This is a genomic window from Streptomyces sp. BoleA5, from assembly GCF_000373665.1.
Lineage (GTDB): Bacteria > Actinomycetota > Actinomycetes > Streptomycetales > Streptomycetaceae > Actinacidiphila.
In genome coordinates, this window is record NZ_KB892104.1 from 1 (window position 1) to 57,069 (window position 57,069).

Here is a 57,069-nt window from a genome sequence, read left to right on the forward strand (position 1 = left end):
CTGGGCCGAGGTCGACGTCGAGCGCTATGACGCCCTCATCATCCCCGGCGGACGCGCCCCCGAGTGGATCCGGGTCGACGCCGACGTCAGGCGCATCACCGAGCACTTCTTCGCGCGCAACCTCCCGATCGCGCTGGTCTGCCACGGCGCGCAGGTGCCGGCTGTGTACGGACTGCTNAANGGCCGCAAGACGGCGTGCTTCCCCCCCATCACCGGTGACATGGAGAACGCGGGCGCAACGGTCATCGACGCTCCCGACGTCGTGGACGGCAACCTCGTCTCCTGCCGCGGATGGCCCGACATGCCGCAATTCGGCGCGGCGATGATGGAGCTCTTCTCGAAATCCATCAACTCCGCATCGGCATGACCACACCTGACCTGTTCCAGTGACGGCACCTCGGACCATCACAGTCGACGGCTCCCCCGTCCACGTCATGGAGAGCGGCACCGGGCCCGCGGTGCTGATGCTGCACGGCTCCGGACCCGGTACGACCGGCTCCGGCGCCTGGGCCACGACGGCACGGGCGCTGGGCACGTCCTGGCACCTGGTGGCTCCTGACCAGGCGGGGTTCGGCCGTACGCCAATCCCGGCGGGCTCCAGGGGCGGGCTCCGGCTGTGGACGGAGCAGGCCGCGGGCCTGATGGATGCTCTCGGTGTCGAGCACTACACCGTGGTGGGCCACTCCATGGGCGGTGCCGTGGCGCTGGCATTGGCGGCCGCGCGTCCCCAGCAGGTCACCCGTGTCGTGGCGGTCTCGACGATGGGCGCCCCCGGGGCGCCGCTGTCCGCCGAGCTCGACGCGGTCTGGGCCGCCCCCGCCGGCCCGCTCGGGGCACGAGACATGTTGAGTCGCCTCGTCCTCGACCAAGCGCTCGTGACCGAGTCGGCCGTCGCTGCCCGTGCAGCTGCGATGCGAGCGGGGGCGGCCGCATTCGCCTCGTTGTTCCCACCACCTAGGGCACGTTGGGCCGACGAGCTCACCCTCTCGGCGCAAACGCTGGCAGCGGTCCGCGCGCCCGTGCTGCTCGTCCACGGCGCCGAGGACCGAGTCACCCCGCTCGGGACGGCAGCCCTGCCCCTGCTCGAACGCCTGACCGACGTCCGTCTGCACGTGCTCGGCCGATGCGGGCACGTGCCGGCGCTCGAGCACCCGCACGACTTCAGGCGACTGCTGTCGTGCTTCCTGGGCCGGGAATGAGGCCACTGGTCACGCCGGTCCGGTGATGCCGCGTAGCCGCGGCATCGTGCCGCACAAGTGGAGTCAGGCCAGGTGGCTCTCGGGAGACTTGTCGTAGCGGGTGGCGATCCCGCGCCAGTTGCGCAGCCGGTTGATGCACCGCTCGACGGTGTTGCGGTCCTTGTACAGCTCGGCGAGGAGTACGCGTTGTCGCCGGCGACCGCGTCCGGGCGGGTGCGGGGCCGGCCCCTCCCGCAACGGAACCAGACCGTTCCCTGTACCGTCCCCCGCTGCGGGGCACCAGGCCGTGGCGGGCGGGCCGGGGTGCGTGGACGCCCGCCGCCGACGGTGCGCTTCGCCCGTGGCGGGCGGGCCTTCAGGCCACGTCGCGCCGGTTGAGAAGCAGGGCGGACAGGCCGAGGAAGACCGCCATGTACGCCGTCAGAACCAGGCTCGCCGTGACGGGTCCCGACACCGAGACCACCCCGGGAACCGAGGTGCCGGCCGTGCCTGACGGGTCGAGGGCGGCGGCCAACGAGCCCGCGCTCGGCCCGATCAGCAGCCGCTGCAGCCCCTTCAGCACCGGCAGGGTCCCGGCCAGCCCGGAGACCAGGTTCTCCACCGCCAGCAGCCACAGCAGCCCCACCCCGATGGCGGCACCGGTGCCGCGCAGCAGGATCGCCAGGAACATGCCGAGGCTCGCCGCGGCCATGCTGATCAGCCAGGCGGCCGCGACTGCGGCCGCGAGGCTCGACACGTCCGGCCAGTGCGCCGCCCGGCCGGTCAGCACCGCGGCGACGGCGCCGGATGCGGCGCCGAGCGCCACCACCAGTGCCGTGACGCAGAGCACCACCACCGCCGCGGACGCCGCCTTGCCGAGGACCGCGCCCGTGCGGCCGGGCCGCTGGACCAGAAGTGTCCCCCAGGTTCCCCACCGGAACTCGCCTCCGGTGAGCACCGCGCCGAGGATCAGCATCAGTGCACTGCCGAACATCGGGTACAGGGCCACGGTCCCCGACAGGAAGCGGTCCGGAAGCAGGCCGTCGATCAGTTCCTGCGGGTCACCGGCGGTGCCGGGCGGCCGGTTCCGTACGGCCAGGTAGACGACGGCCGGCACCACCGTGCCGAAGACCAGGGCGAGGGCGATCCACGCGCCGCCGACGATCCACACGCCGGGGCGTTTGCGTGCCGCCAGCAGCTCCGCCCGCACCACGGCGTTCACCGGTTGACCACTCCCTGGCGTTCCGTTCCCGTTCCCGATGAAGGCTGGTCCGCGACCAGCTCGAAGAAGGCCTCCTCGAGGGAGACCGTCTGCCGGCGGAGCTCGCTGACGGCCAGTCCGTTCTCCACGAGGTGCCGGTTGACGGCCGCCGCCTGGCCGGGGTCGACGGCCACGCGCACCTTCCCGTCGTCCACGGTCGCCGAGCGGACGGACGGCAGCCGCGCGAGCAGGTCGGCGGCGCGTGCCGGCTCGTCGACGGTGAGCGTCAGGCCTTCGTGTCCGGCGCCCCGGCGCAGCTCCGCGACGGTGCCCTCCGCGACCAGCCGGCCGTGACGCATGACGCCCACCCGGTCGCACACGTGCTCCACCTCGGCCAGCTGGTGGCTCGACAGCAGGACGGTGCGCTGGTGACGGCGCAGCCCCGTGATGAGCTCCCGTATGCCGGCGACGCCCGCCGGGTCCAGACCGTTGGTCGGCTCGTCGAGAATCAGCAGGGCCGGGTCCTTCAGGAGCGCTGCCGCCACCGCGATCCGCTGCCGCATGCCGAGCGAGTACGCGCGGAAGGCGACATCGGCTCGCGCGGCCATGCCCACTTCCTCGAGCACGTCGTCGACGCGGCCGGGGGGAACGGCCGCGTATCGGGCGAGGACGCGCAGGTTGTCGCGCCCGGACAGGTGCGGGTACAGGGCGGGTGACTCGATCAACGCGCCCACGCCCCGCAGGCCCGCGGAGCTGCCGGCGGGGTGGCCGAGCACCGAGGCGGTGCCCGACGTCGGCCGGACGAGTCCCACGAGCATCCGCATGGTGGTGGTCTTCCCGGACCCGTTCGGCCCGAGGAAGCCATAGACCTCTCCGGTGCGCACGACGAGGTCGAGGTCGAACACACCGGCCTGCGGACGGTACCGCTTGGTCAGTCCGCTGGTGCGGACCGCGAGGCCGTCACGCATCGGCGGCCCGCCGTCCGCCGGAACGGGCTCGGGCCGCCGCGAGGACCAGGACCGCCACGACGGCGGTCTCGGCGGCGAGGATCACCACGGCCCACACCGGTCCCGTCCAGCGTTCGAGTGTGGCGAACCACAACCACATCAGGCAGCCGTAGACCGACAGCGCGAACAGCAGCGAGACCAGCCCGTAGGCGGCGTACGCGCGGGCGTCGCGGGCCGGGTAGACGCTGAGTCGTTCGCGCGCGGCGGGGTCGCCCCGGCGCAGCAGCAGCCGCCAGAACCGGTAGCTCTCGCCGCGCAGGTCGGCCAGGTCGAGCGCGTGGGTCAGCATCACGTATCCGTCCGATCGCAGGAACGGCAGCAGGTTCAGCAGCGAGCCCGCGCTGCCGAACAGCAGGACCCCGGCGGCGAGCGAATGGCCCGGACCGCCGTCGCGGGTCAGCCACCACCATCCGGCGACCGGCACCATGGCCAGCAGGCTCACCATGACCCCGGCGAACGCCGTCGCCACTCGGGCTCTGCGGCGGTGGAACAGCACGATGTCGTCGGTCCGGCAGTAGGGGGCCAGCATGGGGAACCGCCAGCTGACCCCGATCTCCGTGACCGTGCCCCCGAAGTGGCGGCAGGTCACGCCGTGCGCGAATTCGTGCAGCGCGGTGATCACCCAGACGAGCAGTACGGAGACCGGTATCGAGATCGCCCATGTGCGCTGGTGGGCCGCCTCGGTGCTGAGGGTGGCCGCGTGGGTCCAGACCAGTACCTGTACGGCGGCGACCAGGATCAGCGCGGGTATCACGAACCCGGCACGGAAGGCGAAGGCCAGGCGCGTCGCCAGGGCGGCGCACAGCCGGTCGGGCCGGAGCAGCACCCAGCGCCGCCGCAGCCACCCTTGCCGCGCGGACTCCTTGTCCTCGCGGGCCTTCCTCAGCTTGTCGAGGACCGCGGTGTCGGCATGCCCGTCGAGCAGCTGGTAGCGGCCGAGGAGGGTGAAGATCTGCCCCCAGTGGTCCGGGCCCAGTCGGCGGTCGTAGGTGTCGCTGTACCGGCGTCCGATGTCCTGGAGGGTGTGGCGGCCGTCCATGAGGCCCATGATGAAGTGCTCGCGGGGGCCGACCCGGTAGTAGCAGCCGGTACGGGCGTCCTTGACGTGGTGCACCGTCTTCGGGCCGGTCCGCAGGGCGGGGCCGAGCACGACCTCCTGGCGGAGCCGGGGCAGTTGCTGTGCGGTCACCGTGGCACCTCCTGCGCGGCCATGTCCGACAGCGCCTTGTCCATGACGTACGACAGGTAGATCTCGTCGAGGATGCTCACGCCGAGCCGGTTGTTGGTCATGTGGACGTAGGAGCTGAGGACGATGGCCAAGGCGGCCTGGGGGTCGGGGGCCGCGCCGTCGCGGAAGGCCAGGACGCCGGCGCCGGACAGCGCGAGTACCTTCTCGCGCAGGTCGGCGCAGTGGCCGAGCCAGGACCGCTCCAGCGGGGTGGGAGCCGCGCCGGGCGTGTCGCGGACGCTGTCCCCCACGTGCCGCAGCCGGGAGACGAGCCGGTCGCGCATCCGGTGATAGCTGCGGTCGAAGCGCTCGTGCTGGCTGTCGCTCGGCTCCTGATAGGAGGTCTCCCACATGGTGCGATAGCGGGTCAGGAAGCGGGCCACCTCGCCGTGGTCCCCCAGGAAGGAGAAGCACAGACCGGCCGTCAGCTGGACGGCCTGGCCCAGCAGCACGGTGCGCACGTGGACGTTGGTGCTCTCCAGCAGGGTGACCACCAGGTCACTGGATTGCTCGAAGTGCCATTCGGCCAGCTCCATGGCGGTGGTGCCGCCGTACCGGTCCAGCTCCCGCTCGTAGGGGATGCGCGCGACGCTGTTGTTGTCCCGGAAGGGCATCGTGCCGTCCGGTCCGTACAACGCGTCCCAGCGTTCCTGGCTGTACTCGGCGAGGAACATGTTCCGGTACAGGTCGCCGCTGGCGTTGCGGTCCTCCTCGTACAGGGCCGGGCGGCGGCGCAGGAAGTCGGCGAGCGCCTCCTCGGCGATCCTTGCCACCTCGCCGGCCGCCGCGGCGTCGGCCGGCAGCAGGCGCAGCCGGATGTGCGGGCCCTCCAGCCAGTAGCGGATGAAGAACCAGGAACGCAGCAGGCGCTGTTCGCGCAGCCGCGCGACGAGCGGCCGCACGCAGTGCACCAGTACCGGGTTGGCGTTCGCCGCGTAGAAGACGTGCAGGCTGATCCAGCCGTTCCCGTCCGTCTCCGTGCCGGGGACGCTGCCTGCGAGGAGGGTGTCTTTGCCGGTCATCAGCGCTCCGTGGGCATGTGGTCGAGCTCCACCGTGAACTCGGTGACGTATCGGTTCCGGTCGTCGCGCAGCCACAGCTCGTCCGGGCCGGGCAGCATCTCGGTGAGGACCACCGGGGAGGCGCTCTTGCGGACGGCCGCGTCGAGCAGGCGCACGCTCGGGTAGGCGTCGAAGTCGACGTACAGGGGCTTGTGCTCGCCGCCCGGGCTCGCGAAGACGCGACGCGGAAGGCCCATGCGCCGCTGCCACTCCCGCCAGGCCAGGAACCACTCGTGGTCCGGCTGCCCGGGCGTCACCGCGGGCAGCCGGTCCGCCGCGCACCGCCAGGTCCTGCGCTGCACCACGACGTTGCCGAGGCGTATCCGGGGCAGCGGGCCGTCCTGTGTCTCCCGCAGGCCGGTGCCCTCCCACAGGTCGAGCTGCACCATGCTCGTGTACGAGAAGTTCAGCAGTACCTGCTGCACTTCCGGCAGTGCCATGGGCAGCAGGAAGCCCAGGTACACGGGGATCACCTCGACGCCCAGGCGACGCGAGCGCAGCAGCAGCCGGTCGGCCGCCGGGTCGTGCTCGACGACCAGGTCCTCCACCGGGATCTGCTCCGCGCCGGGCCGGGAACTGGTCTCGCCCGGGCAGACCACCTCGTAGGGGGTGACGGCCGGGTGCAGGTTGAGGTTGGTCGTGTCGTAGCCGCCTTTGAGCTCGGCGAAGACGGCACCGGGCGGGGCGACGGTCTCCAGGGACTGGCGCAGCGACGCGGTGAGCCCGGGCCCGAAGCAGTGTGCGAACCGGGAGAACAGCAGGGTCAGGCCGGAGTAGACCCGGTTGACGACGACCAGCGGATCCTGCGTGCCCTGCTGAGCGAGCTGGAGGAAGAACGACAGGGGGCGCAGTTCTTCCCGGGGCGAGCGGGGCAGGGTCGCTGTGACGGTCGTGAGGAACTCCTCGTCCAGCTCCAGGTCGGCCCCGGAGGGCAGGTCCCGGTATCGCCGTACGACCTCGTCGGCGACGGCGGCCCGGGCACGGTCGATGCGGGTGATGTCCTCCTGCCGGAACCAGTTGTCGTAGGGGCGGAAGGCGGTGCCGTCGAAGCGCTGGTGACGCAGGAGCCGCTGGTTGTAGTTGTCGTAGAAGTCCTGCCCGAACTCGTGGGCGAAGGACAGGAAGTCCTCGCAGCGCCCCCCGGTGCCGTACCGCGCCTTGAAGAACCCCTTGGTCACCAGGCGGCGCACCAGGTTGCCGTCGAAGGCCGGCAGAATGTCGGCCAACCGTATGAGGTCCGGGGTCAGTTGCTCCTGCCACGCCTGCGCGTCACCGGTCACCGCCAGCCCGGGCAGCGTCGTGTCCTCGTAGACCAGCGTGCGCAGCACCGGGAGATCCGCCCGGCCCAGGAGCCGGTGCGCCGCCGCCGCCGACTCCTTGATCCGGCCCAGCAGCCGGCGTCTGCGTCCGAGGTCGGCCCCGGCGAACCGTCCGACGTCCTCGCCCATGTGCTCCACGAGCCGGGCGACGTCGTCCGCCCAGCCGGTGCGCAGCGCCCGCAGGCCCTTGCCGTAGGTGGCGACCGGGTCCGGGTCGTGGATGTCGATCCGGAGCCCCGGGACGACGAGCAGCCCGAGCCTGAGCAACTGGGCGAGGTAGGCCTCCACATCGGCTTCCGGGCGGTCGGGGCCCATGGCGGACAGCAGGGCCACCGCGTCGCCGAACCGCAGCTCGGCGTCGTCCCGGAGCACGGTGAGCACGTCCTCGAGAACGTCGCCGGTGGGCAGGTAGAACAGGCTCTCGTGCACCGCGTCCAAGGTGACCGCCGCGTCGGCGTCGGCGTCGGCGCCGCGCAGCTTGCGCAGGTAGCGCACCCGGTCGCGGTCGACCCGCAGCCCGCTGGTGGCCCGCACCGGCAGGTCGCGGCGGAGCCGCGGGTCGACGGTGGCCAGGTCCGAGAGCCGGGCGAGCACCGCGATGTTGAGCCTGGAGTGGCTCTCCTTGTGCCAGCCGCTGAGCCGCGCCGCGAGGGAGCTGCCGACGCCTTCGTCGAAGCCGCCGGCGGACACCGCCGTCAGCGTGCTGAAAGGGCTGGTCTTGCACGCCGTGCGGTAGAGGTACTCCAGCAATGACCGTTCGATGCGGCGTTCCCGCTTGCTCAGCGGACCGCCGTCGCGCCGCACGTAGCCGTCCAGGTACTCGTCGAGCGACGGAGAGGACAGCTGGATGCCGTGGCGCAGATCCGTCTCCACCGTGATCCGCCGCAGCTCCCGCCGGCTCGCCGCGACCTCGCGCGCCACGACGTCGGAGCCGCCGCTCAGCAGCGACGCGCAGCGCTCCCGCTCGGCGGCCCATTCCCGCAGTGCCGCGACGTCCTGCGCCGGCAGCAGCGGCTCCGCCGACGCGAGACCACGCGGAATACGGGAGTTGAACACGTCCCGGCGCAGATTGATCAGGGTGCGGCGCGCCGACGGGTCGGCGAGGGAGTCCGCTATCCGCTCCTGCAGGACGTCGGCGAGGCGGGCTCCGCGTTCACGCAGCCGCCGCCGGGCGTCGAGCAGGGCGTCCGCCCACGCGGCGCTCTGCGTGGTGGCCAGGACGTCGGCGGCCTCGAAGGGCAGGCCGCCGACCCGCAGCATGAACCGCGGGACGAGGTGCCACGCCCCTTCGGTGCGTCGGGGACCCGGCGCAGTCGCGGCGGGCTCCGAGGGAGAGGCCGCCGATGGTATCGCGCTGGATATCACGGATCGTCCCTTTCATGCCAGCCGGTAGTCGTAGTCCGCGCGGTCCGTGCGTTCGTGCCCGAGCAGCACGAACAGGAAGGTGCGTTCGTCACCGCCGTCGAGACCGACCGCCTCGTCGATCGCGATGTTGTCGAAGCCGAGCACGACGCCGCAGCCCACGCCGAGCGCCGCCGCGACGGTGTACGCGGTCTGCGACAGCGCTCCCACCTCAGCGTTCAGCACGCGGTAGCCGCGGCTGCCGAAGGCCTCCAGAGTGCTGCGCCATCGGCCCGAGATCGCGAGCACGGCGCCGACCTGTTCCAGGTTGTAGTTGCTCAGGTAGTAGCTGCGCTGCAGCGTCCCGGCGATCGGCTCCTGCCGCACCACCTGCAGACGCCTGCCGCCCGCGTCGTAGCGGTAGCTCCCGGCGGGCAGCCCCGCCACCCGGTTCGCCAGCACGTACAGCCCGGTCAGGCCGGCGTCCTCCGGCACCGCATCGGCGGTGTACCTCTGCGCGGACGCGGTGCCGGCCAGCACGGTCGCCAACTCGTCCAGGCCCAGCGGGCGGGACCCCACGAACGAGCCGAAGCTGGTGCGCCGGCCGCGCAGGACCTCGCCCAGGTCCGTGTCGAGTCGTCCGGCCAGGGGCCGCGGCAGCTCCACCTCGCCGCCGTTCTCCCGTGGCAGCGGCACCAGGCGCCGCGCCACCGCCGGGTCGGGGCGCGGACGGCGGTCGTCCAGGACCGCCCGGTGCACCTGCCGCACCTGCTCGAACGTCCTGGTCCGCGCCGACCGTTCGAAGATCGGGCGGCCGGCCGGACCGCCGCGGCCCGCGGAGCCGGCCGCTGCGGCGCTCGGCTCCGGGTCAGCGCCCGGCGGGCCGAACGGCAGCGGGACGACGGCCAGCACGCTCTCCTCGTCGGTCACGAGCCCCAGGAGCCGGTTGAGCCGCTCGTCGTCGAACCACAGCACGCGCGGCAGCCGTCGCCCCGTCGCCCGGGCGATCAGCTCCCAGCACCCCAGCAGGGCACCGGCGTCCTGGGTCACCACGTGGTAGCAGAAGCTGTTGTACTTGAACGCGTTCTTCCAGAACCGCACCGTCACCAGGAGGAAGCCGTCCGCGCTCCCGGCACCGGCACAGGCGTCCCGGACCTCGGCGGTCAGGTCGCCCGCCACCAGCCGCTCGAACGCGTGGTGCGCCGTCGCATAGTGGTAGACCCCGGGGGTCAGCGGACCGGACGGACCCGCCACCCAGTACACCTCCAGCGGGTACATTCCCCCGCCGGAGGCGCTGCCCCGGCCCCACAGCGCCTCCGGGTAGAGCACCCGCACGTGGCTGTCCTGGTTCCAGTTCACCCGCAGCCTGCGGTCCAGCACTCCGCACGACAGCCGCAGCAGCGATGCCAGGGACCCGGCGGTCCACAGCGGCCCCGGGCCGGGCGGCGGCTCCTTGAGGACGACGTCCGCGGTGGGTGCCAGCGGGCGGCCGACGCCCGGCGGGAGGGGGAAACGCCGCACTCCCAGGTAGGTCTTGTGCCGTGACGGCTGGTCCTCCCAGTCGGGGGTGAAACCGACCGGCTCCATCGGCTCCCGGCCGCGCCGGAACACCGACTCCACATAGTCGCTCACGACCCGCGTTCGGTCCTCGGACACGGACTCTCCTCCTTCGCCGGACGTGTCCGGCCCACGATCGGGGCCCGTCCGCGCATGACGGGTCACAGGGAACGGCTCACGGGAAGGGGTGCGGCCTGGGATTCAGGCCGGTGGGGCCGAAGCCCTTCGCGCGGGAGTGGACCTCGGCCAGGCGGCCGTCGAGGTAGGCCCGCAGCCGCGGATGGCCCAGTACGCGCTGCCGCTCCCAGCCGAAGTCGATCGGCACCAGTCCGGGTGCCAGCACGCACAGGGTGCGGATGCCGGTGCCGTCCTGCTCCGGGCACGTCTGGTCCACGGCGACCACGTCGCTGCCCACGTCCCGGAGCCGCTCCATCACGAACCGGACGTCGTCGGCCAGGTCCAGCGTCGCGGGCCGCCGGGCGAGCCAGGGGCCGTACAGCTCGCCCATCGACCGGGCCGGCGCGGCGTCCAGCAGGAACGAGGCCGCGTGCGCCATCTCCGGCAGGCCGTACAGCAGGGCGTGGTCGGTCAGTTCGTGCACACGGTCGTAGTCGGCCGCCATCTCCCGCAGCGCCGGCAGCTTGGCCGCCACCCGTTCGTCCATGCCGGGGATGTACGAGGCGGTCTCGGAGATCGCGGCACGCACCGCCTCGACGGGATCGAGGCTGGCACCGGCCGCGAAGCACAGGGTGCCCAGCCCCCCGTCCAGCCGCTCGGCGACCGCCATCACCGCGGGTACGGGGACGTCCACCCGCATGTCGAACAGGCGCATCCGGTAGCCCAGCCGCGCCACGCGGTCCAGCACGAACCGGACCTCCTCGTCGGCGATGGTCGCCTGGTCGATCTCGGGCAGCCTCGCCCCGGCGAACCAGCACAGCAGGAAGGCGTCCCGCTCGATGAGTTCGAGCATGCCGTGCAGCAGTGCCTCCTCCGTACTGGTGCCGCTGGCACAGCCGTTGGAGCATTCCTGCACGAACTTCCGGTCCGGACGGCGGTCGAGGTAGAACACCAATTGCTCCGGCACCATCACCGGCCGCCGTCCGCCGAAGGAGTAGCCCCACACCCAGTGGGTCGGGGTGTCCGGGGTGTACGGCTGGTAGTAGTCACGGTGTCCGGCGTAGAACTCCGGCCGGTACGCACCCAGGGCCGCGGGGTCGAGGGCGTCCGGCGCCAGGTCGCGGTAACTCGCGTACACCGTCGGGCGCTTGGCCCGCGGGAACTGGCCCGCGTAGCGCTCCAGCCCCTCCAGCATCCCGTACCGTTCGCTGCTCACCGAGCTCTGCGACTGCCCGCTCCACCACATCTCGTGGAAGTCGTACTTGCTGCGCACCCGGAAGTAGCCGCTGACCGGCAGGGTCGCACTGCACTGGTAGACGCGGCGGGCCGCGCTCGCCAGCGCTCCGCAGACCTCGTTGACGTATCCGCCCACCGGCAGGGGAAGGTCGCCCGCGGCGGCTCCCCGGTAGCTCACCGGGCTCGACTTCGGCCGTGCCCGCAGGGGCAGCACCGCGCCCTCGGCGGTGTCGGGCAGTGGGGTGGCGCACCGCTCGCACTCGGAGTCGGCGATGAGCTCGTGGCGGGTGACGGTCAGGTCGCGGGTCCGCAGCTCGACGATCCGGCCGATCCGCCGGTCACCGGGAGGCAGCTCGGCGCCGGCCGTCTCCGCGGCCACGAGCTGCGCGATGTGGTCCAGCACGAGCGGCACGAGGCCGGGTTCACCGCCGGCGACGAAATCGGCGCCGTCCTCGACGGCCCTGCGTTCCTCGACAGGGCGCAGCGCCAGCCAGCGCCGGTCCAGGCACCGGCCGCACGGCCGGCTCCTCCCGTCCGCCCGGTGGAGGGGTCCGAGCAGCACGGTCCCCGCGTACAGGCGCACCGGGTAGACCAGTCCTTCCGCCGGCGGCGGTCCTTGCCCTCCGGCCGCCTCGGGCAGTCCGAGTACCCGGACGTCGACCTCGACCCCCGCGGGAGCCCGTCCGTTCAGGTGAGCACGCAGGACATCGGCGGCCCGTGCCCATGGCTCATCCGAGACTGCCGTGACCGTCATTGCGTTCGACACCACAAAGTCATCCGTCCACTCAGACGCTCATCGGTACGCGGGTGGGTGAAACAGCTGCTCGCACGGCCGAGGGCGCCGGCCCTGCGAGCAGCTGCACTCGTCACGTCACGCCGGGCGGTCCGTCCGCGGACCCGGGCGACCCGCCCTGATCAGCCGGCCGGCGGTCAGCTGGTGCTGGAGCTGCAGGAGCAGCAGGAGCTGGTGCTGCAGGAGCAGCAGCTGGAGCAGGAGCAGCTGGAGCTGGACCAGGCCAGCTCGACCGACTCGTCGGTCATCTCCTCGATCTCGAACGTCGCGCTCTCCAGAGCGCTCAGCTCGTCCTTGAGCTCAACTGACATGGCGATCCTTCCCATGGGTGTGGTGGGGATGTCACCCCGGAACGGTCGTTCCGGGAACCGTGGCGCGCCCGATGCGGGCGCGGGTCAGTCCGGGGTCACCTACTGCGCGGCGAGCAGGACCGTGCCGGCGACCATTCCTCGGATTGCGTGCAGATCGATCGTGGTGGTCTCGACGAACAGCGCGCGGGTGCCGTCCGCGTCGAGCCGTGCGAGCGCTTGGGGCACCGGCGTCGCGGGCCCGTCGAGGGACCACTGCGCGACGCCTTCGCCTTCCAGGAGCGCCCTGGGGTCGAGATCGGCCATCAGCGGGTCGCCCGGGTCCGCCGGCGTACCCTCGTAGTGCCGGCTGACGGCGAGGCCTACCGCGTCGCGCACCGCGTCGCGCAGGGCATCCCGTGCCGACAGAGCCGAGCCGACGGCCCAGTCGGCCGCCCCCTCCTGGCCGCCCTCGACGACGGCGAGCACCGTGAAGGCGGGCGCCGCGCCGGGCAGCGCGTACACCCGGGCCTCGCGGCCGATGTGACGCAGGCTGCCCAGGGCGAACGCCACTTCGTCGTCGCCTGCGAGCAGGGAGTCGCCCAGGCGGGTGGCGGGGGCCTCACGGGTCAGGGCGCGGACCAGGCCGCGGTAGGCCAGCGCCGAACACAGTCCTTGCTCCCGCACGGCCTCGAGCGTCCAGTCCGCCGCCGCGCCCGCCGAGGTGGGCTCGAAGCGCAACCGGGCGTTGGCCGGGGAGAGCGGATAGGCGGCCGCGGCGGGCACGAGCCACGTGCTGCCGTCGTGCAGCGACACCGCGGGTGTCGTGGCGCCCCCGGACCACTCCCGCTCCCCCGTCAGGCCGCCGAACACCTCCAGCCGCCCGGCGGGCAGCAAGGCCGTCGCTTCGTCGGCGCTCGTGCCCGCCGCCCCGACGGGCCCCAGCCGGCCCACGTAGCAGCTCACCGCCGCCCGCACCGCGCGGGTCCGTGCGACCAGGATCGTGTCGGTGTCGAACGCGGCGATCTCGCGGTGCCCGTCGGTCAGCGACCCGGCGGGGCCCAGCCGCACCCGGCCCATCTTGAGCGGTATCTGCTTGAACGATTCGTCAGCCCATCCGGACATCACGCCGACGTCCGGGGAGACCAGGACGGCCGCCCGGCCGTAGGCCTCGCTGTCATCCGCCGGCCGGGTGGGAGCGTCCCCGTCCGGCTCAACCCGTGTGTGTCCCAGCGGGCATCCCGGATGCGGCAGCACCCGCTCACGCCGGGACTCCAGCGTGGTCAGGTCCTGGATCACCGCGTGCCGCTGGTCGTCGGGCTGCAACTGTCCGCTGCCCAGCCGGAAGATCTCGAACGCCACCGCGTTGCCCACCATGCTCCGGGCGACCGCGCTGCCGTGCTCGGGCTCGCCCGCGGCCGGACCGACCGCCATGGCGCGCCAGTAGTCCGCCGCGAGCCGGGGGTCGCAGTTGGCGGAGAGCCGCAACTGCGCGCACATCCAGCACGGTTGATCCGCCGGCCCGCTGATGGGACCCAGCACCACCCGGGTCCGGTCCGACACGACGGGAAGCAGCCGCGGTCCTGCCTCGGCACCGTGGACGCGCCTGGTCAGATCGAGCAGGCCGCGGCTGTGTGCGCCGTCGACGGCGCACACGACCACGTCGAACGCGGCCAGGTCCGCGGGTGGCCGGGGCAGGACGACGATCTTGGCCGGGGTGCCGGCATCGGCGAGACGGGTGATCTCCTCGTCGAACGCGCGCCCCCAGGAGGCGTCGTCCACGAAGACCTCGGCCAGGCCGTTGCGCAGCAGGCCGCGGACGGCCGCCGCAAGGACGTCCCCGGGCGGGCCGCTGACCAGGACGCGTGAGGAGCGGAACCGGGCGAACAGCTCCTGCGGTGTCCGCTGGTCCGCGTGCATGAAGTGCTCGATGAAATTGACCTGCGGCGCGAACAATTCCGCTGCCGCGGAATCCAGGACCTTGTCGTCGGGTTGCGGGACGTCGCGGGCGAATCCCTTGTCGAGAAGGGCCTTCATCAATGCGACAGCGGTTCTGCGCCGGCTTTCGTCCAGGCCCTCACATAACTCGGCGACACTGGAGACGCCGTTCATCCGGGGGCCGAGGGCCGACATCCATTCATATGCGCCTGCGCCTTTGAGGACGCATGAAGTATCGGAACTGCGTAAGTAGATCCCGGTGTCGACGCGGAGGAAGACGACATCGTTCCGCAGCCGGGGTCTTATGTCGAGGAGACGCGTTTCGCCAACCGTTCGCATGCCGCCCCCGTAGGGTGTGCACCTTCGGACCATGGTGTGCGCCTTCGGGACACGGGAACAGTTCTACCCGCGTCCACGTGGGGAAGTGTGGAGCATCCCAGGATGGGACGTCAATGGCCTCGACCCGCGTCCTCGCACCATGCACCCCGCCGGGCGTCCCGCCGCCGGGGGTCGTCCCGACGTTGACCTGTGGAATCTCTGTGGCTTCTCCGTGCCCGGACCGCCGAAACTTCTTCGCGTGGCGACCACTCCCCGATGCTCCGGGAACGGCGGCAAACACCAGGAGACGAGGAGGCTCGCGAACTTCCCAGCCCGTCTCCTGGCGTACACCAAGGCGCCGGCAGCGACATCACGCACTTTTCTCCACTCCGGCGGTCCGCTTTCCCGCATGGTGAGCGACAAGGCGGGAGCAGCACAAGCACCCTGCCGCTTTCCGGTATTTCGCCGCGATTTCAGACGCCCGTCAGGGCAGGGGTGCACGGGCCGGGATGAAGCGGTCTTGCGCGGCGGTCGCATCCCGGTGAGGCACCCTTACCGGAAGGAGGCATCGCGCCCCCGGACGGCTTCGTCAAGTCCCGCACGGGATGTTCATGGCTGGACCTGCCTCACACGCTGGTTGAGTCGGTCACCACGGGCCGGGGCCTCACCGCGTGCGTGCAGCGGATACCGACTACGTGTGGGTCGACCGCCCCGCCGAGCGCGACCGCGTCGCCAACGGCCGCGCCGGCGAATCCGGAAACCTCCAACCGGCGGAACCGATTCCACCTCACGGTGTCGTCGTACGGGAACGCCGCCTCGTAGTCCCAGTACACGCGGTCGTCGCCCTCGCCCGAGGGAAATGGCACGGCTCCGTCGGCGTCAAGACGCCACAATTCGCCACCGTGCTGCGCTCGGTGCAGGTGGAGGGACCACTGTCCCGCATCCGTGGTCAGCAAGTGGTTGAAGCTTCCCCTTGATCGTGGACACCTGGAGACTGGGATCTTGAGGCTCCACAGGAAGTAGCACCGGGTGGGATGTAAGTACACGAAGCGGCACACCGAGGAGTTCAAGCGGGACGCGATCGCGCTCGTGGACTCCTCGGGCAAGCCGATAACCGCCGCCGCCCGGGGAACTCGGTATCGCCTCCGAGTCCCTGCGCGACTGGTACCGCCGGGCGAAGGCGGACGAGGGCGAGGGCAAGCCCGGTGAACTGACCAGCGCCGAGCGCGGGTCGGTGCGGAGCTTGGTGAGCACACGCCATGCCTTCAGGTTCGTGAAGCCGTGTTCGACCGGGGCGCGTCCGGCGGCCAGGATCCGGTTGGCCTGCTCCTGAACCGGCGCGTCCTTGCTGACGCGGGTGGCCTTGTAGCCGGTGACGACGACCAGGTCATCGAGGTTATCGGGCTTGTCCACGCCGATGAAGCCGAGGTCGGCCGACGCGCCGAGACCGACGGCCTTGCTCGACGATCTCGTCGCGGCGGGCTGTGGCGTCGTGGGTGCGTCGGACCGGGCCGCGGAGATCCAGATCAGCCTGCCCCTCTCGTCGGTCAGGGCGAGGAAGGGTAGGCCATGGCGGTGGGGCTTCCCCAAGCAGTTCGGGCGGTTCGCCGCTCCGGTGCGGCGCTGGTTGGGGACCAGGGTGCCGTCGATCAGCACGACCTCCCCGCCGCGCCTGGCTATCTGGCGAAGTGCCCGGTCCAGACGCGGAGCCTTGCGGCGAGCAAGTCGATCACCCCGTTGCGCCGGCGCCGCAGGGTGGACTCCGGCTCTCCGTTGCCGCCGGCGAGGTCCCGCAGGCGCTGGTCGCACCTCAGCATCGCCAGGACGAGCAGGCCCGGCCGAGCCGTGGCCGCGCGCGGGGCTCACGTGCCGCCTCCGTCGGGGGTGCTGGTGCCCCGCTCGCGTGGCAGCACCCACATTAGAGTGTTACCGTAATCTAAATGGCCTGGGCCGAGGGGCTCCCCTGGGGCACTCCCTTCATTCGTCACGTGGTCACCCGGATCACATACGTTCCAGCGCACACATAGGAGAGATGGCGGCATGAGCACCTACCTGATCAACCACCTGCGGATTCCCGGCGGCGTTCCGAACGAGGAAGGGCTTTCCTACTTGGAGCAGGTCGAGGCCACCGTTGCCCCGCACGGCGGGAAGTGGCTCGCGCAGGGTGACGTGGACGTGGTCGAGGGAGCGTGGCCGGGATCAGTGGTGCTGATGGAGTTCCCCGACCGCGCCGCCGCGGAACGCTGGTACAACTCCCCCGAGTACCAGGCGATCCTGGAGCTGCGCACCAAGAACGCCGTCTCCGACATCATCCTGGTCGACAGCCTCCCGGAGGGCTTCACCGTCCGCGGCTTCGCCCAGCAGGTCCGCGCCATGATCGCGGGCGCCTCCGGAAGCTGAGGCAACCGGTCGGGGACCGCAAGCGCCGCGCGAGCACGTTGCCGCTTCGGGCCCCTGCCTTGTACCGCCCCTCGCAGCGACCACCGACCGGTGCCGACGGCCCCTGACCGGCAACCGCGTACGTCGGCCCCACGTCGGACAGCACCGGCCGCGCACTGCCCCACTGGGCAGAGCGCGGCCAGGCTGTCGGATACTGCGGTGGCGGACTCGGCGGCGGTGTCGGTGGCATCAGCTTGTCTCCCGAACGCCATGCCCACCGCCGTGCGCAGAGCGTCAGCAGTGGTCCCACCACCAGGAGACACTCAGGTACGGCAGCGGGCGGGTGTCGGTGGTCGACAGCGACGGTGCCCAGCAGGCAGGCGTCTTGACGACGTCTTCCCTAGCGAGTCGTTGCTCGCATGACGGGTCGTAGCGCGCCGCGCACAAGGAAACTTCGGTGTTGGCGATGATGAATTGACCGAGCCGGTCGATGAGGCACCGCATGGGCGGCTCGGCAGATCGCGGCCCTCTTCCTCGGGTTGCTTTTCACCCAGCCGCGTACAGAGAGCGAGCCGGACCTGACCCCGCAGGAACTGGTGGAGGTTTTCCTACAGGGAGCGCTCTCGGGGAACGCCAAGTGAGGGCACAGAGAAGGCGCCTGGGGGTTACGGCCCTGGCCGTACTGGCAAGGCCTACGCATCGTGGGCCATACGGGCCTGGTGCCGACGCGCGCACACGTTCAGGAGCTCGTCGGCGTCAGGTCCTGCAAGCCCACCACCCGCAGCAACTGCAAGCGCTGGTACGACTCCGTGCCCGGGCGGGCAGTGTGGATGACGAGCTGCTGGTTGTGGTCGGAGTTGACGAGGACCTCGCAGTCGAGCTCGAGGATGCCGATCGCAGGGTGCCGGAAGCGTTTCGTGCCGGCGCGGCGTACGGCGACCTCGTGTTCGTCCCAGAGGCGGGCGAACTCTTCGCTGGCGGCGCGTAGTTCGGCGACGAGGGAGGCGGGTCCGGGATCCGTGGGGCGGGCCGAGGCCACCGCTCGCAGGCCGGCGACCTGCTCGCGGGCGCGCTCGGGGCGGTCCTCAGGCGGGAACAGCTCCTGGGCCGCCGGGTCCAGGAAGAAGCGGCGGATCATGTTGCGTCCTCGGGGCGGTCGGGCGAGGACGTCCCCGCTCAGCGCCCGTGACAGCGCGTTCTGGGCCAGGACCTCGCCGCAGTCGGTCACCACCATCGCCGGGGTGTCGTGCAGCCGGTCCAGCACCAGGAGCAGGCCCGGGCGCACGTGCGTGCTGGTCGCCTCCTGGCGCGGCGGCTGTTCACCGGTGAGGTGGAAGAGGTGGTCGCGTTCGTCCTCCGTCAGGCGCAGGGCGCGGGCCAGCGCGGTGACCATCTGACGGGAGGGCCTCGGGCCCCGGGACTGTTCCAGCCGCGTGTAGTAGTCCACGGACATGCCGGCCAAGTGGGCCACCTCCTCGCGGCGCAGCCCCGGCGTACGGCGGCGGGCGCCGGCCGTGAGGCCCACGTCGGAGGGGGCCAGGCGGGCGCGAGCGCGGCGCAGGAAATCGGCTAGTTCGCCTCGGTTCACCTCTTCAGGGTGCGGGAGGCCGGACGGAATATCCAGGGACTGCCGATCCCCCGATCAAGAGGTCTCTCCCGGTCGTTCCCGCGTCCGCAGAGGCTGGTCATCAACGACAGGCGACACAGTGCGTGAGGAGCACATCATGCTGACTTTGGTGACCGGTACGACGGGACAGGTCGAACGCCGCTTCGTGCCGAGGCTGCTGGCCCAGCGGCAGCCGGGCGAGCAGGTGCGGGTCCTGGTACGGGATGAAACCCGAGGCGAGCGCTTCGCGGAGCTGGGCGCACAGGTCGCCGTGGGAGACATGCGCGACGAGGAGACACTCGGCAAGGCGCTCGTCGGCGTGGACGCCGTTGTGAACGTCGCCGCCTCCTTCCGCGGGGTTCCGGACGAGGAGGCGTGGGCCGTCAACCGGGACGCCGCGGTGGCCCTGGGCCGTGCCGCGCAGGCCTCCGGCGTGGAGCGGTTCGTGCAGGTCAGCACGAACAATGTGTACGGCGTCGGACGGGGCCGCCCGCTGACCGAGGAGGACGAGAGCCGGCCGGGCGGCGCGATGTGGGGCGCCTACCCCGAGTCCAAGGCCGAGGCCGAGCGTGAACTGCTTGCGCTCAAGGGCCTGGACGTACGCATCGGACGGCTCCCCTTCGTCTACGGCGAGGGCGACCCGCACCTCGCCAACTCCCTGCACTGGGCAGCCGGGTGGGCGCCGCACCAACGCCTGCAGATGGCCCACCACGCGGACGTCGCCCAGGGTCTGATGCGTCTGCTGTACGCGCCGGGCATCGCCGGCCGGATCTACAACATCGCCGATGACGCCCCCGTCACGGGGGTCGAGCTCTATCAGCTCAACGGCGTCGAGGTGCCCGCCGGGCTCCACGAGCTCACGGACCCCGACCCGTGGTTCGGGATCACGTCCAACCAGCGCATCCGCCGGGAACTCGGCTTCCGGCCGATCTACCCGAGCGTCTGGACGGCCCGGGACGCAGGAGCCCTGTGAACGTCACTAGGCGAGGTTGGTCCACCCTCTGATCCGCCCCACCAGCACCGCCTCCCCGCCACGCCGATCACGACGACCGCCACCAGGTACAGCCCAGGTAGCGTCACGACCGGCACCGCGCGGGCAGGAATTGATGCCGCTGCCTTCGCCCGCAACGCCGCCGCTGTACAGGTGGGGGTGGGGGTGCGGCTCAGGTTTCTGCGGGGCGCAGAGGCGGTGTTATCGACGTGACGTCACCGCAATCGAGGCGATCCGGCAGGCCGGCAGAGCTGCGAGGCATCAGCCGCGGCGGCGCCGGTCGCAGGGGCCGCCGCGGCTGATGCCTCGCAGAACGGATGCCGTTTTTTACCCCCTGGCCGAAGCCGACAACGACACCGGAGTCACAGCGGCAGGACGCACACGGCCCGGTGCCGGGGAAGCGGACCACGGGATGGTCAGCAACCCGTCCTCGCTGCCGCGCGTTCCGCGTACCGCCGCGGGCGGTTCACAGCCGCCAGCGGCGGATCTGGTCCGCGCACGCGTAGACGTCCGCGTGCCCGGTACGGACTTGTTGCGCAAGGTCGCTGAGGGCCCCGTAGGGAGCGTCGACGGCTTCGCCGGACGCCGCCATGTAGGCCACCGCGATCAACGCCCCGTACATCGCGTTGCGAGCCGGCAGCGGACGTACCGAGACGATCTCGTGGAAGAGTGCTGCCGCACGCCATGCTGCGTCCACGGTGTAGTCCAGCCTCGGAGCATTGACCCGGTGCCGGGCGACCGCCGCGACCAGACCGGAGAAGTCATGGACCGACGGCTCCTTCGGCAGGACCTCCGCCTGGCGTTCCAGCAGCCAGCGGACGTCGACCTGCAGCTCCACCTCAGGCGGCCCGTCCGTCGGCGCTGTCCGGTTCCTCTTCCGGGAACGCCTCGGCGAACTCTGCGGCATGCTTGGCCAGGAACGCAGCGGCCGTGGCGGCCCCCTCGTCGAGGCGGGGGTCGCGCTCGGCGGCCTGTGTGATCAAAGCCGTCACCGTGGTGCCCTCGGCCTCGGCGCGCGCGACCAGACGGGCATGAACGGCGTCGTCGAGCCGGATGTTGATCTGCTTCGTCATGCCCCCATTGTATAGCACGCTGCTATACGAGGGTGGGGGTGATCGCGGCAGCAAGGCGGCCACAAGCTTTCCGGGGCCACCTGCTCTCACACCCGGCCCGCCGGGCAAGCCCCCACGCTCCGGCGCACGCCCCGCTGCAGTGTCTACCGCTGGCGTCCTGATGCGCCCCCGCCGATCAGATGGTGACCGTTCCGTGCCGCCGCCGAAGGGCTGCACTCGCCCTTTCGCACACATCCGCGTCCGGGTCCTCACCGAGCCGCCCGGGAACCGTCGCCGTCCCGCCATCGGGCCCCGCCTCCGTCCGGAGGAAGCGGGTCAAAGCGGCCAGGCTCGCGTACCTGCGCCTCGCCGTCGTCGCCGGCAGCGCGGATCTACAGGCCGGGTCTGCGGACCCAGCCGAGGCTGTCCTGCGCGCGGACGGCAAAGAATCGCCAAGCAGGATGGCCGGCACCCCACGCGCGGGTCGGTCCATGAGGCGAGGGGCGGCGCATGCGGATGAGGGTGTCGATCGTGGTCACCGGAGAAGGCCGCCGACACCGAAAAGAATCGGGCATTTGAACCAAGGGTGACGGCCGCCCGTTTGGCTGACCAGGACCCTTCCGTGCCGTCAGACTCCTGGGGAGGGACGCCCCGGTGGGGCGTGCGTCTGAGCGACACAGGGTGGCTGCGACCGAGCGCGGTAGGGCCGGTCGTGCCGCTCCGGGCGAGAGGGGGGCTGAGTGTGACGGATCACGGGCTCGAGCGCGCTTGCGCGGCGACGGGGAACCGACTGGGTCGGCGACAGTACATCGACGAGCAGCAGCGGGACGACGGGCCGGTGCGTATGGTGCCGCGGCACGTAGCCTGCGTGATGGACGGTAACGGACGCTGGGCGCAGCGGCGTGCGCTTCCCCGGACTGCTGGCCATCAGGCTGCGGAGACCACCGTCATCGACATCATCGAGGCGGCCCGGGCAGCCGGCGTCGAGTGGCTGAGTCTGTACGCCTTCTCCACCGAGAATTGGAACCGGCCCGGCACCGAGGTCAACTACTTGATGCGCCTGGTTCGCCGAGTTGTCCGCAAACATGCGCCGATGCTGCTCGCGCGCGGCATCCGCTGCCGCATCCTCGGGGCCGCAGACCCGCGCATCCCGCGTGAGTTGGCCCAGGACTTCGACGATCTGTCGACGCTGACCGCCGACAACCGGAAGATGACGCTGACCATCGCCTTCGACCACGGCGGGCGCCGGGACATCGTCGAGGCCGCAAGGTCGCTGATCCGCAGCGGAACGCTCGCCGACGAGGTGACCGAGCGGTGCTTCGCTGACCACCTGCCGTTCCCCGACACCCCCGACGTGGACCTGGTCATCCGCACCTCGGGCGAGCAGCGCATCTCCAACTTCATGCTCTGGCAGGTCGCTTATGCCGAGTGGGTCTTCCCCGAGGTGCTCTGGCCGGACTTCCGGGCCCCCGACTTCCTCGCCTGCCTCCACACCTACCGCCGCCGGGACCGCCGCTACGGCGGCGTGCCGCCCCAGACGAACGGAGATCCGTCATGACGACTGGAACCACGAGAAGGGCCGACGAGACACCCCTGTTTGGCCCGGAAACGCAGTTCCGCGCCTTCTTCGACGACCCGCGCTGGGCGCTGGCCATGATCCGCGCTACCGTGCTCGAGGCCGCCCACCCGCAGATCGGCGCAGCCCTCGCCGACAACTCCACCTTCGTCGCCCACCCCTGGCGCCGACTGCGCAACACATATGTCAGCATGCGCCGCATGTTCGACTCCGACCCGGCGGTGCGCGAACGGGAAGCCGCCCGGCTCAACAGGCTGCACGCCCGCATGAGCGGCTCCGACCCCCGCGGCCGCGCCTACGATGCCATGAACCGCGCGACCCGCGCCTGGGTGGTCGCCAGCCTTTTCGAGAGCGCCGTCACCATGTGCCGACTGAGCGGCCAGCCGCTCAACCAGGACGCCATGGAGACCATGTACGCCGAGTACCGCGCGTTCCTCGCCGCGCTCGACGGCGACGCCGGGGAACTCCCGACGGACCTCAACGATTTCTGGCGGTACTTCGACAGGGTCGTCGAAACCGAGCTGGAGAACACCGAGGCAGCCCGCATCATCCTCTACCGGCTCTTCGACCACCTGCCCGCCCCGGCACTGCTCGACGGCGCGCCGACACTGTGGGCTGCCGGCCGGGCTGTCGTCGGTCCGCTCCTTGGCGCGATCACCGTCGCCTCGCTCCCCGAGGCCTACCGGCGCAAGGCCGGCCTGCCCGAGATGCCCGGCGCCCCGACCCTCATGCAGGGCGCCTACCTCGCCGCCGGGCTTACCCGTTTCCTGCCCGATGGCTGGGTCGATGCCGAAAGCATCATCGAGGCCCTCTCCCTTTCGCCCGACAGCAAGGACCCCCGCGCCCGGACCGTGACCGCGCTGCGCGCCCGCCTGAAGCGAGCATCGGCCATGCTCCGCCTCCTCACACCGCTGAGCGGAGGCAACGGCCCCGACCCCGTCCCCCCGGCCGCCTCGGGAAACGACCGGCGCTCCGCGGAAGAGTTCTTCCGACAAGTGCTTGACCAGACCGGCGACGGACACCTCGACTGGCCTGACCTCGCCGCCATGGCGCGTGAACTGGCCACCCGCCTTGACCTGGACGAACCCGAGGAGACCCGCCTCTACGACGCCTTCGCCGCCTGGTGGCGCGAACTCCAAGCCGCCCTCGACACGGACGGTGACGGCCGGGTCAGCGCCGACGAGTACGCCGCCGCCGTACCCTCTCTCGCCAGTCCCGCGCTCATCCGAGTGGCCGAGGTACTCTTCCACGTCACGGACAACGACGGCAGCGGGACCATCGACGCGGATGAGCACCGGGCGCTCTTCCGCACCGCCTTCCACCGCGACCTCACCACCATCGAGGGCGCCTACAGCCGCAGCGCCTTCGTGGGCGAGTTCCTTTCGTTCATGGCAGGCCGACGCACGAATACCCCGTATGACCCCGTCATCGCCGACGCCTGAGGAACTCGTAACAGGTCGGCGCCCATGGACGCGCGTGGCCGTTTCCACCGTGTGCCGGTCACGTCGCGTTGCGGTTGTACGGGCAGCGGGTCATCGGATGCGTCCACGGTGAGGGGACTCCCCAGCCGGCGTGCCTGATCACAGGGGTCTGGTCGGCCGGTCGAGCAGCCGGACGCCGATGATCGCGGTCTGCGGAGTACAACGGTGGCTTGGGCCAATGTGGTCCGTGCCCGGCAGGCCGTCGGCGCCGCTCAGTGGCGTCACCACAGTCCCTGGCGACCGCCGGAGGGCGGGGCTCACTTGCCGGATGTCTGCCCCCGGCGTGAAACCTGGGGCGACATCGCGGCTGCTGCCTCCGCCTTGGCGTCGCTCACCGCTGCGGCGGCCTGCTTCTCGGCCTCGTCAGCAGCCGCCACGGCGCCGAGCGAAACAGCCGAGCCTGCGCCGAGCTCTGGAACCCGGCTCTCGTACGACGAGTCATCGGCGTCGACGGTGGCCACTTCCGCAGGTTGCGCGGGTGTGGGAGGGCCCGGCGTCGACTGGTCACCGAACGCGCTGGTGACGGTCCGAACTCCTTCGGTCAGCTCCCCAGGGATCACCCAGAAGGTGTTGTTGTCGCTGTTTGCCAGGTGCGGGAGTGTTTCGAGGTACTTGTAGGCCAGGACCTTCGGGTCGGCGTTGTTGCGGTGGACGGCCTGGAAGACGAGCTCCACCGCCTTGGCCTCGCCGTCTGCGCGAAGGATCACGGCTTGCTGCGTGCCCTGGGCCTCCAGGGTGTCCTTCTGCTTCGTGCCTTCCGCGGTGAGGATCTTGGCCTGCCGCTCTCCTTCGGCGCGCGGGATTGCCGCGCGCTTGTCACGCTCGGCCCGCATCTGTTTCTCCAGCGCTTCCTTGATGGTGGCTGGTGGATCGATGGCCTTGATCTCGACACGGTTGACGCGGATGCCCCACTTGCCGGTGGCGTCTTCGAGGACCGCGCGGAGCCGGGAGTTGATCTCCTCACGCGAGGTGAGCGTCTCCTCCAGGTCCATGCTGCCGATGACGTTGCGCACCGTGGTGACGGTGAGCTGATCGATCGCCTGCAGGTAATCAGCCACTTCGTACGCCGCCGGCTCGCGGGACGGCACAAAGAACGGTGTAACTCCCGATCAAGGAAGTAGCACCTGATGAGCGACGTGACTGCCTCTGTCGAGGCGGTTGAAGAGGTCCGGCCGGTCGAGCTGTCGGCGGACGTGTCAGGCCGACGTAGGTGGCGTGCCGCTGCCCGTATCGATGAGGATCTGCTTGGCGTCGGTGACGTTGTCGGCCCGTACGGCCCTTGCCATCGCGGCGCGCGCCGCGTCGGGCGATGTGTCGGGAGGGACCAGCATCAAAGAGAAGTGGTCCCGGTCGCCCCGGGTGATGAGGACGGTGTCGTCACCGACCGGGAAAGAGTCGATGTGCACGACTCGGTCGTCGACCATTATCCGGGTCGGCAGTTCGTCCCAGGCGTTGCTGTCCAGACCGACTCGCGTGACAGGCCCGAGATGCTCGGTCAGCGCGGTGATCAGCGAGGGAAGCTCGGCAGCGATGTCCCGTGTCCGCGGCCACCACGCGCCGTCCAGGGTTCCCTCGCGTGCATGTGTCGTCTCCAGCCGCAGCAGGGCCGTGCCGGGTTTCACCGACTGGTGGACGGCGTCCGGCAGGAGCCCGGGGAGCCCGGGGGTTTCTGATCCGGCCATGGTGTCCCCCGTCCGCAGAAAACAGCAGCGCGACCGCATAGCGTGCGACCGCGATACGACCCTGTTCCACACCGTACTCCGCACGACGCGCGAGCGCTTCGCCCGCCGGTCGCGGTGACGGAAACAGCCAACGGCTCCGGCGTATACCCGCCGGAGCCGCCCTTCCGGGCCATTGCACGTGAGCGTGCGCCGACCCGCATTCCACGTTACGCCAAGAGGGACTACTCCGACATGAGTCACGCTTGCGAAGGCTCACCTCCGCCCGAGAAACCGAAGCGGCAGCCCAGCCCGCCCCGTCCTCTTCTGTCACCGTCTGCCGGATCCCTTGGTGCGTCGACGTGCGACCGACAGGGCGTTGCCGTCCTGGTAGTGGATCACGTCACAACACGGCGTGATGAACGCACCGCCCAAGTGACTGGTGATCATCGTGTGCGCGCCGGGTCAGCCGATGCTCACGCTCGTCGATGAGGAGGGACTGAAGGAACAGGCGCACCTGCGCCACGCGTACCTGGCCCGCAAGTCAACCTCCAAGTGTTCGGGAAGCGGCGATGCAGCCCCCAGTCCACGTTCTGCACCCACTCCAGTGCCCGGCTGACTTGCAGGATCGCCGCCGGGACCTCTCCAGCGGTCAGCAGCCGCTGCGCCTCTCGCAGGGTCCTGCCGACCTCGGCCCGCTCGGGGATCCCGAGGGTTGTGCGCGGACGAGGTGCCGTCGCGGATCGGCCGGCGGGGCCGGGTTCGCCCGCCCCAGCCGCCTGCAGGCCCGATCGGGTACGGGCCGGTTCGTCACCCCCAGGCGGTTGCCGGTGGCCAGCCCGCCCGGCGGGCCCGGGCGGTGTCCGCTCGCTTGCTGCTTTCCGCCGCATCGTCTGTATCAGCGTGGCTCGACGTTGGCCGAGGCGGAATCTCTCCCTCATGCGGACGGCCGGTAAGGGCCGCGTGGCCTGTGCCCGCTCCGGACTGGAACGACTCCACGGCCCCGGGGGCCTGCGTGGTGTCGACTGTGAGGTGCAGGCGGGTGCCGCCTTGGGGGGTTGCCGGGTAGCTGCGCTGTTCCGTCCCCGCGAAGTGCTGCCGAAGCGTTTCTGCCACACGGCGGGCGGCCTCTGGGGACGCGGCGATGACGCGAACCTCGGCGAGCGCGGTCGGTGGCGGCCCCGTCCGGACGGTGTGCGCCGCGGACGGCAGGCGGTCCGAAACGGTGACACGAAGGGGCGAGGCAAGCAGCCGTGCGGGTTCCTGCACACTCACTGCCGTCGAACCTGTGCTTCGCAGCCGACGACGGCTTCCGCCTCGTCGCTCGTCCCGCACCGTCCCGGCCGGGGAGTCCGCGAAATCGCTGGTGCTCTCTTCTGGGAGGGCGACGGTCCGACGACGGTGCGGAAGCAGATCGCCGTAGCGGAATGCGGCGATCCGCTGGTCGTGCCGCTCGTTGAGCGCACGGACAAGAAGGGCGCCCACGGCGATCATCGCGAGGAGCACGGCCAAGGTGATGAGGAATGTCATCACGCCCACATCCCCCCGGCGCGGCCGGGCACTGCGGCCGTATCAGCCGTGGACGGGCTTCCACCTTCCGACTCCCAGTCCGCTTCCCCTCTGCGGTCCGATCCGACAGCCTGGCGGAGTTCGTCGTCCGCCATGATGCCGCTCGCGGTGCGCCGGCGCCGGGGGTCGCCCGCGGCTGCCATCATCCGGGTCGCCGCGGCCAGATCACATTCCGGCGGGATGACCAGCAGATCCAAACGGCCGATGGAGTAGGAGAGCAGCATCAGCTTGTTCGGGTCCTGTTCGGCGAACCACCCGACGTGGACGACATGTCCCAAGGCGTGCACCCTGCGCGGGATCACAAGCCAGAGCGATGGGTGCACTACGACTCGGGTCACTCGCGCCCAGCGGCGGTCCAGCGTGTCGATCAGGGCCGGGAGTTCACGGGTGAGATCGCGGGAGCGAGGCCACCAGGCCCCGTCCAGCAGACCCCGGACGGCATCGGCAGGCTTCAGCGCCAACCGAGGCGGCGGCATAGGTAGCGAAGACTGCCCATCAACCACGAGTGGGTGATCGAGGATTATGTTCATGACACGGACCTGACTCCGGGCGCGTTCCCGTTTGCCCGAGATGGTCGTTCGCCGGGAACGACACCGGCATGAAGGCCCGTGTGCGAAATGCTCCTGGTGTCTCCAGCCTACTCCGGTGGGGAGCCGGCGGAGCGGCGGTTCACTTGCGACATCAAGCAGGCTCTGGTGACCTTCCTGTTGTAACTGCACGTGGAGACCACACCTCGGGGTCCACATACGGGCCCACGACATCGGCAACCTTGTCCGCGAACGCCGGATCCTTGGAAATCTTGAACGTGCCCGAACGGTACGGCTGCAGATTCTCCTCACGCCACACCCGCGCGACGTAGTGCCAGGAGACCGAGACACCCTCCTGCCGCTTCAAGAACGCCGAAAGACTCCGCGTCGACCAGTGCGACGAGCCCGGTTTCGGCCGACGGCGACATCCGGATCAGCGCGATCACGCGAGCGCGCACCCGTGGCGGCACCTGCACCCTCCGGCGGGGCTCGCGCTCCTCACCTTCATTGCTCCGACGCACAACAGCGGACGCGGCCATTCCCGCCGGCCTCTTCCCCCGGCGAGTCTCACGCCACCGCGGCGCCCGTGGCGCCCCGGTCAGCGGGTGCTCGCCTTGGTCTCCAGAAACTACTCAAGGCCGGCCCGTGGCCCATTTCCCGGCCGTTGCCGACTGCTTGTCGCCGCCCAACCGTGCCTGGAAGTTGTGGGGCCCGCCGTTGACGTCGACCTGGCCGATCCGCAGACGCCGGGCGATGGTCATGTCGTGGTCCTCGTCGCCGGTGACGGCGGCGTCGAGGCCGTGGACGATCGCGCTGATGCGGTGGTCGCGCCCGACCTGGCTGGTCTCGCGCGAATCGCGCGACAGCAACGTCAACAGGCTCAGTCTGAGGCTCAGGTTCAGGCTCAGGCCCGACACCAGGTCACACGGATGTGCGTGCGATCCGAGTAATGGTGACGGTCACGGTGAGGTCTTTCCCACCGTGCGCCGTGACGAGGGGAATGAGTGATGATCGGGTTCGATCATGGACCGTGCGCGCGACGTCCACGGCTCGATGACCCTCGGCGAGGATGCAGCGTATCTCCACCTGCCAACGGGAGCCGTCCGGGTCGCGTGCTACCCGGATGCCCGACAGCGGCGAAGCGACCGCGTCGTCCGCCGTTTCCGGGACGTGGCATGAAGCGGCTCGGGCGAGACGGCTTGCGAGAGTGGGCTGCAGCCCAAGTACCCCGTTGACGTCAAGGGCGGCCTTCGCGGCACCCTGGCGAATGTCTGCCGGGTTGCACCCCGTCATGAGGTGGCCTCCGGCCGTCCTAGCGCGCGCTCCGAGCTGCTGGGCGTCCAGGATGGGCGCTGGACATCGATCACTGTGACGTCTACGGCGGTCACCACCAGGCCCAGTGCATCGTCGGCGGCGGTACGAATCGCATGCCGCACCAGTTGGGCTGTCTCGGGAAGGGGGCGGTCCAGAGTGGCAGCCATGGTGATGCTCGCGCGCATGCCCGCGTGATCGTCGACTTGGGTGAGTCGGCAACTGGCGGTCGTAACGCCGAGGACCGAGTCCGCCGCTCTCCGCAGTATTCCGGTCGCGGCATGTTCGGCGATCCGCAGAGTGCGCGTCGGGTCGCCCAGCGGCAGCATCGGCCCCAGCAGCACCTCGTTTCGGACGATGTCCATCACACGGGAGATGAGGTTTTGTGCGCCGGGTGGTTCCTGCGCCCGGAGCGCCTGGGTCGCCGTGTCGAGCGCGGCGAGTCCGTCTGCAGCGTCGCGGCAGTAGGGGCACTCGACGAGGTGCGGGTCCGTGGGCGGAACGGCGTCCCTGGCCTGTTCCCATGCATGGCTGAGAGTGTGCCCGCAAGTGAGCACTTCGTCGCCGGTTTGGTGGCGGATCTGGTCGAGTGGGCAGCCGCCTTTCGGAGGCTGAGGGTGATGGTCGTCTAGCGCCATGGGCCCAGTGCCTCCTTCAGAGTTCGTCGCGCTCGGTACAGTCGTCCGCGGACCGTTTGCTCTGTGGTGCCTGTGACATGCGCGATCTGCGCGTACGGCAGTCCGTGCAGTTCCCGCAGGACCCAGCAGATGCGCTGCTGGGGTTCCAGCGCGCCGAGCGCACCTCTCAGGGCGTCGGTGAGTGCGTCCTGCTCGGCTGCCCGCGCCGGCGAGCTTCGAATGCCGGGGGCGGCGGGTTCGGCCACCGAGTTCAACGGTACCGGGCTTGGTCGGTGGCGCAATGAGTTCAGGCAGCGGTTCACGGTGATGCGGTACATCCAGGTCCTGAACGCAGAGCCGTGACGGAATTCAGGCAAGCGCCGCCAGGCGCTGATGAATGCGTCCTGGACGGCGTCCTCGGCGTCCTGCAGGTCGCCCAGTGTGTGGAAGGCCAGAGCGAGCAGAGGACGGCTGTGGCGCCGCACCAGAATCGCGAAGGCTTCCTCATCCCCTTCGCCGGCGCGGGTTGCCAAAAGATCATCCGGTGCGGACGGCAGGTCGCCGGGCGAGGCCTGGGAAACGGGGCTTGGCGTCATCACGGACCCGGCCGCTCGGCGCGGGAAAGGGTCGGCGCTGGGCGTCATGACCGCACCTCCTCCCTGCGGTGTTACACGTGCCCGGCTTCGGCTGCGTGATGCCGATTTGTCGATATGCATGACACTTTGCCCTCGGGGTGTGTCCAAGTTGGTGACGGGCGCCGTACCGGTACCCGCAGCGACTGATCGAGGCGACTGCCATGACAGACACCGCAGACCGGCCCCTCACCGGGCAGAACAGCTCCACCGGAACCGGAACGACGCTGAAGGGGCCGACCGGCCCGGACACCTCCCCCGAGACGCGGGGCAGGACCACCATCGCCGACAGCGTCGTGGCCAAGATCGCGGGAACCGCCGCCCGCGAGGTACCCGGAATTCACAACCTCGGTGCGGGCATGGCTCGCGCCATGGGTGCAGTGCGCGAACGCGTCCCCGGCGGCGGAACCGCAAGCGTCACCCGCGGAGTGAAGTGCGAGGTGGGCGAGAGCCAGGCCGCACTGGACCTTGATGTCGTCGTCGACTACGGCTACGCCATTCCCGAGGTGGCAGCAGAGGTCCGCATCAGCGTCATTTCCGCCGTGGAACGCATGACCGGTCTCGAGGTCGTCGAGGTGAACCTCGTCGTCGACGACGTGAACCTACCGGACGAGGAAGACGAGACCGGGCCGGCCGAAGGCCGAGTCCAATGACCTCCGTCAGTGGACCTTCCCCTGGGGCACCAAGCGCGCCCGATGCGGACGGCGCACGCCGGTCCGGGACAGGTGAGTGAGTCATGAATGCAGCGATAGTGGGCTTGGCAGCCGGAGTCGCTTTGGGCTTCGCCGGCTTCTTCGGCGGATTTTGGGCGTTCCTCCTGGTGGCCGTCCTAGGTGCAGTGGGCTTGGGCGTCGGTCTCGTTCTGCAGGGCGACGTCGACGTCTTCACCCGGAAGCAGCAGGACTCGTCCGCTCGGCGGCAACGGTGAGCGCCAACACCAGTGCCGCCGGCTCACCCGACCGTCCTTCCGGTGGGCATGCACACGACGCCTCCGGGACTGTGGCGCCTGCCGATCGAGGCACGACGGTGATCCCTGAGCGGGTCGTGGCCCGCATTGCCGCTCGCGTCGTGAGCACGATGCTGCGTCGACGCTTCGACCCGCGCAGCGATCTGGCCGCACCGGGGGCTCGAGCGACCACGCACGGCGGGAGAGCGCAACTGGCGCTCACGGTGGACCTCCCCTACCCCGCTGACATCGCCGACACCTCTCGGCAGCTACAGCGTGAGGTCGCCGACCGGGTGACACGACTGACCGGTCTAGAGGTCCGAGACGTCACCCTGACCATCCGGCGCCTGGCCACCGTCGGCGGACCGGTCCGCGCTCAGTGACCTTCGCCTACTCACGCACCGACCAAGGAATCCCGATGACCCGCCCATCCGACCTTGCACCGCCCGGTACCCGACAAGGGCCACCCGACACCCACAGAGCTGCCGGAACAGGTCGGCCCCGCTCCCCCACTCGCGCGCCGAGGCCGTCGGAGCAAGGCAGGCGGGGGGCCAGGTCGCCGCGCCTGTGGTCGGCGCGCCGCATCCCAGCCGCGGTGGTGGCGCTGGTGGCACTGTGCGGCTTCGGGCTGATGCTGTACGACGTGATCGCGGTGCGAGCCGGGCACCGCGCCGGAGCTTGGCGCACCCACCTCGCCGACGAGATGGCCGGCCGCCCGGTCGACGATCTGTGGATGCTGGTCGGCTCCGCTGTCGCCGCCGCCGTCGGCCTGTGGTTGCTCTTCCTCGCCCTCACCCCCGGCCTGCGCCGGTTGCTGCCGCTGCGAGCACCTGACGGCAGTACCGGACTGCGAGCCTGGCTGGACCGCCGGGCTGCCGAACTGATGTTGCGTGACGCAGCGATGCGGGTCCCCGGCGTCGGCCGAGCGAGGGTCCGAGTGGGGCGCCACCGCGTCGTCGTCTTCGCTGACGTCCGCTTCCGTGACCCATCGACCGTCCGCGACGACCTCAACGAGGCCGTCCACGATCAGTGCCGCCAACTCGCCCTTGCGCATGCCCCACGAGTAGCCATACGCGTGCGAGAACGCGTCCGTTGACCCGGCCCGGGAACCCGCCATGAACAGCCGATCCATACTCAACCGCCTCCTCCTGGCCATCACCGGCCTGGTCCTGCTGGGCGGCGGGCTGCTGATCTTCACCGCCGGCATCGACTTCTACCGCCTGCTGCACGTCGATCCACCCGCCGGATGGCCATTGACCACCCACAACGACGTACTACTCAGCAACGCGGACCGGATCCGCTGGAGCGACCAAGGCTGGTGGTGGTGGCCGGCCGTCATCGCCGCCCTCACCCTGGCAACCGCCTTGGCTCTCCTGTGGCTGCTCACCCAACTGCGTCGTCACCGCCCAGGATCCGTGCATCTGGGCGGCGCGCCTCCGCCCGATGGTGTTGAACTTCGGGGCAGCGCCCTCAGCAACGCCGTCGCCGACGAAGCGCGTGCCTTGCCTGGCGTCGCCCGCGCCGGCGCCCATGTGACCGGACGCCCGGCGCACCCGCGACTCGATGTGGCGCTCACTCTCACAGAACACGGCGCACCAGCCCCTGTCCTAAAGGCGCTCTGTCACGGACCCGTGGCGCAAGCACGCGAGTGCACCGGACTGACCGACCTGCCCACCCGGGCACGCTTCGGCGTCGCCAAGCACAAAGCGCGTCGCGTCGAATAGGCGTTCCCATCAGGGCGCAGTGATCGCCGGCTGGCAACGCGGCCCGCAGGTGGTGGTCGTGCCTGCGGTGGTGCAGGTGCCCTGGGCACGGGCGGTCCCGGCCAGTGCCAACGGGGCGATACCGGTGGCACAGAGCGCGCGGGCCGCAACGGTCAGCGCGCGTATTCGACGGTTTGCCGCACTAGCGCGATATCGGCTCGCACCCTAGCCCGGACGGCCGGCGGAGACCGGAGATGAGAACGTCACGATCTGCCCCTGGACTGGAAGCGGTCGGGGTCCGCCGGCCGCGGTGGACGCGGCTGGCGGGCGTTACGGGCGGCCGGGCTCACGCTCCGGCCGGCTCATGGCAGGCTGAGTTCGCGCCTGATGAGCTGAGCCAGGGCGGAGGGCTGGGACAGGAAGGGCGAGTGCGAACTGTCCAGCCTCAGCGTCCTGTCGGCGCGCTTCGCGAAGAGTTCTTGGGCGAAGGGCGGGATGGCCTTGTCCGCTTCGCAGATGATGTAGGTGCTCGGAATCGTCTGCCAGGCGACCGCGGTCAGCTTCTGGGTTGTGGCGGCGTAGGACTGGTAACCCAAAGCTGCTGCCGCCTTCTCGGCGACGCTCCTGTCCACGTCGCCGTAGAAGACGTCGACCGGGCCTGCCACGGTCAGGAAGTCGCCGACGCCCTCCTGCCGATGGAACTCCCACCAGGGAGCGGGGTCGCCGCCCACACTCGACAGCAGGGAGTCTCCGGCGTCGAGCTGGAACGCGGCAAGGTAGACGATTCTCTTGGCGTTGGGCGTCTCGACAAGCGCTTGGGTGGCGGGGATGCCGCCGTAAGAGTGCGCGACGACGACCACGGGTCCGTCGATCGCCTCGACCGCGCCCTTGATGACAGCCGCGTCGGAGTACATGTCGCCCAGCACCTCGGGGTCGTCGCCGCTCGAGGTGAGTGCCACGGTGTGGACATCGATGTCGGGCAGGTCGTCGATGAGGAGTTGCAGATGCTCGGGTCTGTGCCACGCTCCGGGCACCAGCAACAGCGACGGCAGGGTCATTCGAACCTCATAGGACAGGGTGTGTTTCGGGCACGGTGTGCAGGCTCATCATGTAAGCCCGCGCATCGCACCGTCCACGTGATAGATATCACCCATGATCTATACGGCTCAGCCAACCGCCCCGCTGCAGGGGAACGTCCTTCATGCCCTGGGTCTGGCGGCGGTCGAGTTCGGCGTCCAGGTCGTCCTGCTCGGCGGGAGTGGGGGCGCAGCCGTTCGAGGCGTTCGGGACGGCGCGTGCCTGCTCGGCGCGCTCAGCCCGCTCGGTAGGGGTGAGGAGAGTGTCGGCCGGGCGGGCCAGGTAGGCGCGCAACGACAGGCCCTCGGCGGCCGCAGTCTTCGCAGCAGGTCCCGGCCTCGGCAGGGATACGGAGGAGTTCGCGGGCTTGGCGGACCGCCGCACACGCACGCCGTGGCGGCCTCGCCCGCTGCCGGCCGCGACCCGTGCAGGTGCCCCCGGTGCGGCAGCGGGCCCGCGGCCTAGCTAACGACGGCAAGGCGGGCGTCCACGGCGACGACACCCTCGACGCCCTGGCACAGGCCCACGACCACCGGGATCAGACGCGGTTCCGGGACGTGACCCCGCAGGGTGACAGTCCCCTCCTGGACCTCGACCGCGACGACGCCTTCCTCCAGGCGCAGGATGCCATCCAGGACGTCCTGCTCGATTGCGCCGCGAATCTCGACGTCGGAGCGGACGAAGATGTCGAGCAGGTCGCTGCGGCTCACGATGCCGGCCAGGAGCCCGTCGTCGCCCACCACCGGCAGCTGCTTGACGTGCCGCCTGCGCAGTTCCCGCGCGGCCCGGGGGATCGTCCAGTGGGCGCGGGCAGTGAAGACAGGACTGCTCATGAGCGCGCCCGCGGTCCGGGCCCGCGCCTTGCCCCAGACGTGCTCCTCGTCCCCGTCCTGCCCCTGCGGATCGGGCATGCCGGTCTCGTGCCGCAGCACGTCGGACGCGGACACCACGCCGACGGGGGCGCCGTCGTCGTCGACAACCGGAGCCGCGGCAATGTCGTTCGCGTCCAACAGGGCCACAACTTCATTGAACGGCGTGTGGGTGCGGAACGTGACGACGTCCTCGGTCATCACATCACCCACCGTGCGGCGGTGCGGCATGGCACCGGCCTCCTCCATTTCGACAGGCGACCGCGGAAGGACCGGCCCGGACCGACGAGGCGTGTCCCCCTCCGACTGGCGCCTCCATGGGCAGTCACGACCCCGTCAGCTCATCCGCGCCGCATCCCCTCCCCCTCCATGACAGCACCACAATGCTTTGGCGACCAGTGACGTTCGGCCTGACAGACAGAGCCGGCTGGCCCACTGGGTCGGCGCCTCTCTCCCGGTGGCGGAAGCAGCCGACCATACGGTCACACGTCGGGGCCGTCGAAGAGGTCTTCGCCCACACGCAACGGCGGATCGCACTCGTTCCTCCTCATACCGCCGGCCACGGGCAGCATGCTGGCCTGATGACCGCGCCACCGGCAGCAACGCACTCCCCCGACCATCGGCCCGCCCGCAATTGCCTCAGGGTCCTGTCACATTCCGAGCAGTCGCCTCTCGCCTCCGTGAGCCGCCCGGCATGTTTGCGAAGCGCATGACGTGTCCCGGTAGGTCCAACCGTGCAGCCAGCCGAACCAGGCCGTGTCCGACGAAGATCATTCTGAGGGCTCGCGTAGCCAGGGGATGGGCGCGGCTCGATCCCCGGGAGTGCCCTGGGGACCTGGCTTGGGCGCGGAAGAGAAGGCATCCGTGCCTGGGGCCCGTGCGCCCGACGTGAGAGTACCGACGTCACCAGACAGCGGGTGCGCTGCCGCAGAGGCTGGCTTGGGGTCGGTTTCACAACGGTCCGAGATATGCCGGGCCATGGGTGGGGACAGCGCAGCTGCCACGTAGCGCGGGTCGCCGGCGGCCGCGGACGCGGGGGGACAGCCATTCGCTACGCGTATCCAGCAGTTCCTGATCCCGCGGTGCACGGAGCTCGGGGTGCACGGAGCTCGGGGTGGAACGGCGCGGCTCCGCTCCATGTGCCGGCGACGATGTGATGCTTTCGATGCCGCTGGAGCCGCTCAGTGAGACCATCCGCGGCAGGCGGGACGTGTTGCTCACCTCGCAGCTGCCGGGCGACTGGAACTCGGCGAACCTGCTGCGAGACCGCTGCCACCGTGCGCTGCGGGCAATCCGTCCCGGCTGCCGGGCCATCGGCGATGAACGACCTGGGGCGGTCATCCCGACGTCCGTGACGACGAGGAGGAAGGGGTCCCATGACTGGGGCGACCGGCAGGGTGGCATTGGTGACGGGCGCCAGCAGCGGGATCGGTGCGGCCACCGCACGCCTCCTGGCCGCGCGGGGGATGCGCGTGGTGGTCAACTACCTCAGCAGCAGCGAGGCGGCCGAGGAGGTCGTAGCGGACATCGCAGCCGCAGGCGGCCAAGCCATGGCCCTGCAGGCGGACGTGCGCGAAGTGGCGGCCGTCCATCGCATGGTCGAGCGGGTCACTGCGGTATGGGACGGAGTCGACGTGCTCGTGCACAACGCCCTCATCCCCTACGCGGTCGCTCCGTTCTGGGACATGACGTGGGAAGAACTCGGCGGGAAGCTCGAGGCCGAGATGCACGCGGCGTTCACGGTCACGAAGGCCCTGCTGCCCGGCATGACCGAGCGGCGGTGGGGACGCATCGTCTATCTCGGCACCGGCCTCAGTCGCAGGCCCAGGGAGGGCATGATCGCGTTGGGCACGGCCAAAGCGGCACTGGAGCAGTTCGCCCGCTATCTCGCCCTGGAACTGGGCCCGCACGGCATCACCGTCAACGTCGTCGCCCCGGGCCCGGTGGAGGACACCCGTATGGCGGCGGATGTGCTCGATGACGCGCTCAGGCAGCGGCAAGTGGCCGCCACCCCGCTCGGCCGCCTTGCGCGCCCGGCCGACGTCGCCCAGGCGGTCGCCTTCTACGCCGACGAGGGCAACGCCTTCATGACCGGCACCACGGCCGCGGTCGACGGCGGGTTGTCCATGCACTGACACCGTCGCCCCCCGTTGCACGTGGCCATGGGTCACGGTCCGGCCGGCGGCCTGGGACTACGGCCGCTCGCACCAAGACCGCGGGGCTCGCGTCACGCGCGGGCGGTTGACGGCGGCATCTCCGAGGAAAGGCCTTCATGCACACCATCGATCTCGCCTACGTCGGGCGGGGCCTGCACGAGGAACTGGTGGCGTACATCGCCGATCAGGAGGGCTATTACGCGGACGAGGCTGTCCACGTCGCGCTGCACGACGGCTGCACCTGGGACGAGGAGCGGCTGCGCCGCTGCGCCACCATCGGGCTCGGCCGGGCGCTGCTGTCCCGGCTGACCGACGGCACGCCCTGGGTCGCACTCAACGTCAACACCGACCGCCCGCTGTTCTGGTTCCTCGCCCGGCCCGGCATGACCTCCCTCGCCGACCTGGCCGGCCGCCGGCTGGCGGTGCACGCCCCCCACACCGCGCCCGGCTGTTTCACTCGGATCGTGCTGCGCAAGGCCGGCCTCGATCCGGACCGCGACATCCACACCGTCGTACGCCGGCCCGGCGACTACGGCATGGACCTGCGCCTCCTGCGCGCCGGCGAGATCGACGCCGCTGTCGTCGGCAGCACCATGGTGCCCGAGGCGGTAGCCGCCGAGAACGGCTGGAATGTGCTTGCCTGGATCGGCGACCACTTTCGGATCCCTACCGTGGGCGTGGCCGTCGACCCCACCCACATCCACCCCGACGACCCGGCGGTCCAGGCCGTCGTGCGGGCCCACCGGCGCGGCCTGCGGGCGATCCACGACGACCCCGACACCACGGTGCGGCACATGCGTACATTCCTTGGCGGACAGACCGAGGACGAAGCGCGAGCCCACTACGAGAAGTACATCGCCCCGCTCTTCACCACCGACGGCCAGGCCGACCTCGCCGCCGGCGCCACGGCCATCACCACGGTCGCCGCAGAACTCGGCGTCCCCGCCGCGGTCACCGCGGCCGGCTTCTACCGCACCGCACCGACCGGGTCCTAGATGGAGCTGAAAAGCGCCTGTGCCGGCGGGTTCCGGGTTCGTGGCTGCGGCGTTCATCGACGGGTGGCCTGGCCGCTCGCAGGCCGCCGAGGCGAGCCCTGACCGGCGGGAGGCACTTGTGACGCTGGAGAGGGACATCGCCTCACCGTGCGAGACGTGTGGCCCCGCGGAAGAACTCCACGTCTGACCGAGGCCCCGCCGCCGAACGGGTTACCGTGAGGGCGCCGATCGCCAGTCGGAGATGTCCTCGAAGTGCACGTCGTAGCGCAACTGCTCGGGGAGGAGTGACGCGAATTCCGCCTCGCCACGGCTGATGGCGGCCAGCCGCTCGAAGTAGCCGAACCGTTCGATACCCGGGCTGAGCACCACCAGTACATCGGCCGTCTCGCCCTCTGCCGCCCCGAAGACGTGCGGCAGCCCGGGCGGAATGACGACGAGCCCGCCCTTCCCCACCGCCGACAGGACATCGCCGAGACGGAAGAGCATCGTCCCACCCAGCACGTAGAAGAGCTCGTGGGAGAGCTTGTGGTGGTGCGGGGGTGCCCCGTCGGCGCCGGTCGCGAGGGTGAGCCGGCTGGCGCTGACCGCGCCCCCGTCGGCGAGCAACTCGAACGCGCCGTCTGTGAGCGACGCCCCGGCAGCCTCACCGGGCTGCACCACCAGCGCCGTGGATTCGTCGTGCATGATGACTCCTTCATCGGACGTGTCGCACAGTTCAGAACGGGACGACCGTCCTGGCGTACATCGATCCGCAAGAACTTCACTGACAGAAGTACGCAGCGGATCACCAGACTGGTTTCGGCAGCCTTCCCGCCGGTTGAGGCGAGCGCGTTGCCAGTCGCGAATCGGTCAGTCCCGGGCCCCGCCCCCGTTGCCCGGCGATCGTGCCCCTGACGAAACCGCTGTCCTCGCCCGCGTAGAAGGCCACGGCCCGGGCCTCGCGTCGACCCTGCCCTGCTCGGCGGTGATCAGCGCGGCGATGTCGTCCCGGCGCGCGTCCAGCAGTTCGCGGCAGCGGACCAGGATCGCGATCCGCCGCGCGAGCGGGGACGTGGGCCAAGTCGCGTCGGCCTCCTTCGCCGCGGCGACCGCGGCATCGACCTCGTCGGCTCCGGCCATCGCGACCCGTGTGGTGACCTCTCCCGTAGCCGGGTCGGTCACGGGGCTCCAGGTACCGGAAGCGCCCGCAACGTCTCCGAAGGGCTTGCCGCCACGATGCAGTGGACGACGGTCTTCATCGGCGGAACTCCTTCAAAGGTGACGGCGACGGGCAGCCCTGCGACGCCGGTCGGCTTCCACCCGGGCCTTGACGTCAACCGGACGGTCCGCGGCCCGGCCACGGATCGCCCGCACCGCCGGGGAGAGCAGGACTGCTGACATCGAAGCTACTTCTCCGATCCGCGCGTACGGGCGCTCCGGAGCCGCAGGGCCCGAAGTGCCTGCCTCGTGTCCAGAAGTGTCGTGGGGTGGATCACTCGCGTGTCGAGCGCCGGGGAGCCACCAGGGTCCGCCCGACGCTTTCCACCATGTGATCGCGCAGGACGGCGAGACGTGAGGGGAGGGCGCCGGGAATAATGTCACCACGTGATGACTTCAATCGATGACTTCAGCTTTCGACATCGAGGAGAGTCGTGGACAGTCCGGCCATTCCGGAGCCGCAGCCCGGGCGGCAGCGTGCGCTGGTTCCCGTGCTGGTCTCACTCGGCATGCTGGTCGCCGTGGTCAGCAGCCTCGGCGCCCCGCTGGTGCCGACGATCGCCGCCGAGGAGCACGTGTCGCTCAACGACGCCCAGTGGTCGCTGACCGTAACGCTGCTCGTCGGCGCGGTGAGCACACCGGTGATGGGACGGCTGGGAGACGGTCCGCGCCGCCGCCCCGTGATCCTCGGGGCTCTTGTGGCAGTGCTGGCCGGCTGCGTTCTGGCGGCGCTGCCGCTGGGCATCGGCTGCCTGGTGACAGGGCGGGCGCTGCAGGGCCTCGGACTGGGCCTCACCCCGCTGGCAATCGCCACCGCGCGGGACGCCCTGCCGCCGGAGCGGTCACGCCCCGCGGTGGCCCTGCTGTCGATCACCACCGTCGCCGGGGTGGGACTGGGCTATCCGGTCACCGGGTTGATCGCGCAGTCCCTCGGGCTGTACGCCGGCTTCTGGTTCGGGGCGGCGGTGAGCGTGGCCGCGCTGGTGGCCGCCGTCGTGGTCCTGCCGCCGTCCCCGCGCCGCCCGGCGCCGCGGCCGGACGTTCCCGGGACGGTGCTGCTCGGCGCCGCACTCGCCGGGCTGCTGCTCGCCTTGAGCGAGGCCGAACTATGGGGCTGGAAGTCGGTGCGGCTACTCGTCCTGGTCGGGATCTGTGTTCTGCTGCTCGGCGTATGGGCGGCGCACGAGCTGCGGACCGCGCGGCCGCTGGTCGATCTTCGGCTGACCAAGGACCGCGGAGTGCTGACAGCCGACGTGACCGCACTGGTGGCCGGTCTCGGGATGTACCTGTTGGTGTCGCTGGTCACCCGGTTCGTGCAGACGCCGCGCGAGGCCGGCTACGGATTCGGGGCCTCCGTGGCCGTCACAGGGCTGGTGCTGCTGCCGTTCTCACTCGGCAGTCTGGCCGCCGGCCGGGTGGTCCCGCTGCTGGCTCGGCGGGCCGGCACCGCCCTGGTGCTGGCGCTCGGGTGCGTGTTCTCCCTGGCCGCCGTGCTGGCCTTCGCACTCGTTCGCGGACAGCTGTGGGAGCTGTTCGCCATCATGGCGGTGGCCGGCTTCGGAATCGGCTGGATATTCGCCGTGATGCCCGGGATGATCGTGGGCTCCGTGCCCGCACACGAGACGGGGAGCGCGATGAGCTTCAACCAGGTGCTGCGCTACGTCGGCTACTCCACCGGAAGCGTGCTGAGCGCCACCGTTCTGCAGGCCCACACCACCGCCGGCAGCGCGCTGCCGACGGGCGACGGTTACCGGACGGCCGCCCTGCTGGCCTGCGGCGTGTGGGTGGTCATGATCCTCGTGACCACCGTCCTGCCGCCGCGGCGCCGGCGTGGTGCCGTCGCCGCTCCAGTACCAGCGGGGGCCGCTGCCCTACCGCGAACGGCGGGCGAGGACGCGGCCCGGCAGGAGGCGGCGCGATGACCGACGGCACGCCGTCGCGCAGGCGGGACTCCGCGCGCAGCCGCGAACTGCTGCTCCAGGCGGCAGGCGAGCTCTTCAGCGAGCGAGGCTTCGACCGGACCACGATCCGCGACATCGGTGAGCGTGCGGGTGTGGACCCGGCGCTGATCGCCCGGTACTTCACCAACAAGAGCGGCCTGTACACGGCGGTGCTGCGCGCGGAGCAGGGCGACGCGACCCCGCCGGACCTGCTCGTACGCGATCGGCTCCGCGCTCTGTTCGAGCGTGCGGACCGGCGCGGCGCCGGCCCCGTCCTGCGGTCGGCCGTCCAGGCCGAAGGTGATCCGGTGGTACAGGAGGCCGCCCGGGCCCAGATGCACGCCCGCCTGGTCGACCCACTGCGCGAGCGGTTCGCCGCCAAGGGAGTGGACCGGCCGCAACTGCGGGCCGAGGTGGCGGTCGCCGCCTTTGTCGGAGTGCTGCTGGCCCGCGGCGCGGGGACGCTCGACGAGCTTGCGACAGCGGATCTCCTGGAGGAGGTGCTGCCCCTGGTCAGCGCGACCCTGGAGGGTCTGGAGACCTGACGGCGGCGACGGCGTGTCGGGGCGTCCGCACGAGGTGCGGACGCCGACGGTCGCGGACGCCGCCTTCCGCAAAGGCGCGGCGACGGCGGCTGCCGGGGAACGGGACTGGTCTTTACGGGACTGGTCATTCCTCACCGCCGCAGCTGCGCGGACGAAGAACTCCCCGGCTGGAAGCAGCCACAAAAAGCCACAAGCGGGTCCGGGCCCGGGTCGAGCACGTCTTCGTCCGCACGAAGACCTGGAGGAGCTTGCGTGACGGCCGCCTCCGCGGCGACGGCGTGCACCCCGCGATGCGGGGCGTCGCCCGCCTGCACAACCTCGACATCGCCGGATGGGCGAACGAGCCGGCCCACGCCGATCCCGGGGTCACTTCATCTGACGGATCTGTTTCAGCTCGTCGTCGATGGCCCAGGCGTCGGCAACCGGTCCGAGGTGGCCAAGCTTGTCGGGGTTGATCACCGAACGAATGGTCTGGATCTGCCGGTCGAGCACGTCGAGGTCGAGGGCATGGAGGACCTTGCCGTCCCATGAAGGCGTGAGCACGGGCTGACGATCCGTTGAGAGGGACACGGCGAGCGGCCTTGTAGGTTGGAGGGATGGACCGGCAGGCGACGCGTGCCCCTGGCCGCACGCAGTGAGGGCCACCCGCGTCGCCCTGACCCCCCATGACTCGGCACCGCGTACCACTGGCGCGCAAGTGCCTCCCCACGCCAGAACAAAGGATGTTTCACGCACTCCACTGCATGATGGTCGCCGCGCTGCGGCGGCCCCGGCGCCTGATCCTTCGACGAGCGTGATGTCTGCAAGGCGCTCCCGACGGGCTGTTCTCAGCCGCTACCTGGAGCGTACGGAGGTGGGCGGGTCCGCTCGTACGACCTCCGCGGCAGGCATGTGATGCGGGCGCAGACCCAGCACCAACCCGAGGATCAGCACGGTGATGCCCAGCCATACCGACGGGCTGGGCATGCCGCTACCGAAGATGCTGCCGACGGCCGCCGCGGCAAGAGGCGCGATGCCGGAGAGCAGTCCGGCCCGCCCCGATCCGACGGCGCGGACCGTCGAGTACCACAGGACGAAGGCGACCGCCGTCACCATGAGCGCCAGATAGCCGATGGCGGCCCACTCGATACCGGACAACTCCGCCACCGCCGAGGGGCCTTCGGAGGCCACGGCGAGAACGGCCAGGAGTGCAGCGGCCATCCACATCGCGTGCACGGACACCCCCCACGGGGAGTGCCGCCGCAGGACCGGTACCGCGAGAAGGGTGAAGGCGGCCTCACAGGCCAGGGCCAGTGCCGCCCAAGCCACCCCGACAGCGTCGGTGCGCCCCGTTCCCTCCACCAGTACCGCTCCGGTGACGACCACCGGGGCCGCCAACAGGAGCCGCCGGCTGGGCCGCCGCCGTTCCAGCGCCGGGCCCACCACCGCGAGGACCACTGGTACGCACGCGACCGCGACGGCGACCGCCGCGGGCTCGGCATGCCGGGGACCGCAGCCGGATCCGGGACCGCGATCTTCAGTTCGGGCGACCGCGATGGCGTCGTCGACGTGCTGCGGGCCGTGCCCTGCCGGATCGACCTGTCACCGGGTGTCCCGGACCTCGCCGCCTTCCCGCGCGCCGGGTGGCTGCGCGCCCAGCGTGCCGTCCTCGCGGACGCTGCCCCGGCCGACTTCGGCTACGGCGATCCCAGGGGCGCGCCCGCCCTGCGCCGAGCGATCGCGGGCTGGCTGGCGCGCAACCGTGGCATCCGCGCCGACCCCGACGAGATCGTGGTGGTCGCGGGTGTGGCACAGGCTCTGAGCCTGCTCGCGCGGCTTCTCCTGGCGGACGGCATCCGCCGCGTCGCCGTTGAGGACCCCGGATCCCTCGGGGCACGCCAGCAGTTGGAGTACGGAGGCCACTCGATGGTGCCCATCCGTGTGGACGCCGGTGGCCTCGACGTCGGTGCGCTGCGTGCCAGTGGCACCCAGGCGGTGCTGCTGACACCGGCCCACCAGTTCCCGACCGGTGTCGTCCTCGACGGGGAACGCCGCCGAGAGCTGCTGGACTGGGCCGCCGAGGGTGGGGTGGTGATCGAGGACGACTACGACGCCGAGCACCGCTACGACCGGCCGCCGGTGCCCGCGCTGCGCTCGTTGATGCCCGAAGGTGTCTGCTACACGGGCAGCGTCTCCAAACTGCTCGCGCCCGCACTCCGCATCGGATGGCTCCTCGTACCGCCGGACCGGCTGGACGCCGTCGTAACGGCCAAGCGGTACGCCGACCTGGGCAACGGCGTCATCACTCAGCTGGTCCTCGCCCGGCTGATGGACTCCGGCGAGCTGGAGCGGCATCTGCGCCATGTGCGGCGGCGCCACCGCCGGCGCCGGGACGTGATGCTCAAGGCCATCGAGGAGCACCTTCCTGGTGCCCACGTGCACGGGGCAGCCGCCGGCCTGCACCTCATGGTCACCTTCGGCTCCCCGCCCGACGGCGCCTACGACCCCGGCCTGTGCGACGGTGCCCTGGCCGCGGCGGCCCTCGACCGAGGGGTGAAGGTACATCCGCTCTCCTGGCACCGCATCGGCCCCGGGCCGCCCGGCCTGGTACTCGGCTACGCGGCGGGACCCGCTCACGACATCGAGCAGGGCATCGCCACCATTGGTGCCGCCCTGCGCGGGCTCCGTTCCTGACGCCTGTGCAACTCAAGGATCAGGACGACCAGCCGGCCCCCTGGCGCGGGCGACTGGAGGCGGTCCGCTGGTACAGCCCGCTTTCAGCAAGGATGTACCGAGAGCAAGGATATGCCTGCTCTATGGTGATCTGAGGTCGTGTGCGCAAGGCGTGACGCACACCGGAAGCTCTGGAGGTGCAAGCGGTGAGGCGATGGCGGGCTCTGATCATCCTCGGTACCGCCCAGTTCCTGATGGTTCTCGACACCTCGGTCATGAACGTCTCGATCAGCCAGTTGGTCAAGGACTTCGACACCGAGGTCACCTCGATCCAGGCCGTCATCACCCTCTACACCCTGGTCATGGCAGCGCTCATGATCACGGGTGGGAAACTCGGGGACATGCTCGGACGCCGCAAGGTGTTCGGCATCGGACTGATCGTGTACGCCACGGGCTCCGCCCTCACCGCTGTCGCCCCGGTCCTGTGGGTGCTCACCGTCGGCTGGTCCGTGATCGAGGGAATCGGCGCGGCGCTGGTCCTCCCGGCGCTTGCCGCCCTCGTGGCCGGAACCTACCAGGGCCGGGACCGGGCCGTCGCCTACGGGGTCGTCGGCGGCCTGGCCGGAGCCGGCATCGCAGTCGGGCCTTTGGTCGGTGGCTGGGTCACCACCTACCTGACCTGGCGTCTGGTCTTTGCCGCCGAGGTGGTGCTGGTGGTGGCCATCCTCTTGGGCATGCGCTGGATCGAGGAACAGCCCCATCGCGGCTCCAGACCGCATCTCGACAAGGTCGGGGCCGTGCTGTCCGCCCTCGGCCTGGCCCTGGTGGTGCTGGGTGTTCTGCAAAGCAGCAACTGGGGCTGGCTGCGGCCCCGCAACTCCCCCGTGACCGTCTTCGGCTTCTCCCTCACCGTCTTCGTCATCGCTGCGGGCGCCGTCGTGCTGTGGCTGTTCCGGTCGTGGGAGCGACGGCAGGAGGCTCATAACCATGAGCCCCTCGTACGGTTCTCGCTGTTCGGCCTTCCCGCTCTACGGGCCGGTCTTGCCGCGTTGCTCAGTCAGAACCTCATCTTGCTGGGCCTGTTCTTCGTCATCCCTCTGTATCTCCAGATCGTGCAGGGCCTCAGTGCCTTCGAGACCGGGCTGCGGCTGCTACCGGTGTCGATCAGCATGCTCGTGGTCTCCATGAGCGGCCCCCTGCTCGGCAGGTTCGCCTCACCCCGCACAGTGGTCCGCACGGCCCTGCTGATTCTCATCGCGGCGATTCTCTGGTTGTTGGCCGTGATCACCCCATCCCTCAACGACCTTTCCTTCGCATGGGCAATGGCCCTGCTGGGCACGGGTATGGGCCTGCTCGCCTCCCAGCTCGGCAACGTCGTCCAATCCAGCGTCGGCGAGTCGGAACGCAGCGAGGTCGGCGGTCTCCAGTACACCGCTCAAAACCTGGGGTCCTCCCTGGGGACCGCCCTCATCGGCTCGCTTCTCATCGGGGCACTGGTGCACGTGTTCACGACCCGGATCGAAGACAACCCGCAGATCTCCAGCGCAGCACGTCAACAGGTCGGCATCACCATCGAGGCGGGCGTCAGCTTCGTCGCCACCGACCAGGTACGAGCCGCAGCAGAGCGCACAGGCCTGGCCAAGCCCCAGACCGACGCCCTCGTGACCGAATACGCCGAGGCACAGCTCGGCAGCCTCAAAGCCGCCGTCCTCGCCACCGCCGGCATCGCGCTCGCCAGTTTCCCGTCCACCCGGCACCTGCCGACAGACCGGCTCCGCAAGCCCTCGCCCAGCTGAGGGCTTCGATCCATGACGGGTCACGACAAGAGCCCCGGCCTGGCCACGACCGCTCGATAGTCGACCAGGGCCTCATGTCGTTGGACGATCCCGCACGGCTGGCCCTGCTTCACCCTGCCGCGGCACCGGACCCAGCCATCGGCGCAGCACCGCCGCTGTGTGCCGCCACCTGACCGGCAGGCAGTCGAGTTCGACGACGGTGATGCCGGTCAGGGCCGCAATGTGTTCGGCGGTGCCGGGACGGGGGCGCGGCCGGCTTCCACCAGGGCTCAGGCGGGTGCGTACAGGTGCCAGCCAGCCTCAGCGAGGACAGTGGACACGGTGGATCAGGCGGGAAGCGAGCAGGTTGCCGCAGCCGCGGCGACCATGGCGGCGTCGTCCACCACGCGCACGCGCTGATTCGCCGGCCGGTGACCCGGGTCAAGCGTCCGTCCAGTTCGGCGTCCAGGTTGTCCTGCCCTGCGGAAATGAGGGGCGTGGCCAGTCCACGCATTCGGCACGGCTCTGGCGGCCTCGACGCGCTCAGCCCGCTCCGCGGGGGTGAGGAGCGCGTCGGCCTCGGCCGTACGGACGAGGTGTCGGCCGCGTACCGGCAGGCACGGGGAGCGGACCCGCAACGAGGCCGAGCGGGCGTTCCTCACCGCGCGCCTCACCGAACGAGAGACCCCACCCGCGCAACGGATCACGAACAAGCATCATCGGTGTTCAGCGCGATGCTGCCGCGTCCGCCGCCGCGGCCAGAATGCGGTGCAGGACAGGGACCGGGATCGCAGGGTTGGCGACCGCTGAGCTCGCCGTGTCGCGGTCGTGCAGCAAACTGGCCAGGACACGGGCCGGCAGCCGCGGATTGCGCACCGCCGAGCCGCGGACGTGGACGTCCGGATCGTTCAGCAGCCGCACCACGTCGGCCGGTGACAGCCGGGGATCGCACGCCGCGCGGCGGCGCACCTCGGCGTCGGGATCCCGGGCCAGGCGCGCGACATCGACCGGTGTCGACTCCGGATCGTCCAGGGCCAGGCGGCGCATCCGCCCGCTCGGGTCGTCGATATAGCGCAGCAGGCCCGCACGGGGAAAGTTGGGGTGGCTGCGGGGCCGACCGGGGTGGCTGAAGCTGCCATCCCACCAGCTCCACACCTCCAGCAGCATGTCCGCCGGCGCGTCCTCGCACGATTCGGCGAGAAACAGGCGCACCACCCGGTCCTCGTCCCGCGCCAGGCCCGCCACGACATTCGGCGGGAGGCGCCGGGCTCGAGCCACACTCCGGCGGACCAACGGGTGCGACGACGCGGCGAGATCACGCATTGCGTCGGCGTCACCGTGCAGGTCTTCGACCCAGGACAGGGTGTGCGACATCGACGTCGGGTCGAAGTCGTGGCGTATCGCAGCACGTTGCTCCTCGGTGAGGTCGGCGCGCACCGCCACCGCAGAGCGGATGTCGTCCTGTGGGTCCTTTGCCAGCAGGGCGACACCGTGAGCGCCCAGGCCCGGGTTGGCGGCCAGCGCCCGGCGTACGTCCGCGTCCTCGTCCCGGACCAGCTCCGCCTCCAGCTCGGGCGCGAGACGGCACCGTTCGAGCGCCTGCCGCGGGTCGGGCAGGGCGGCGAAAACCTCGCGTGGCATGGGTACGCCCGTGTGGTGGGCGAGCAGCGCAGCCGTGCGCACCGCGTGGTCGGTGTCGGCCAGCAGCAGCTTCCGCAGCGGTTCGGTGAGGTCTTCCCACCGGGCGCAGGCCGCCGCCCGCACGCGGGGATCGGCGTCGGCTGTGAGGCCGGAAAGGTGCCGTGCGGGGAGCCTGGGGAGTTCGGCGGCTTGCGCGCGGGACGGGCCGGCGAGGAGGTCGTCGTACAGGTCGTCGGGAAGTTCGGCGCCCCGGAAGCAGGCGCGCTCCGCCCACATCACGCGTCGATCCGGCGACGCCTCGGTGCGGATCAGGCGTACCCACTGATCGGAGGTGAGCTTGGGCCGGAAGGTGTCGGCGGGCCTTGCCCGCACCTGCGGATCGGGGTGCGCCACGGCGGCGTCGAGGACGGCGGGCCGGTCGCATCCGTGCAGGAAGCCCTCCTCCACGTCCAGCAGCCGGATCAGCAACTCGTCCGTCGCCGCCGGATTGGACCCCAACCCCTCCGCCCAGTGGAAAGGCCACGCACGTCGGCCGGGCACCCCCGCCCACACCTCGGCGCGCTCGGCCTCCGTCTCGAGCCCGGCGGCCGCGGCGACCTCCTCCAGCCGCTCCGGCAGCCGGTCCACGGCAGTCACCGAAGGCCCGTCCTCGCCGGGCACCTCCGCCAGCAGCACCTGCCCGTCGAGGGAGAGTGCCACGAATCCGGGGTCGCCGGTCAACTCCGGCACACCGCTCCCCGCATGCCGGACACGGGTCCACCAGGAGTCGTTGCCGCCGATCCGGTACCTGCGGACCGCCACCAGGAACTCACCGTCGACATCACACACACGACGCCACCACGAGGCATCGAGTGCATCGCGGGCCGCCGCGTCCGGCGCCGCGACCCCCCGCGCGATCCGCCAGCCCGCCTCCGGCGGGAACAGGCTGCCCGGGCGCACGTCCTCGACCACCGTCAGTCCGGCGCGCGCGAGTAGTTCGTGGAGTTCGACTTTGCGCTGCACACGGTCATGATCCTCACCGGGACACGGCCGGACAAGGCCCACAAGCACGGGAGTGCAGTGCCTTGCAGGGCACGGCAGTCGTACCTGCTCGGACTTGCCCGCCTGCGTGCGCAGGACCAGCGGCCAGCCGTCGCTCGTCGGCTTCGCCCGGTTCGAAGCGCACGGTCAGCGGGACGGCATCAGCCGCTTTCGGGCGCGTCGCGCCAGGGTTCGCACCTTGCAGACATTCGTGCAGCGCCTACCGCTTCGACCAGCCGTACGGCACGCGGATGGCGGCCGGTGTCCTGGTCACCGTCCCGCTTGTCGTCGCCGCACGCGTCTGCCCTCGGCGCGCCATCGCCGGACTGACCGCCCGCGGCGTGAAGCAGCGGGCTGTGATCCGGTGGCGGACACCGGATCAGGGGCCGTGACGGACACCTCAGTGGACGACGTCATAGACGATCTTCGTGATGCCGTTGGCGTATGTCTCGGACTCGAGCACCTTCAGCATCTGCTTGTCCTTGTCGGTGTCGCTGAACATCCGCTTGCCGGCTCCCAGCAGCACGGGGAAGACAAGCAGGTGGTAGCGGTCGATGAGGCCGGCGTCGGAGAGATTGCGGGACAGGGTGGCACTGCCGTGCACGACGATGGGGCCGCCGTCGGTCTCCTTCACCTTCGCGACGTCCTCGAGGGAGCGGAGGATGCTGATGTCGCCCCAGTTGTCGACGAGGGCGTCCTGGCCGAGAGTGGTGGAGACGACGTACTTCGGCAGATCCTTGAGGGCGGCGAAATCCTCCATGCCCGGCCACACCGGCGCGAACGCCTCGTAGCTTGCCCGGCCGAACATCAGCGCGGTGGCCTCTTGGGTTTCCCGCCCCTTGAGTTCGTACGCCTCCGGCAGGAACTCGATGTCCTTGTAGGTCCAGCCGCCACTGCGGTGGGCTTCGGCGGCGGTGCCGCCGCCGGGAGAATCGACGACGCCGTCCAGCGAGACGAACGCGGTGTAGATCAGCGTGCGCATCTTCGATCTCCTGTCCGTGGTACAGGTGAGTGCCCTTGTTCTCCGGTGGTGTCGCCTGCACGGCCGCAACGAGGGTTGCCCCTCGAAGACGGCGGCCGCGCGATCCATCTGCACTCTAGGACAAAGGACTTGGCCTGTGAGCGCTTCGGCCGGAATGGGCGAACCTGTCGCCTCGCGCTGCATGCCCCGTCCGTGGGCGCTGACCGTCCATGCTGGAGAGCTACGGGGGCGGCGTCCGGGATGCGAAGCCGCGACAGGACGACTCCCGTGGTCGGGCAGCGCGCCCGGGCACCTGCCCGAAGGGTCGGCGCAGTCCACTCGCCGCGGCGGCACCGGTCTCGCGACCTTCGTCGCGACCGCCCTTCCCGCCTTCACCGAGGCCGCACCGCGTCCCGCACGACAAGACCCACCACCGCGAACTCCGACCGATCATTTCACCCTACGCCGCGAACGCACCCCGCCCCGAGGGGGGATACCCCGAGTTCGTCTATTCGGGCCGGCAGCATGGAGCCGACGCTCGTCGACTGTTTCGCTTGTGTACATGGCGGACAATCAGCGTCGTAGGACCTTTCTTCTCGTTCGGCTTCCCCCGGCGACCATTCTCGTCGGACCGTCTGCATGGCGTGATGCGGCGAAGGGGTCGGTGCTGCTCCCGGTTGCCTTGGCGAGGCTGGTGGCGGGCGTCAGGACGCGTCAGGGGCCACTTGTCCTACGCGGGGGTTGCGGCGTGGCACTTGGACTGTTCAGCCTCACGGTGACGCTCCTGGCCGGCCAGGCAACGGGCAACGGGCTGCTGTACCCCCTCATCGATGACCATGATTACCAGCACTCGTGGGGTGGTCCCACGCTGCTGGGCGCTTGGGCCGTACACGCGCTTCTCGCGGTGCCGGTTGCACTGGTCGCGCTCGGGGCACTACGTGGTGTCACAGTCGCCGACCGGGCTCTCATCCGGGACGTTCCGGGTGAACGCGGTCCGTGGTGGCCGATACCGCTGGCCGGGGCACTCGGGCTGCTGGCAGTGCTCCTGGTCAACGCCTGGCTTCACCAGCTCTAGCCTCGAGCACAGCTACCCTCGGCCACCTGACGCCTACGGCCAGGAACAGGCGCGGGACGAAAGCGGCTCTCCCGGATCAGGGCCGATGGGGGGGCGGCGTTCCGGTCGAGGTCTTCGGCGCCGGGTCGAGCGGGGAAGGATGGTGGGTATGAGGCTGATCAGCGAACGAGACGCGCGAGGACAAGAGGCACGGCACGGCCGCGGTGGCCGGCCGCGGCGGTCGCACGGACCCGGGATTCAGGTGCGGTGGCATCCCTATGCGGCTGCTGCGATGGCGGCAGCCGCCGCCGCAGCAGCGGGGGCTGCGGCGGTCAACCCGGACAGCGCCTGGTATACGGCGCTGGCGAAACCGCGGTGGCAGCCGCCGTCCTGGGCGTTCGGCGCCCTCTGGACGCCCTTGTACGCGAGCGTCGCATGGTCTGCCGGCCGTGCCCTCGACCTGGCCAGGGGCCGGGAGCGCGAACGCTTGGCGGCTTCCTTGGCAGTGAACCTCTCACTGAACGCGGCTTGGAGCTGGCTCTTTTTTGCCGCCCGCAGTCCCCGGGCCGGATTGGCCGGCACCTTGCTGCTGGACGTCAGCACCCTGCACCTCATTCGCACCACATCCCGTACCGACCGGGTCGCGGCCACAGTGCTCTTGCCCTACGCCGCATGGTGCTGGTTCGCCACCGCCCTGAACGCCAAGATCGCCCAGCTCAATCCCTGCTCCTGACGGCCGCAGCGCCGACTCACAGCACTGGTGCGGCCGCCGTCCACGGTCCGGCCAGGACCGACCGACATTGTGGAACGCGCGACGGGTCAGCCGCGGTCCGTCGGCGGCTGCCGGACCGGGCCGGCTCGGCCGGCTGATGGCTCCTTGATCCGCTCCCGCCGCGTGGCCGCGGCGGAAGCCGTGCGGGTCCTGGGCCGGGTCCCGGGGTCCAGGTTCCGAGGAACATCCGCATCAGAGCACACGCCACGCGCCCATGGGCCGGCCTGGACGAATACCCGTGATCTTCCGACGGGCGGCGCGGCACAACCGCGCCCCGCGGTGCGGCGGTGTCCCGCGCGGTCGCATGGCGTGTCGGTGTGCGCGATCGCCTCAGGCCGGAGCCGACGCCGACGGAGTCTCCGCCGGACGGCACCGCGCATCCACCGCCGGGCCGGGTTGCGGGCCAGCCGCTCAGGTGGCGATCTGATAGCGGCCCAGAAGGTGTTGGAGGAGTTCATCGGCGATGCCCTCCAGTGAGGTGTCGACCCAGCCGACGACCCAGTCGTGCATGAGCCCGTTGACGGCGCCGATGAAGGCCGCGGCGGCGATGCCGTAGTCGTCGGGGCGTATCTCGCCGCGGGCGACGGCGTCGTCGGTGACGACGCGGAAGAGGTCGATCCAGCGGGCGCGGCGCTCCAGTCGCTGTAGGTCGATGCGCGGGCTCACACCCACGACCTCCACGTAGGCGATCCTGGCGTACCGCCGGTCCGAGGCGGCGCCCTTGACGTAGGCGCGGAGCATCCGGGTGATCCGCTCGGCCAGCGAGAGGTCCTGAATGGTGGGCAGGACGTCGAAGACGGCTTCCTGGGCGGCGTCGTTGACGATCAGGTGCAGTTCGGCGAGCAGGTCCTCGACGCTCTGGAACTCCTCGTAGAACTGGCGGCTCGACAGGCCCGCCTCCTTGCACAGCGCGGCCAGCCGCGTCCCCCGGTAGCCGGGCTCGCCTCCGAACATCTCCAGGCCCGCCTCCAGGAAACGGGCGCGACGCTCCGCCTGCCGCTGGGCGGCGTCCTTGCCCCCGTACCGGCCTTCCGCCGGGGTGAATCTGCCCGCCACCATGCCCTCCGATCGGCGATGAGGAGATTTTCCCCCACGCGGGGTTGTGAGCGGGACTCACCGCTACCTACCATCCGGTAACGCACTCTGAAATTGGGCGGTTTCGAAGTTCAGACCATCGCTTGCCGCGAGGCCCACGAAGCCGCGCGGCGCATCGCCCGGCCGTGCCCCGGAAAACCGGTTCGAACACTGTGCGCCGCCCTCCTCACGCGGGTGCCGGCGGCCCGGTGGGCCCGACTCCTCCGTTCGCCTTCGGCAACCAACCCCCTGGAGCCCCCCCACATGCGCCCCGTCTCACGCCCTGTCAGGCAAAGAGCCCTGGTCGCGGCCGGTGCCGTCACCGCGGTCGTCGCGGCCTGCATCTCGGCCCCCGCCTCCGCGCAGGCATCCCCGGCCCTGCAGGAGGTGATGTTCGTCGGCAACAACTGGGAGGGCACCGCGACCGTCATCAAGGCCCGCGGCGACTTCGCCAGGATCGGCCGCATCAACGTCATCCCCGACAAGGACCGGCGCCTGGCCGAGATCTATCTCAACCCCATCAAATTGATCTACTTCCTCGGCATCCGCGAGACCGTGGGCGAGGGCCACGACCAGTTCGTCGACGACATGTACGCCACCCCCGACGGCACCGCTCTGGTCGCCTCCCGCCCGAGCTTCGCCGACGTCGTCTCCATCGACCTCGCGACCGGCGACGTCAAGTGGCGCTTCCCGGTATCGGGATACCGCTCGGACCACATGGCGGTCTCCCCCGACGGCACCCGTGTGGCCGTGTCGGCGTCCACGTCCAACACCGTCCATGTCCTCGACATCAACTTCGGCCGGGAACTCGGAAGGTTCACCACCGGCGACAAGCCGCACGAGAACATCTTCAGCAAGGACGGCAGGTACCTCTGGAACATGTCGATCGGCGAGGTCAACAACGACTTCGACGCCCCCTGGCAGGACTTCCTCAAGGGCGACCGGAAGATCACGATCGCGGACACGTCCTCCTTCCAGGTCGTCAAAACGATCGACATGCGTACCCGCCTCGACGCCGCCGGCCGCAGCGACCTGTCGGACGCCGTCCGCCCAGCGGCCCTCACCCCGGACGATTCCAAGCTCTACTTCCAGGTCTCGTTCTTCAACGGCCTCGCCGAGTACGACGTCGCCACCGACAAGATCACCCGGGTCAAGACCCTGCCCGAGAACCCTGCCACCAGTGACGACCGCACCACCTACGTCAACGACTCCCGCCACCACGGCCTGTCCATGAGCCCGGACGGCACCAAGCTCTGCGTCGCCGGAACCATGGACGACTACGCCACCGTCGTCGACCGCGCCACGCTCACCGAGGGACCGCTCGTCACCGCGGCCAAGCCATACTGGGCCACCGTCAGTGGCGACGGCACCGCCTGCGTCATCTCCGAAAGCGACGCCGACCAGGTCACCGCCATCAGTTTCGCGACCGGCCAGAAGATCGTCTCGGTCCCCGTCGGTGACCATCCCCAGCGCGTGCGACTGGCCCACATCCCCGCCGACTGGACCGGCCCCACCGGCTGACCTCGGCGGCGGGGCGTGGCGCCGTTCCGGTACCAGAAGGGCGTCGAGAAGCTGGTGCTGACCGTACCTCTGAGCCACCCCAACGCCGCGTTGACCCGACCTCTTCGCCGCACTCACCTCGCGATCGAAGGGATGTGCATGCCCTGCCGGGGCAACGCGGACGCGCACCACACGACCCCGCGCGTATCAGCCTTTCAGGCAGAGTCGTGAAGGACAGGTCGGGCGTGCGGCGGCGGCCACCCGTCGCCGGAGGGACAAGCCGGATTCAGGTAGAGCGGCCTACCGGAGAGGCCCTGAGAACCTGCTCATGGGCGCCAGGTCTGCGACAGCGCGGCTTTTACTTCCTCCCAGCGTGTGGCCTGTTCGCTGGTGAGGGTGCCGCGGATTTCAGCGAGTTTGAGGAGGTTGGCCTCGGCGGCGCTGGTGAGGGTCTGGGCTTCCGAGCGGTAGTGGTCGTCGATGAGGGCGTCGAGTTCGGCGTCGTTCATGGCCGGGGAGATGCGCTCGGCCAGTTTGTTCATGTTCCGGTAGGAGCCCTGGAGCAGGAAGGGCGGTTCGGTGCGGGAGATGTCGGACTGCGCCGCGGAGGCGATGTAGGCGCGATTCACTGCCAGGACCGTGCGCTGGGCTCGTAGGAGCAGGCGCAGCACGGCGAGGGTGCGGTCGAGTTCCGCAGGAGGGAATGCGCGTGTCAGACGGTCGCCTCGGGTGGATTCGTCGCCGCGGGCCATGCGCAGGAGGATTTCGAGATCCGTGCGGTCGGTCGCGGCCAGCGGCGCCAGGACGGGGTTGGAAGTGAGGGCGTTCTCCGTGAAGCTGAGCGCGAAGAGATCGTCCCGGCCGGTCAGGACGTCGCCGAGGTTCCAGACGTCGGCGCGGTTGGCGAGCATGTCGGGGATGCGGAAGCGGGAGCCCGACTCGGTGTAGGGGTTGCCGGACATCACGATGGCGAAGCGTTTGCCGCGCAGGTCGTAAGGGCCGAGGCGACGCTGGGCGTCGGTCAGCGGGATGAACCGCTGCAGCAGCTCCGGTGAGGTGTGCTGGATGTCGTCGAGGTAGAGCAGCACGTTGTTCGCGGCCGCGAGGGCGAAGTGGATCTTGCGGATCTCCGGGTGGCCGTCGTCCAGTGAGGTGACCGAGGAACCGAGAGCCGGTCCGCTGGCGGTGACGAGGAGCATGCCGAGGCGCTCTGCGACGTACTCGACGAGGGTGGACTTGCCGTAGCCCGGGGGCGAGATCAGCAGCAGCAGTCCGGAGCTGTCGGTGCGCCCAGAGCCACCGACGGCGCCGATCTGTTTGGCGAGGTTGTCGCCGATGAGGGGGAGGTACACCTCGTTGAGGAGCCGGTTGCGGACGAAGGTCGTCAGCGGCACCGGCCGGTGGTCGTCCAGGCGCAGACGTGCGCGTTCACTCGTCAGCAGGTCGGCGCGCAGACGCTGGTAGGCACGGAAGCCGGGTACGCGCTCGGTGCGGTGGGTGGTTGTGCGGGCCAGGAATTCGTCCAGTCGCAGGTGGAGGGTGCCGTGCAGGACTCGTGGGTGCCGGCCGAGCAGGCCGTCAACGGTTGTGGTCAGGGCGGCGGCGCAGTCATGGTGGGGCAGGTGGCCGCACAGCAGCAGGGCGACGGCTTCGGCCAGGTCCCCCGGGGTGGACTGGGCACCGCCGGTGGCGAGGAAGGAGCCGAGCCAGGCTTGGGCGAGTTGGTGGCGCGCGGGGAGTGAGGCGAAGTCGTCGGGCAGGGCGGACAGGCCGGCTTCCGGACCATGTCCGTCCGCGGCGGTGCGGAACTTCTCGAGGAGGGTGCGGGCCGTCGCGCCGGAGACGAAGGAGACCTTGCCCCGGGTCCCGGCGGCAAGCTCCTCGAAGAGGTACTCGCCGGCCAGGTCCGTACCGCTCGGGTCGAGTCCGGCAGCGTCCACGAAGGTGGCGATCGACCGGGCCAGCTCCCGGCGCAGGGTGTCCACGGCAGGAGCGAGACCGAACGTGGCGCGGGCTTGCGCCAGGGAGGCGGCACGGGCCGCCCAGGTGTCACGGGAGGTGTTGTCGGTGCCGTACGCCCAGAACAGCTGGGCGGCGGCACGGCCCGCGGCCGGGTAGCGCAGCAGCCCGGCCTGCGCCCGCAGCCGCAGCAGGGCGGCGAGGATCGCGGCACCGTCGTGGTCGTGGATGCCGCGCTCGTAGCCCTCGTCGTAGCGGGATTCGGCGGCCTCGCGTACGAGGCCGAGCAGGCGCCCCTTCGTATCGGACTCGTACAGCGTCTCCAGCGGATCGGTTTCGGCCAGGAGGCGGGCGGCCAGGTGTTCGGCGCGGTAGATATCGGATGTCTCGGACACGAGGTGCTGGTCCCAGTACGGGCGCGTGGCTTCGAACTCCGGGTCGTGGACGGGGAAGCGGTAGTCCGTTCCCGTCAGGGCGAAGGCCATCGCACCCTCGTGGGGAACGAGGGTGAGCTCGGCGTGCTGGGTGGTGACGGCGAAACGATGCCGGCCCAGGCGTACGGTCGGGCCGCCCTCTCCCTCGTCGTACAGGTCGGCGCGGTCGCGCAGTACCCGGGCCGCCTGCTGGCGCGCGGCCTTGAGGCGGCCCGTGAGTTCCTCGGCGCGGACCGGGTCGCCGAGGTCACGCAGTTCGTCGGCGACGCGGCGGATCCTGCCGACCATCGGGTCCGAGGTGAAATAGGTGTTGATCTCGTCCTGGGAGGCCAGGGACGTCAAGCGGCGGGTGACGCTGCGCAGGATCCGTCCGGCCGAGTCGGCGAGGCGGTCGGCGCGGCGGGCCCGCTCGTCGAGCAGGGCTTGCCTTCGGGCAGAGAAGGCCTCGTGGATCTCGGTGCGCCGGTTGTCCAGCGCCTCTGTGAAGTCCTCGTACTCCCCGAAGCGCGATTCCAGGTTCTCGATCCGCAGAAGCAGCTTGCCGAGCTGCTCCTCGCAGGTCTCGGGGGTGGTCGCGGTGCCCAGGGCGGCGATCACGGCCTGGGTGAGCAACGCAGCCTCGGCGGCGAACTCCGCGCGACCCTCCCGGCCGAGGAGTTCCCTGCGGCGTGCGTCGAGGGTGGCACGGACCCGGTTGAGCTCGGCGAGGACGGCGCCGATCCGATCCAGGATCGAAGTGCGGATGACCGGGTCGGCGACGTCGAGCCCGGTCACCACCTCGGTGACCACTTCCAGGCCCTCTGTCCGTTCGGCCAGCTG

Annotated in this window: 50 protein-coding genes and 6 pseudogenes (1 of these 56 only partly in view); 22 read left to right on the plus strand and 34 right to left on the minus strand. The window is 70.6% G+C overall.

All coding sequences use genetic code 11. The annotated features are described in order from the left end of the window. Both B085_RS0119105 and B085_RS0119110 read left to right on the plus strand, forming a co-directional pair. Nucleotides 1-367, plus strand: a 367-nt coding sequence (locus tag B085_RS0119105) for a DJ-1/PfpI family protein (protein WP_018560182.1), incomplete at its 5' end; no start/stop codon positions are given. A 19-nt stretch (nucleotides 368-386) separates the two neighbouring features. Then, the gene (locus B085_RS0119110) at nucleotides 387-1,199 is read left to right on the plus strand and encodes an alpha/beta fold hydrolase (protein ID WP_018560183.1); all 813 of its coding nucleotides are present in this window, start codon (nucleotides 387-389) and stop codon (nucleotides 1,197-1,199) included. Nucleotides 1,200-1,262: 63 nt separating this feature from the next. Here the strand turns inward: B085_RS0119110 and B085_RS48705 are convergent. From B085_RS48705 to B085_RS50075, 12 genes and pseudogenes are all read right to left on the minus strand, one after another. Continuing rightward, nucleotides 1,263-1,373, minus strand: a pseudogene (locus B085_RS48705) (IS5/IS1182 family transposase); the annotation flags it as partial. Nucleotides 1,374-1,554: 181 nt separating this feature from the next. Then, entirely contained in the window at nucleotides 1,555-2,400 is an 846-nt protein-coding gene (locus tag B085_RS42930; protein ID WP_018560184.1) for an ABC transporter permease, read from the minus strand. After that, entirely contained in the window at nucleotides 2,397-3,347 is a 951-nt protein-coding gene (locus B085_RS0119125) for an ABC transporter ATP-binding protein (RefSeq protein ID WP_018560185.1), read from the minus strand. The genes B085_RS42930 and B085_RS0119125 overlap by 4 nt, the downstream gene beginning before the upstream one ends. Next, nucleotides 3,340-4,575: a M50 family metallopeptidase gene (locus B085_RS45710; protein WP_018560186.1), complete on the minus strand. Its 1,236-nt coding sequence runs from the start codon at nucleotides 4,573-4,575 to the stop codon at nucleotides 3,340-3,342. Before B085_RS45710 ends, B085_RS0119125 begins: the two co-directional genes overlap by 8 nt. Then, the gene (locus B085_RS0119135; protein ID WP_018560187.1) at nucleotides 4,572-5,636 is read right to left on the minus strand and encodes a thiopeptide-type bacteriocin biosynthesis protein; all 1,065 of its coding nucleotides are present in this window, start codon (nucleotides 5,634-5,636) and stop codon (nucleotides 4,572-4,574) included. Before B085_RS0119135 ends, B085_RS45710 begins: the two co-directional genes overlap by 4 nt. After that, nucleotides 5,636-8,254 (minus strand): lantibiotic dehydratase, encoded by a 2,619-nt coding sequence (locus B085_RS0119140; protein WP_018560188.1) that lies wholly within the window; start codon nucleotides 8,252-8,254, stop codon nucleotides 5,636-5,638. Before B085_RS0119140 ends, B085_RS0119135 begins: the two co-directional genes overlap by 1 nt. Before the next feature lie 117 nt (nucleotides 8,255-8,371). Further along, complete coding sequence (locus tag B085_RS0119145) at nucleotides 8,372-9,991, minus strand: SagB family peptide dehydrogenase (protein WP_018560189.1); 1,620 nt, start codon at nucleotides 9,989-9,991, stop codon at nucleotides 8,372-8,374. A 76-nt stretch (nucleotides 9,992-10,067) separates the two neighbouring features. Then, on the minus strand, nucleotides 10,068-11,999 hold the full coding sequence (locus tag B085_RS42940; protein WP_018560190.1) for a TOMM precursor leader peptide-binding protein: 1,932 nt from the start codon (nucleotides 11,997-11,999) through the stop codon (nucleotides 10,068-10,070). Nucleotides 12,000-12,175: 176 nt separating this feature from the next. Next, nucleotides 12,176-12,349, minus strand: coding sequence for a hypothetical protein (locus B085_RS42945; protein ID WP_018560191.1), 174 nt, complete (start codon nucleotides 12,347-12,349; stop codon nucleotides 12,176-12,178). A 99-nt stretch (nucleotides 12,350-12,448) separates the two neighbouring features. Next, nucleotides 12,449-14,362: a TOMM precursor leader peptide-binding protein gene (locus B085_RS0119160; RefSeq protein ID WP_018560192.1), complete on the minus strand. Its 1,914-nt coding sequence runs from the start codon at nucleotides 14,360-14,362 to the stop codon at nucleotides 12,449-12,451. Nucleotides 14,363-15,207: 845 nt separating this feature from the next. After that, nucleotides 15,208-15,474 (minus strand): hypothetical protein, encoded by a 267-nt coding sequence (locus B085_RS0119165; protein ID WP_158689767.1) that lies wholly within the window; start codon nucleotides 15,472-15,474, stop codon nucleotides 15,208-15,210. Continuing rightward, complete coding sequence (locus tag B085_RS50075; RefSeq protein ID WP_199789221.1) at nucleotides 15,461-16,237, minus strand: transposase family protein; 777 nt, start codon at nucleotides 16,235-16,237, stop codon at nucleotides 15,461-15,463. Before B085_RS50075 ends, B085_RS0119165 begins: the two co-directional genes overlap by 14 nt. Nucleotides 16,238-16,621: 384 nt before the next feature. On the opposite strand from B085_RS50075, the gene B085_RS0119175 reads away from it, so the two are divergent. Next, complete coding sequence (locus B085_RS0119175; RefSeq protein ID WP_018560195.1) at nucleotides 16,622-16,981, plus strand: DUF1330 domain-containing protein; 360 nt, start codon at nucleotides 16,622-16,624, stop codon at nucleotides 16,979-16,981. Nucleotides 16,982-17,475: 494 nt separating this feature from the next. Beyond that, nucleotides 17,476-17,601 (plus strand): annotated as a pseudogene (locus B085_RS50835) (TetR family transcriptional regulator); the annotation flags it as partial. Nucleotides 17,602-17,699: 98 nt separating this feature from the next. Here B085_RS50835 and B085_RS0119185 read toward each other — a convergent pair. Next, a complete protein-coding gene (locus B085_RS0119185) occupies nucleotides 17,700-18,548 on the minus strand; it encodes a helix-turn-helix transcriptional regulator (RefSeq protein ID WP_026251206.1) in 849 nt (282 codons plus the stop codon). A 136-nt stretch (nucleotides 18,549-18,684) separates the two neighbouring features. On the opposite strand from B085_RS0119185, the gene B085_RS0119190 reads away from it, so the two are divergent. After that, nucleotides 18,685-19,539 (plus strand): NAD-dependent epimerase/dehydratase family protein, encoded by an 855-nt coding sequence (locus B085_RS0119190; protein ID WP_018560199.1) that lies wholly within the window; start codon nucleotides 18,685-18,687, stop codon nucleotides 19,537-19,539. Nucleotides 19,540-20,023: 484 nt separating this feature from the next. Here the strand turns inward: B085_RS0119190 and B085_RS0119195 are convergent, their stop codons facing one another. Both B085_RS0119195 and B085_RS42950 read right to left on the minus strand, forming a co-directional pair. Next, the gene (locus B085_RS0119195) at nucleotides 20,024-20,395 is read right to left on the minus strand and encodes a hypothetical protein (protein WP_018560200.1); all 372 of its coding nucleotides are present in this window, start codon (nucleotides 20,393-20,395) and stop codon (nucleotides 20,024-20,026) included. Nucleotide 20,396: 1 nt separating this feature from the next. Next, complete coding sequence (locus tag B085_RS42950; protein ID WP_018560201.1) at nucleotides 20,397-20,630, minus strand: hypothetical protein; 234 nt, start codon at nucleotides 20,628-20,630, stop codon at nucleotides 20,397-20,399. Between the two features lie 817 nt (nucleotides 20,631-21,447). Here B085_RS42950 and uppS point away from each other — a divergent pair. Then, nucleotides 21,448-22,167 (plus strand): polyprenyl diphosphate synthase, encoded by a 720-nt coding sequence (gene uppS / locus B085_RS0119205; protein ID WP_026251208.1) that lies wholly within the window; start codon nucleotides 21,448-21,450, stop codon nucleotides 22,165-22,167. Continuing rightward, nucleotides 22,164-23,627, plus strand: a complete 1,464-nt coding sequence (locus B085_RS0119210; protein ID WP_018560203.1) for an oxygenase MpaB family protein — start codon at nucleotides 22,164-22,166, stop codon at nucleotides 23,625-23,627. The genes uppS and B085_RS0119210 overlap by 4 nt, the downstream gene beginning before the upstream one ends. A gap of 296 nt (nucleotides 23,628-23,923) precedes the next feature. Here the strand turns inward: B085_RS0119210 and B085_RS42955 are convergent. The 8 genes and pseudogenes from B085_RS42955 to B085_RS0119250 form a co-directional block, all read right to left on the minus strand. Then, a pseudogene (locus tag B085_RS42955) lies at nucleotides 23,924-24,736 on the minus strand (SPFH domain-containing protein); the annotation flags it as partial. Nucleotides 24,737-24,862: 126 nt separating this feature from the next. After that, nucleotides 24,863-25,348, minus strand: a complete 486-nt coding sequence (locus tag B085_RS0119220; RefSeq protein ID WP_037732018.1) for a DUF5994 family protein — start codon at nucleotides 25,346-25,348, stop codon at nucleotides 24,863-24,865. A 786-nt stretch (nucleotides 25,349-26,134) separates the two neighbouring features. Next, nucleotides 26,135-26,854, minus strand: a complete 720-nt coding sequence (locus B085_RS51945; RefSeq protein ID WP_420706608.1) for a hypothetical protein — start codon at nucleotides 26,852-26,854, stop codon at nucleotides 26,135-26,137. Beyond that, nucleotides 26,854-27,423: a DUF5994 family protein gene (locus B085_RS0119230; RefSeq protein WP_018560207.1), complete on the minus strand. Its 570-nt coding sequence runs from the start codon at nucleotides 27,421-27,423 to the stop codon at nucleotides 26,854-26,856. Before B085_RS0119230 ends, B085_RS51945 begins: the two co-directional genes overlap by 1 nt. Nucleotides 27,424-27,728: 305 nt before the next feature. After that, nucleotides 27,729-27,866, minus strand: coding sequence for a hypothetical protein (locus tag B085_RS49370; RefSeq protein ID WP_158689768.1), 138 nt, complete (start codon nucleotides 27,864-27,866; stop codon nucleotides 27,729-27,731). A 186-nt stretch (nucleotides 27,867-28,052) separates the two neighbouring features. Next, on the minus strand, nucleotides 28,053-28,337 hold the full coding sequence (locus B085_RS50845) for a hypothetical protein (protein ID WP_026251210.1): 285 nt from the start codon (nucleotides 28,335-28,337) through the stop codon (nucleotides 28,053-28,055). 372 nt (nucleotides 28,338-28,709) lie between these two features. After that, nucleotides 28,710-29,369, minus strand: coding sequence for a hypothetical protein (locus B085_RS42965; protein ID WP_018560209.1), 660 nt, complete (start codon nucleotides 29,367-29,369; stop codon nucleotides 28,710-28,712). After that, a complete protein-coding gene (locus B085_RS0119250; protein ID WP_051102112.1) occupies nucleotides 29,360-29,944 on the minus strand; it encodes an RNA polymerase sigma factor in 585 nt (194 codons plus the stop codon). Before B085_RS0119250 ends, B085_RS42965 begins: the two co-directional genes overlap by 10 nt. Before the next feature lie 200 nt (nucleotides 29,945-30,144). On the opposite strand from B085_RS0119250, the gene B085_RS0119255 reads away from it, so the two are divergent. The 5 genes from B085_RS0119255 (at nucleotide 30,145) to B085_RS0119275 (ending at nucleotide 32,650) form a co-directional block, all read left to right on the plus strand. Further along, on the plus strand, nucleotides 30,145-30,633 hold the full coding sequence (locus B085_RS0119255) for an Asp23/Gls24 family envelope stress response protein (protein ID WP_018560211.1): 489 nt from the start codon (nucleotides 30,145-30,147) through the stop codon (nucleotides 30,631-30,633). A gap of 83 nt (nucleotides 30,634-30,716) precedes the next feature. Next, nucleotides 30,717-30,908, plus strand: a complete 192-nt coding sequence (locus tag B085_RS0119260) for a hypothetical protein (RefSeq protein WP_026251212.1) — start codon at nucleotides 30,717-30,719, stop codon at nucleotides 30,906-30,908. A gap of 149 nt (nucleotides 30,909-31,057) precedes the next feature. Beyond that, the gene (locus B085_RS50850) at nucleotides 31,058-31,309 is read left to right on the plus strand and encodes an Asp23/Gls24 family envelope stress response protein (RefSeq protein WP_202470793.1); all 252 of its coding nucleotides are present in this window, start codon (nucleotides 31,058-31,060) and stop codon (nucleotides 31,307-31,309) included. Nucleotides 31,310-31,521: 212 nt separating this feature from the next. Beyond that, nucleotides 31,522-32,022 (plus strand): DUF6286 domain-containing protein, encoded by a 501-nt coding sequence (locus tag B085_RS0119270; RefSeq protein ID WP_018560214.1) that lies wholly within the window; start codon nucleotides 31,522-31,524, stop codon nucleotides 32,020-32,022. 19 nt (nucleotides 32,023-32,041) lie between these two features. Next, complete coding sequence (locus B085_RS0119275) at nucleotides 32,042-32,650, plus strand: alkaline shock response membrane anchor protein AmaP (RefSeq protein ID WP_018560215.1); 609 nt, start codon at nucleotides 32,042-32,044, stop codon at nucleotides 32,648-32,650. Between the two features lie 341 nt (nucleotides 32,651-32,991). Here the strand turns inward: B085_RS0119275 and B085_RS0119280 are convergent, their stop codons facing one another. The 3 genes from B085_RS0119280 to B085_RS0119290 form a co-directional block, all read right to left on the minus strand. Next, nucleotides 32,992-33,687, minus strand: coding sequence for an alpha/beta hydrolase (locus tag B085_RS0119280; RefSeq protein ID WP_018560216.1), 696 nt, complete (start codon nucleotides 33,685-33,687; stop codon nucleotides 32,992-32,994). Between the two features lie 88 nt (nucleotides 33,688-33,775). Further along, on the minus strand, nucleotides 33,776-34,090 hold the full coding sequence (locus B085_RS42970) for a hypothetical protein (protein WP_420706609.1): 315 nt from the start codon (nucleotides 34,088-34,090) through the stop codon (nucleotides 33,776-33,778). A gap of 77 nt (nucleotides 34,091-34,167) precedes the next feature. Continuing rightward, the gene (locus B085_RS0119290; RefSeq protein WP_018560218.1) at nucleotides 34,168-34,806 is read right to left on the minus strand and encodes a CBS domain-containing protein; all 639 of its coding nucleotides are present in this window, start codon (nucleotides 34,804-34,806) and stop codon (nucleotides 34,168-34,170) included. A 1,175-nt stretch (nucleotides 34,807-35,981) separates the two neighbouring features. Here B085_RS0119290 and B085_RS0119295 point away from each other — a divergent pair. Together B085_RS0119295 and B085_RS0119300 are read left to right on the plus strand one after the other, a co-directional pair. Continuing rightward, nucleotides 35,982-36,710 (plus strand): SDR family NAD(P)-dependent oxidoreductase, encoded by a 729-nt coding sequence (locus B085_RS0119295; RefSeq protein WP_234018604.1) that lies wholly within the window; start codon nucleotides 35,982-35,984, stop codon nucleotides 36,708-36,710. 137 nt (nucleotides 36,711-36,847) lie between these two features. Beyond that, nucleotides 36,848-37,726, plus strand: a complete 879-nt coding sequence (locus B085_RS0119300; RefSeq protein WP_018560220.1) for an ABC transporter substrate-binding protein — start codon at nucleotides 36,848-36,850, stop codon at nucleotides 37,724-37,726. 210 nt (nucleotides 37,727-37,936) lie between these two features. Here B085_RS0119300 and B085_RS0119310 read toward each other — a convergent pair whose 3' ends face one another. Both B085_RS0119310 and B085_RS0119315 read right to left on the minus strand, forming a co-directional pair. Further along, complete coding sequence (locus B085_RS0119310) at nucleotides 37,937-38,410, minus strand: cupin domain-containing protein (protein ID WP_018560222.1); 474 nt, start codon at nucleotides 38,408-38,410, stop codon at nucleotides 37,937-37,939. A 261-nt stretch (nucleotides 38,411-38,671) separates the two neighbouring features. Beyond that, a pseudogene (locus B085_RS0119315) lies at nucleotides 38,672-38,964 on the minus strand (aldehyde dehydrogenase family protein); the annotation flags it as partial. Nucleotides 38,965-39,357: 393 nt separating this feature from the next. Here B085_RS0119315 and B085_RS42975 point away from each other — a divergent pair. The 3 genes and pseudogenes from B085_RS42975 to B085_RS50855 all read left to right on the plus strand — a co-directional run. Further along, a complete protein-coding gene (locus B085_RS42975) occupies nucleotides 39,358-40,845 on the plus strand; it encodes an MFS transporter (protein ID WP_018560224.1) in 1,488 nt (495 codons plus the stop codon). Next, the gene (locus B085_RS0119325) at nucleotides 40,842-41,408 is read left to right on the plus strand and encodes a TetR/AcrR family transcriptional regulator (protein ID WP_018560225.1); all 567 of its coding nucleotides are present in this window, start codon (nucleotides 40,842-40,844) and stop codon (nucleotides 41,406-41,408) included. Before B085_RS42975 ends, B085_RS0119325 begins: the two co-directional genes overlap by 4 nt. 81 nt (nucleotides 41,409-41,489) lie before the next feature. Continuing rightward, nucleotides 41,490-41,740 (plus strand): annotated as a pseudogene (locus B085_RS50855) (IS5/IS1182 family transposase); the annotation flags it as partial. A gap of 34 nt (nucleotides 41,741-41,774) precedes the next feature. Here B085_RS50855 and B085_RS48725 read toward each other — a convergent pair. Further along, a pseudogene (locus tag B085_RS48725) lies at nucleotides 41,775-41,933 on the minus strand (RNA polymerase subunit sigma-24); the annotation flags it as partial. Between the two features lie 309 nt (nucleotides 41,934-42,242). Beyond that, complete coding sequence (locus B085_RS42985) at nucleotides 42,243-42,845, minus strand: EamA family transporter (protein WP_018560227.1); 603 nt, start codon at nucleotides 42,843-42,845, stop codon at nucleotides 42,243-42,245. A 42-nt stretch (nucleotides 42,846-42,887) separates the two neighbouring features. On the opposite strand from B085_RS42985, the gene B085_RS42990 reads away from it, so the two are divergent. Both B085_RS42990 and B085_RS0119345 read left to right on the plus strand, forming a co-directional pair. Beyond that, nucleotides 42,888-44,081 (plus strand): PLP-dependent aminotransferase family protein, encoded by a 1,194-nt coding sequence (locus B085_RS42990; protein ID WP_018560228.1) that lies wholly within the window; start codon nucleotides 42,888-42,890, stop codon nucleotides 44,079-44,081. 185 nt (nucleotides 44,082-44,266) lie between these two features. After that, nucleotides 44,267-45,856 carry an MFS transporter gene (locus tag B085_RS0119345; protein ID WP_018560229.1) on the plus strand — a complete coding sequence of 530 codons (1,590 nt, stop codon included), beginning with the start codon at nucleotides 44,267-44,269 and terminating at the stop codon, nucleotides 45,854-45,856. A 705-nt stretch (nucleotides 45,857-46,561) separates the two neighbouring features. On the opposite strand, the gene B085_RS0119350 is transcribed toward B085_RS0119345, so the two are convergent. Together B085_RS0119350 and B085_RS0119355 are read right to left on the minus strand one after the other, a co-directional pair. Next, the gene (locus B085_RS0119350) at nucleotides 46,562-48,478 is read right to left on the minus strand and encodes a hypothetical protein (protein WP_018560230.1); all 1,917 of its coding nucleotides are present in this window, start codon (nucleotides 48,476-48,478) and stop codon (nucleotides 46,562-46,564) included. Between the two features lie 418 nt (nucleotides 48,479-48,896). Continuing rightward, a complete protein-coding gene (locus B085_RS0119355; RefSeq protein WP_018560231.1) occupies nucleotides 48,897-49,478 on the minus strand; it encodes a dihydrofolate reductase family protein in 582 nt (193 codons plus the stop codon). A gap of 727 nt (nucleotides 49,479-50,205) precedes the next feature. Here B085_RS0119355 and B085_RS0119360 point away from each other — a divergent pair. Together B085_RS0119360 and B085_RS0119365 are read left to right on the plus strand one after the other, a co-directional pair. After that, entirely contained in the window at nucleotides 50,206-50,532 is a 327-nt protein-coding gene (locus B085_RS0119360; RefSeq protein WP_234018605.1) for a hypothetical protein, read from the plus strand. Nucleotides 50,533-50,680: 148 nt separating this feature from the next. Then, nucleotides 50,681-51,244 (plus strand): TspO/MBR family protein, encoded by a 564-nt coding sequence (locus tag B085_RS0119365; RefSeq protein WP_106434980.1) that lies wholly within the window; start codon nucleotides 50,681-50,683, stop codon nucleotides 51,242-51,244. Between the two features lie 450 nt (nucleotides 51,245-51,694). On the opposite strand, the gene B085_RS0119370 is transcribed toward B085_RS0119365, so the two are convergent. Further along, entirely contained in the window at nucleotides 51,695-52,342 is a 648-nt protein-coding gene (locus tag B085_RS0119370; RefSeq protein WP_018560234.1) for a TetR/AcrR family transcriptional regulator, read from the minus strand. 279 nt (nucleotides 52,343-52,621) lie between these two features. Here B085_RS0119370 and B085_RS0119375 point away from each other — a divergent pair, with 279 nt between their 5' ends. Next, complete coding sequence (locus B085_RS0119375) at nucleotides 52,622-53,878, plus strand: YncE family protein (RefSeq protein ID WP_018560235.1); 1,257 nt, start codon at nucleotides 52,622-52,624, stop codon at nucleotides 53,876-53,878. Nucleotides 53,879-54,183: 305 nt separating this feature from the next. Here the strand turns inward: B085_RS0119375 and B085_RS0119380 are convergent, their stop codons facing one another. Further along, on the minus strand, nucleotides 54,184-57,069 hold the 3' portion of the coding sequence (locus tag B085_RS0119380; RefSeq protein WP_018560236.1) for a DNA repair ATPase. Its footprint extends 1,857 nt past the window's final position; only the last 2,886 of its 4,743 coding nucleotides appear in the window; its start codon lies beyond the right edge, outside the window; the stop codon is at nucleotides 54,184-54,186.

Bases quoted from the DNA above. Each gene is read 5' to 3' on its own strand.
- B085_RS0119140 (WP_018560188.1), bottom strand. From the start codon at position 8,254: ATGCTGCGGGTCGGCGGCCTGCCCTTCGAGGCCGCCGACGTCCTGGCC.
- B085_RS42940 (WP_018560190.1), bottom strand. From the start codon at position 11,999: ATGACGGTCACGGCAGTCTCGGATGAGCCATGGGCACGGGCCGCCGAT.
- B085_RS0119365 (WP_106434980.1), top strand. From the start codon at position 50,681: ATGAGGCTGATCAGCGAACGAGACGCGCGAGGACAAGAGGCACGGCAC.
- B085_RS0119370 (WP_018560234.1), bottom strand. From the start codon at position 52,342: ATGGTGGCGGGCAGATTCACCCCGGCGGAAGGCCGGTACGGGGGCAAG.
- B085_RS0119275 (WP_018560215.1), top strand. From the start codon at position 32,042: ATGAACAGCCGATCCATACTCAACCGCCTCCTCCTGGCCATCACCGGC.
- B085_RS0119260 (WP_026251212.1), top strand. From the start codon at position 30,717: ATGAATGCAGCGATAGTGGGCTTGGCAGCCGGAGTCGCTTTGGGCTTC.
- B085_RS0119375 (WP_018560235.1), top strand. From the start codon at position 52,622: ATGCGCCCCGTCTCACGCCCTGTCAGGCAAAGAGCCCTGGTCGCGGCC.
- B085_RS42950 (WP_018560201.1), bottom strand. From the start codon at position 20,630: ATGACGAAGCAGATCAACATCCGGCTCGACGACGCCGTTCATGCCCGT.
- B085_RS0119325 (WP_018560225.1), top strand. From the start codon at position 40,842: ATGACCGACGGCACGCCGTCGCGCAGGCGGGACTCCGCGCGCAGCCGC.
- B085_RS0119175 (WP_018560195.1), top strand. From the start codon at position 16,622: ATGAGCACCTACCTGATCAACCACCTGCGGATTCCCGGCGGCGTTCCG.
- B085_RS0119210 (WP_018560203.1), top strand. From the start codon at position 22,164: ATGACGACTGGAACCACGAGAAGGGCCGACGAGACACCCCTGTTTGGC.
- B085_RS42945 (WP_018560191.1), bottom strand. From the start codon at position 12,349: ATGTCAGTTGAGCTCAAGGACGAGCTGAGCGCTCTGGAGAGCGCGACG.
- B085_RS0119230 (WP_018560207.1), bottom strand. From the start codon at position 27,423: ATGAACATAATCCTCGATCACCCACTCGTGGTTGATGGGCAGTCTTCG.
- B085_RS0119135 (WP_018560187.1), bottom strand. From the start codon at position 5,636: ATGACCGGCAAAGACACCCTCCTCGCAGGCAGCGTCCCCGGCACGGAG.
- B085_RS0119125 (WP_018560185.1), bottom strand. From the start codon at position 3,347: ATGCGTGACGGCCTCGCGGTCCGCACCAGCGGACTGACCAAGCGGTAC.
- B085_RS0119160 (WP_018560192.1), bottom strand. From the start codon at position 14,362: ATGAAGGCCCTTCTCGACAAGGGATTCGCCCGCGACGTCCCGCAACCC.
- B085_RS0119355 (WP_018560231.1), bottom strand. From the start codon at position 49,478: ATGCGCACGCTGATCTACACCGCGTTCGTCTCGCTGGACGGCGTCGTC.
- B085_RS0119300 (WP_018560220.1), top strand. From the start codon at position 36,848: ATGCACACCATCGATCTCGCCTACGTCGGGCGGGGCCTGCACGAGGAA.
- B085_RS0119290 (WP_018560218.1), bottom strand. From the start codon at position 34,806: ATGCCGCACCGCCGCACGGTGGGTGATGTGATGACCGAGGACGTCGTC.
- B085_RS0119280 (WP_018560216.1), bottom strand. From the start codon at position 33,687: ATGACCCTGCCGTCGCTGTTGCTGGTGCCCGGAGCGTGGCACAGACCC.
- B085_RS0119220 (WP_037732018.1), bottom strand. From the start codon at position 25,348: ATGGCCGGATCAGAAACCCCCGGGCTCCCCGGGCTCCTGCCGGACGCC.
- B085_RS0119255 (WP_018560211.1), top strand. From the start codon at position 30,145: ATGACAGACACCGCAGACCGGCCCCTCACCGGGCAGAACAGCTCCACC.
- B085_RS0119250 (WP_051102112.1), bottom strand. From the start codon at position 29,944: ATGACGCCAAGCCCCGTTTCCCAGGCCTCGCCCGGCGACCTGCCGTCC.
- B085_RS51945 (WP_420706608.1), bottom strand. From the start codon at position 26,854: ATGACATTCCTCATCACCTTGGCCGTGCTCCTCGCGATGATCGCCGTG.
- B085_RS42990 (WP_018560228.1), top strand. From the start codon at position 42,888: ATGCCGGGGACCGCAGCCGGATCCGGGACCGCGATCTTCAGTTCGGGC.
- B085_RS50850 (WP_202470793.1), top strand. From the start codon at position 31,058: ATGCTGCGTCGACGCTTCGACCCGCGCAGCGATCTGGCCGCACCGGGG.
- B085_RS0119310 (WP_018560222.1), bottom strand. From the start codon at position 38,410: ATGCACGACGAATCCACGGCGCTGGTGGTGCAGCCCGGTGAGGCTGCC.
- B085_RS42965 (WP_018560209.1), bottom strand. From the start codon at position 29,369: ATGGCGCTAGACGACCATCACCCTCAGCCTCCGAAAGGCGGCTGCCCA.
- B085_RS0119190 (WP_018560199.1), top strand. From the start codon at position 18,685: ATGCTGACTTTGGTGACCGGTACGACGGGACAGGTCGAACGCCGCTTC.